41 protein-coding genes and 1 pseudogene (1 of these 42 running past the window's edge) are annotated in these 57671 nt (G+C 68.8%); 12 read left to right on the top strand and 30 right to left on the bottom strand.

From position 1 onward, the window contains the following. The 8 genes and pseudogenes from R5W23_RS10255 to R5W23_RS10225 all read right to left on the bottom strand — a co-directional run. Positions 1 to 950, bottom strand: partial view of a pilus assembly FimT family protein gene (locus tag R5W23_RS10255; RefSeq protein WP_320686244.1) — the 5' portion only. The gene continues 169 nt to the left of window position 1, outside the view; the window shows 950 of its 1119 coding nt (coding positions 1-950); its start codon is at positions 948 to 950; the stop codon falls past the left edge of the window. Further along, the gene (locus R5W23_RS10250) at positions 947 to 1888 is read right to left on the bottom strand and encodes a type II secretion system protein (RefSeq protein ID WP_320686243.1); all 942 of its coding nucleotides are present in this window, start codon (positions 1886 to 1888) and stop codon (positions 947 to 949) included. Before R5W23_RS10250 ends, R5W23_RS10255 begins: the two co-directional genes overlap by 4 nt. Positions 1889 to 1900: 12 nt before the next feature. After that, a complete protein-coding gene (locus R5W23_RS10245; protein WP_320686242.1) occupies positions 1901 to 2719 on the bottom strand; it encodes a type II secretion system protein in 819 nt (272 codons plus the stop codon). Between the two features lie 90 nt (positions 2720 to 2809). After that, positions 2810 to 4054: a type II secretion system F family protein gene (locus R5W23_RS10240; protein ID WP_010042729.1), complete on the bottom strand. Its 1245-nt coding sequence runs from the start codon at positions 4052 to 4054 to the stop codon at positions 2810 to 2812. A gap of 104 nt (positions 4055 to 4158) precedes the next feature. Continuing rightward, positions 4159 to 4465 (bottom strand): annotated as a pseudogene (locus tag R5W23_RS32615) (four helix bundle protein). 173 nt (positions 4466 to 4638) lie between these two features. Continuing rightward, positions 4639 to 6564 carry a GspE/PulE family protein gene (locus R5W23_RS10235; RefSeq protein WP_320686241.1) on the bottom strand — a complete coding sequence of 642 codons (1926 nt, stop codon included), beginning with the start codon at positions 6562 to 6564 and terminating at the stop codon, positions 4639 to 4641. 81 nt (positions 6565 to 6645) lie between these two features. Next, complete coding sequence (locus R5W23_RS10230; protein WP_320686240.1) at positions 6646 to 7830, bottom strand: type IV pilus twitching motility protein PilT; 1185 nt, start codon at positions 7828 to 7830, stop codon at positions 6646 to 6648. Between the two features lie 202 nt (positions 7831 to 8032). Then, positions 8033 to 9742: a GspE/PulE family protein gene (locus R5W23_RS10225; protein ID WP_261185647.1), complete on the bottom strand. Its 1710-nt coding sequence runs from the start codon at positions 9740 to 9742 to the stop codon at positions 8033 to 8035. Positions 9743 to 10174: 432 nt separating this feature from the next. On the opposite strand from R5W23_RS10225, the gene R5W23_RS10220 reads away from it, so the two are divergent. From R5W23_RS10220 to R5W23_RS10210, 3 genes are all read left to right on the top strand, one after another. Further along, entirely contained in the window at positions 10175 to 11281 is a 1107-nt protein-coding gene (locus R5W23_RS10220) for a Gfo/Idh/MocA family protein (RefSeq protein ID WP_320686239.1), read from the top strand. Positions 11282 to 11568: 287 nt separating this feature from the next. Further along, complete coding sequence (locus R5W23_RS10215; RefSeq protein ID WP_320686238.1) at positions 11569 to 12021, top strand: Uma2 family endonuclease; 453 nt, start codon at positions 11569 to 11571, stop codon at positions 12019 to 12021. Between the two features lie 11 nt (positions 12022 to 12032). After that, on the top strand, positions 12033 to 12761 hold the full coding sequence (locus tag R5W23_RS10210; protein ID WP_320686237.1) for a hypothetical protein: 729 nt from the start codon (positions 12033 to 12035) through the stop codon (positions 12759 to 12761). Between the two features lie 17 nt (positions 12762 to 12778). Here the strand turns inward: R5W23_RS10210 and R5W23_RS10205 are convergent, their stop codons facing one another. The 12 genes from R5W23_RS10205 to R5W23_RS10150 all read right to left on the bottom strand — a co-directional run bounded on the left by R5W23_RS10205 (position 12779) and on the right by R5W23_RS10150 (position 32921). After that, positions 12779 to 13792 (bottom strand): tetratricopeptide repeat protein, encoded by a 1014-nt coding sequence (locus tag R5W23_RS10205; RefSeq protein ID WP_320686236.1) that lies wholly within the window; start codon positions 13790 to 13792, stop codon positions 12779 to 12781. Between the two features lie 117 nt (positions 13793 to 13909). Then, complete coding sequence (locus tag R5W23_RS10200) at positions 13910 to 16336, bottom strand: patatin-like phospholipase family protein (RefSeq protein WP_320686235.1); 2427 nt, start codon at positions 16334 to 16336, stop codon at positions 13910 to 13912. A gap of 75 nt (positions 16337 to 16411) precedes the next feature. Then, positions 16412 to 18370 carry an alpha-amylase family glycosyl hydrolase gene (locus R5W23_RS10195; protein ID WP_320686234.1) on the bottom strand — a complete coding sequence of 653 codons (1959 nt, stop codon included), beginning with the start codon at positions 18368 to 18370 and terminating at the stop codon, positions 16412 to 16414. A 14-nt stretch (positions 18371 to 18384) separates the two neighbouring features. Further along, positions 18385 to 19485, bottom strand: coding sequence for a hypothetical protein (locus R5W23_RS10190; protein ID WP_320686233.1), 1101 nt, complete (start codon positions 19483 to 19485; stop codon positions 18385 to 18387). Continuing rightward, a complete protein-coding gene (locus R5W23_RS10185; RefSeq protein ID WP_320686232.1) occupies positions 19482 to 20849 on the bottom strand; it encodes a hypothetical protein in 1368 nt (455 codons plus the stop codon). Before R5W23_RS10185 ends, R5W23_RS10190 begins: the two co-directional genes overlap by 4 nt. 78 nt (positions 20850 to 20927) lie before the next feature. After that, a complete protein-coding gene (locus R5W23_RS10180) occupies positions 20928 to 23504 on the bottom strand; it encodes a hypothetical protein (RefSeq protein ID WP_320686231.1) in 2577 nt (858 codons plus the stop codon). Further along, the gene (locus R5W23_RS10175) at positions 23501 to 25813 is read right to left on the bottom strand and encodes a GMC family oxidoreductase (RefSeq protein ID WP_320686230.1); all 2313 of its coding nucleotides are present in this window, start codon (positions 25811 to 25813) and stop codon (positions 23501 to 23503) included. The genes R5W23_RS10180 and R5W23_RS10175 overlap by 4 nt, the downstream gene beginning before the upstream one ends. Before the next feature lie 58 nt (positions 25814 to 25871). Continuing rightward, positions 25872 to 29294, bottom strand: a complete 3423-nt coding sequence (locus R5W23_RS10170; RefSeq protein WP_320686229.1) for a hypothetical protein — start codon at positions 29292 to 29294, stop codon at positions 25872 to 25874. After that, a complete protein-coding gene (locus tag R5W23_RS10165) occupies positions 29294 to 29563 on the bottom strand; it encodes a hypothetical protein (protein ID WP_320686228.1) in 270 nt (89 codons plus the stop codon). The genes R5W23_RS10170 and R5W23_RS10165 overlap by 1 nt, the downstream gene beginning before the upstream one ends. 43 nt (positions 29564 to 29606) lie before the next feature. Further along, positions 29607 to 30047 (bottom strand): hypothetical protein, encoded by a 441-nt coding sequence (locus R5W23_RS10160; protein ID WP_320686227.1) that lies wholly within the window; start codon positions 30045 to 30047, stop codon positions 29607 to 29609. Between the two features lie 313 nt (positions 30048 to 30360). Beyond that, positions 30361 to 32364: a protein kinase domain-containing protein gene (locus R5W23_RS10155; RefSeq protein WP_320686226.1), complete on the bottom strand. Its 2004-nt coding sequence runs from the start codon at positions 32362 to 32364 to the stop codon at positions 30361 to 30363. A 2-nt stretch (positions 32365 to 32366) separates the two neighbouring features. Next, a complete protein-coding gene (locus tag R5W23_RS10150) occupies positions 32367 to 32921 on the bottom strand; it encodes an RNA polymerase sigma factor (protein WP_320686225.1) in 555 nt (184 codons plus the stop codon). Between the two features lie 389 nt (positions 32922 to 33310). Here R5W23_RS10150 and R5W23_RS10145 point away from each other — a divergent pair, with 389 nt between their 5' ends. Continuing rightward, a complete protein-coding gene (locus R5W23_RS10145) occupies positions 33311 to 33994 on the top strand; it encodes a hypothetical protein (protein WP_261185662.1) in 684 nt (227 codons plus the stop codon). Between the two features lie 48 nt (positions 33995 to 34042). On the opposite strand, the gene R5W23_RS10140 is transcribed toward R5W23_RS10145, so the two are convergent. The 4 genes from R5W23_RS10140 to R5W23_RS10125 form a co-directional block, all read right to left on the bottom strand. Then, positions 34043 to 35149 (bottom strand): RNA methyltransferase, encoded by a 1107-nt coding sequence (locus tag R5W23_RS10140; RefSeq protein WP_261185663.1) that lies wholly within the window; start codon positions 35147 to 35149, stop codon positions 34043 to 34045. 54 nt (positions 35150 to 35203) lie between these two features. After that, a complete protein-coding gene (locus R5W23_RS10135) occupies positions 35204 to 35857 on the bottom strand; it encodes a hypothetical protein (RefSeq protein ID WP_320686224.1) in 654 nt (217 codons plus the stop codon). Positions 35858 to 35995: 138 nt separating this feature from the next. Next, complete coding sequence (locus R5W23_RS10130) at positions 35996 to 36577, bottom strand: TadE family protein (RefSeq protein ID WP_320686223.1); 582 nt, start codon at positions 36575 to 36577, stop codon at positions 35996 to 35998. Positions 36578 to 36669: 92 nt separating this feature from the next. Next, positions 36670 to 37248 (bottom strand): TadE/TadG family type IV pilus assembly protein, encoded by a 579-nt coding sequence (locus R5W23_RS10125; RefSeq protein ID WP_320686222.1) that lies wholly within the window; start codon positions 37246 to 37248, stop codon positions 36670 to 36672. Positions 37249 to 37408: 160 nt separating this feature from the next. Between R5W23_RS10125 and R5W23_RS10120 the strand changes: the two genes are divergently transcribed. Both R5W23_RS10120 and R5W23_RS10115 read left to right on the top strand, forming a co-directional pair. Further along, complete coding sequence (locus R5W23_RS10120; RefSeq protein ID WP_320686221.1) at positions 37409 to 38716, top strand: serine/threonine-protein kinase; 1308 nt, start codon at positions 37409 to 37411, stop codon at positions 38714 to 38716. Positions 38717 to 38775: 59 nt separating this feature from the next. Then, on the top strand, positions 38776 to 40206 hold the full coding sequence (locus tag R5W23_RS10115) for a serine/threonine-protein kinase (protein WP_320686220.1): 1431 nt from the start codon (positions 38776 to 38778) through the stop codon (positions 40204 to 40206). 593 nt (positions 40207 to 40799) lie between these two features. Here R5W23_RS10115 and R5W23_RS10110 read toward each other — a convergent pair. Next, positions 40800 to 41297 carry a DUF2203 domain-containing protein gene (locus tag R5W23_RS10110; RefSeq protein ID WP_261185669.1) on the bottom strand — a complete coding sequence of 166 codons (498 nt, stop codon included), beginning with the start codon at positions 41295 to 41297 and terminating at the stop codon, positions 40800 to 40802. Positions 41298 to 41745: 448 nt separating this feature from the next. Between R5W23_RS10110 and R5W23_RS10105 the strand changes: the two genes are divergently transcribed. Together R5W23_RS10105 and R5W23_RS10100 are read left to right on the top strand one after the other, a co-directional pair. Then, positions 41746 to 42207 carry a PRC-barrel domain-containing protein gene (locus tag R5W23_RS10105; RefSeq protein ID WP_320686219.1) on the top strand — a complete coding sequence of 154 codons (462 nt, stop codon included), beginning with the start codon at positions 41746 to 41748 and terminating at the stop codon, positions 42205 to 42207. A gap of 226 nt (positions 42208 to 42433) precedes the next feature. Then, positions 42434 to 44302: a DUF4394 domain-containing protein gene (locus R5W23_RS10100; RefSeq protein WP_320686218.1), complete on the top strand. Its 1869-nt coding sequence runs from the start codon at positions 42434 to 42436 to the stop codon at positions 44300 to 44302. Positions 44303 to 44414: 112 nt separating this feature from the next. Here R5W23_RS10100 and R5W23_RS10095 read toward each other — a convergent pair whose 3' ends face one another. The 3 genes from R5W23_RS10095 to uvrB form a co-directional block, all read right to left on the bottom strand. Next, entirely contained in the window at positions 44415 to 46127 is a 1713-nt protein-coding gene (locus R5W23_RS10095; protein WP_320686217.1) for a HEAT repeat domain-containing protein, read from the bottom strand. A gap of 139 nt (positions 46128 to 46266) precedes the next feature. After that, positions 46267 to 46827 (bottom strand): thioredoxin family protein, encoded by a 561-nt coding sequence (locus tag R5W23_RS10090; protein ID WP_320686216.1) that lies wholly within the window; start codon positions 46825 to 46827, stop codon positions 46267 to 46269. A gap of 303 nt (positions 46828 to 47130) precedes the next feature. Next, positions 47131 to 49215 (bottom strand): excinuclease ABC subunit UvrB, encoded by a 2085-nt coding sequence (gene uvrB / locus R5W23_RS10085; RefSeq protein ID WP_261185674.1) that lies wholly within the window; start codon positions 49213 to 49215, stop codon positions 47131 to 47133. Positions 49216 to 49302: 87 nt separating this feature from the next. Between uvrB and R5W23_RS10080 the strand changes: the two genes are divergently transcribed. The 4 genes from R5W23_RS10080 (at position 49303) to R5W23_RS10065 (ending at position 55676) form a co-directional block, all read left to right on the top strand. Then, positions 49303 to 50379 (top strand): AAA family ATPase, encoded by a 1077-nt coding sequence (locus R5W23_RS10080; protein WP_320686215.1) that lies wholly within the window; start codon positions 49303 to 49305, stop codon positions 50377 to 50379. Continuing rightward, complete coding sequence (locus tag R5W23_RS10075; RefSeq protein ID WP_320686214.1) at positions 50376 to 51110, top strand: hypothetical protein; 735 nt, start codon at positions 50376 to 50378, stop codon at positions 51108 to 51110. The genes R5W23_RS10080 and R5W23_RS10075 overlap by 4 nt, the downstream gene beginning before the upstream one ends. Before the next feature lie 214 nt (positions 51111 to 51324). Next, positions 51325 to 53832 (top strand): hypothetical protein, encoded by a 2508-nt coding sequence (locus tag R5W23_RS10070; RefSeq protein WP_320686213.1) that lies wholly within the window; start codon positions 51325 to 51327, stop codon positions 53830 to 53832. Between the two features lie 1379 nt (positions 53833 to 55211). Next, positions 55212 to 55676, top strand: a complete 465-nt coding sequence (locus R5W23_RS10065) for a VOC family protein (protein WP_320686212.1) — start codon at positions 55212 to 55214, stop codon at positions 55674 to 55676. 229 nt (positions 55677 to 55905) lie between these two features. Here the strand turns inward: R5W23_RS10065 and R5W23_RS10060 are convergent, their stop codons facing one another. Together R5W23_RS10060 and R5W23_RS10055 are read right to left on the bottom strand one after the other, a co-directional pair. Further along, positions 55906 to 56559 carry a DUF4339 domain-containing protein gene (locus R5W23_RS10060; protein WP_320686211.1) on the bottom strand — a complete coding sequence of 218 codons (654 nt, stop codon included), beginning with the start codon at positions 56557 to 56559 and terminating at the stop codon, positions 55906 to 55908. A 147-nt stretch (positions 56560 to 56706) separates the two neighbouring features. After that, complete coding sequence (locus R5W23_RS10055; RefSeq protein WP_320686210.1) at positions 56707 to 57555, bottom strand: TIGR02996 domain-containing protein; 849 nt, start codon at positions 57553 to 57555, stop codon at positions 56707 to 56709. Between the last annotated feature and the right edge of the window lie 116 nt (positions 57556 to 57671).

The raw sequence follows: 57671 nt of genomic DNA, 5'->3' as shown, positions 1-57671 counted from the left end.
TTGTAAGTCGCTGACCGAGGGGTAGAGGGGGTGGGGGGGGTAATTGTGTATACGGCAGGCTTGGTATAATCACGCACCCACAGGAACAGTTGACCGCCGCTGCCGCCGAGCAGTTTGCCGTCCGGCCCGAATATGACATCCAGGTCGGTGGTGGCGTTCACCCGGTCCGGAACGCTGACGTTCAGATCCACGCAAATCTTCTTGGGTAGCGGGATGATCGGCTCGCCCACGAGTGGTACGGCCAGCAGATAGATCGCGAAGTTGTAGACCACGGCCTGCGTGCTCCCACCCATGACCGCATCCGGGTACACCTCTAGAACGGCTTCGACGGTGTACAAGTCTTTCGCATTCGGGCCGGTCTTTTTCACCGTCGTTGGGACGGATATGCTGGGTAGAGCGATCTTGTTCCAGGAGTTGAAGGTCGGCATCACGATCGTGCAGCCGGGCTGAATCAGGTCCGCTTCTTCCGATTTCAAGTTCTCAATGAAACAGCGGCGGCCGTTGATCGCACCCGAGTTCATCCCGGACGACACGAACCCGTAGTCGAACCGGACCCGCGGTGCGAGGTTCTCGATGAGTTCGGGCGCAGTCCCCAGGTTCGGGTTACTGGCCCGCGGGAACTTTAGTGGGGTCGTGGTCGGAATCAGCGGAGGGGGCTGTTCCACATATTGCATCTCGGTGACCCACCGAGCGTCAGTCTTGTCGTCGTTGGTTGCGTCGTTAGAGAGCACGAACCGGACGCCGCGCGGGGCCTTATCGCGGGCCGCCATGCTCTGGGCCATACGCAGTTGCGCGGTGATGTCGGAAACCGCATACCGAACCCGGTCCTGGTCCCGGGCGCCCGGATAGAGCAGCAGGACGAGCCCGGCCAGCGCCAAGAAGATCGAGATGCCGACCAGCAGTTCGACGAGCGTGAACCCGCTGCGGCGGGCGTTCTGGGTGCGGATCATTGTTTGCCCCCTTTCCCCCCGAACCGATCAAGCCGGTAGCCGAGGCGGTCATCTTCTTGAGACAAGTCACCCGACGCATACGGAGGAATGGGGAGTTGCGCGCCTTTGGGGGTGAAGTAGTCGTAGCGCCGGTCTTTCCCAGCGCATAGCACCGTCGGCACCCGGTTGCGAGATGCGGTACCCGGGGTGACAAAACCCAGTGCAGGGCTGATCGTGCTTGTGGTGCCCCAACTGCCCATCAAACCTCTCGGGTCCAGTGGGTCGATAAAATCCCTGCCGTCGTTAAACTTGCGGTTCACATAGGGCGGTTGGTCGAGTTCGTTTAGCTGGAGCCACCTGTAGTAGATAAGTGGTGTGCCGTAGGGATCGACGAATACCGTGTAGTCTTTGTTGAGTTTGAGCAGTTTCTGTTCGCCGGTGATGCCGCCGGCGTCTCCGGTTCCACCAGCGGTGGCTCGTTCCGTCAGAATCAAGTACAGCAGCACCGCCCGCTGCTGGTCCGCAGTGCCGCCACCGCCTGCAACTGGGGCGAACGTGCGTTTCCAGTCGTAAGCGTAAACGGTCGTCGCTCCGGACGTGATCGTCAGCGCACTGGTTGCCTCGGTAAAGCTCTCTGGAAAGTGAATCTTCAGCGTGGCCGCCGTGTGGATAGCGAGAGCCTTTTCTTTGTCACCTCCGCAAAATGTCACGATCGCTTGCGGTGCCCCTTCACGGTGGCACTTTTGTACCACAAAGCCATAGTCTTCGCGCAGTCGCACCTGAAGCTGGCTGACCTGGTTATCAGCCGTGTTTGTCATGGCCGACTCTTTGAACTTCATCGTCCCGGCGACGACCAGGGCGGTCAACAGCCCGATGATCGAAATGACCACGAGCAGTTCGACCAGCGTGAACGCATGTCGTCGGACGGAGCGACCGCGTGCGAGAGTGTTCGTGTGCATGGGGTCCTCCGGTTATTGTGGGCCAGCGCCGAGCTTGGATTGCGAGAAGTTGCTCCAGTCGTCATCGCCGCTCCCAGTCGGCACATTCGTCCCCCAGTCGCCACCCGCACCGAACAATTTGTCCTCGCCTGCCGAGATGATTTGGATCCCCTTGGGGTTCTCGTACTTCTTCGGGTTCCCTCGCCAGAACGGGTTCGACGTACTCGCCCCCCTGTCACTCGTCCAAGAAAACGACTGTATTCCATAGTCGCCCTTGCGGTTGAAGAAGATCGCGTATGGGACACCGTAAGGGTCGATGAGCTTGGCCCGGCCCGGGGCACCTGCAACGGGCTCATACATGCCGCTCTTGAGCTGTAGAAACGGTCCTTTGCGAGATTCGCCCGGGTTGCCCGCGTCAAAAGGAAACTGTGAATTGTTGGAGAAGCCCGTGTATTTGGTGACTTCCCCGCCGGTAAGGAAAAACAACGCAACCTCGTTTCCATCCGTTAAAGTTACGTTTGGCAACTTAGTGTTGGTTATGTCGAGGTTCGGAAACAGTTGCTTGAGGTACATGGCCTCAGCGTCACTTGCGCTGTAGGAGGGCATGAGCCGGAACGGCCCCTGAGGAAGGTAGCCGGGCTTGCTCAGCGCCTCAGAAGCGCAAAACATGTCGGCCGCTTGCGAGATCTGGCTCATCCGCCACTGGTTGTCGCTCCGCTTGATGCTGGTCCGCACCTTCATTACCGCCGGGACCAGGAGCCCGATCAGCAGCGCGATGATGCCGATCACCACCAGCAGCTCGATCAGCGTGAAGCCCGCCCGCCGGTTCCGGCCCGTCCGCCTCAGGTTCATGACGTGTCCCCTCAGAGAGTGCGGAGCGCGGGACCCGGAGCGCCCGCGGCGGCCTTCGCCCCGCGCTCCGGACCCCGCACCCCGAATGGCTTACTTGCTCAGACCTTCCAGCAGCTTGATGAGCGGCAGGAACAGCGAGATCACGATGGCGCCGATGGTGAAACCCAGGAACACGATCATGATGGGCTCCAGCAGCGAGATCAGCGACTTGACGAGGTTGTCCACCCACTCGTCGTAGAAGTCGGCGATCTTGTAGAGCATCGTGTCCAGGTCGCCGGTCTCCTCGCCCACCTCCACCATATTCACGACCATCGCGTCCACCAAACGGGACTCGCGGAGCGGGTCGGCGATCGTGTCGCCCTCGCGGATCGACTCGAAGATCCGCTGGAACATCCGCTCGAACACCGCGTTGTTGGCCGTCTCCTTCACGATCGAGATGGCCTCCAGGATCGGCACGCCGGAGCTGATCAGGGTGCCCAGCGTCCGCATGGTCCGGGCCACGATCGTCTTCTCGACGAGCTGGCCCACCACCGGTATCCAGAGCGTGGCCCGGTCCAGGGCGAAGTTCCCGGCCCGCGACAGCCGGATCAGCTTGATCAGGAAGTACAGCGCCGTCGGGAACAGTGGGATGGTCCACCAGTACTCGGACATCCAGTTCGAGACCCGGATGAGCGTCAGGGTGGCCCACGGCAGGGTCATCCCGAACTCGTCGAAGATCTTCTTAAACTTCGGGATGATCGCCACCATGATGAAGGTGAGGATCGCCACCGCGACGAAGATCACGACCGCCGGGTAGACCATCGCGCCGATGATCTTGGACTTGAGGCTCTGGGCCTTCTCGAGGAAGTCCGCGAGCCGCTGGAGGATGATTTCCAGCGCGCCGCCGGCCTCGCCGGCCCGCACCATGTTCACGTACAGCTTGCTGAACGCCTTCGGGTGCCGGCTCAGCGCCTCGGACAGCGCCGAGCCGGACTCGACGTCGTCCACCACGTCGATCATGGAGTTCTTGAGCGCGCTGGGCGGCATCTGCCGCTCCAGGATGCGGAGCGACCGGAGCACCGGCAGGCCGGCGTCCTGGAGCGTCGAGAACTGGCGGGTGAAGGTCACCAGTTGCTTCTGCTTGACGCCGCCGATGACGAACGTCTTGCGGCTCTTGCCGGTCTTCTTCTTGCCCTTACCCTTGCTCCCCTTGCCCCCGGCGACCGCGGTCAGCTTGGTGACGAAGTACCCCTTCGCCTTGACCTTCTGCTGCGCCTCTTCCTCGTTGGCGGCTTCGATGGAGTCCTTGACCTCGGCCCCGGACGTGTCCAGCGCCTCGTACTTGAACGTAGGCATCACTTTCTCCAATGCGGAATGCGGAATTCGGAATTCGGAACCGAGACACCCGCACCCGCGGGCCACCGTCGCTCGTGCCCCCTTGCGAGGAGGGGCGCCAACCGTTACCGGGTGCCGTTTCGGGTGGTCTTGATAGACGCCACCACCATGGCCACGATTTCACCGGCCTCCGCGTGCAGGTCGGCCAGTGCCTCCGGCTTCACCAGCCCGCCTTCCGTCAGCAGCTCGAACCAGTAGGCCGATTCGTCGGCCTCTTCCTCAACAACCCCTAACTTCGCGACGAACTCCGCCGGCGACCGCCCCCCGGCACGCGGCCCGGTAGTTGGCGCCCACCGAGGTCGCGCTGCGCAGGAGCTGCTTACCGATCACATCACCCGAACGCGTGGCCGGCAGAGTGTCCACCAGCCGCATGACGCGAAGGGCAAACGCCTTCGTGCGAACACGAAGGTCGGGCGACTTCTTGGGCAATGCGGAATGCGGAACGCGGGATTCGGAATCAGAAGACGAAACCGGCGAGTCGGCCCCCATCTCATGCTCCGCTGTGTTGCTGCTTTAATTCCGAATTCCGCACTCCGCATTTCCCCTTAGGCCTCATCTTCCTGCACCGTCTCGCGCACCACCTCGTCGAGGGTGGTGGTGCCGGCGAACAGGGCCTTCAGGCCGGCCTCGCGGAGCCCCGGGGTGCCGGTCTTGCGGCAGTACGCCCGGACCGCGTCGGTGCTGGCCCCGCGGCTCACCATGTCGCGCAGGTCGTCGTTCATGACCAGGATCTCGTACAGCCCGGTGCGGCCCTTGAACCCGAGGTTGTTACACTTGTCGCACCCCTCGCCGTAGTAGAACGACCGCTTGCCGACCTGGTCCGGGGTCAGGTTCACCTCCATGATCTGCTCGCGGGTCGGCTCGTAGGCGGTCTTGCAGTTCACGCAGATGCGCCGCACCAGCCGCTGGGCCTGGATCGCCTCCACCGTGGCGGTGATGAGGAACGGCTCCACCCCCATGTCGCGGAGCCGGGTGATCGACGACGGGGCGTCGTTGGTGTGCAGCGTGCTGAACACCAGGTGCCCGGTGAGCGACGCCTGAATGGCGATGCCGGCGGTCTCGAGGTCGCGGATCTCGCCCACCAGGATCACGTCCGGGTCCTGCCGCAGGATGGCCCGCAGCGCGCTGGCGAAGGTGACGTCGATCTCGTGGTTGATCGGGCACTGGACGATGCCGTCGATCTCGTACTCGACCGGGTCCTCGGTGGTGATGAGCTTGGTCTCGATGTCGTTCAGCTCGGACAGCGCCGAGTACAGCGTGGTGGTCTTGCCGGCCCCGGTCGGCCCGGTCACCAGGACGATCCCGTTGGGCTTGTGGATCACCGCCCGGAACGTGCCGAGCAGGTCCGGCGGCATCCCGATGCGGTCCAGCGACAGCCCGACGTTGGTGCGGTCCAGCACCCGGATGACGACGCTCTCGCCGAACAGCGTGGGCAGCACCGACACCCGCATGTCCACCGGGTTGCCGCCCACGTTCAGCTCGATGCGGCCGTCCTGGGGCATGCGCCGCTCGGCGATGTCCAGGTTCGCCATGACCTTGATGCGGCTGGCGATGGCGGTGGCGAGGTGGCGCGGCGGGGGCACCATCTCGTACAGCACCCCGTCGCACCGGTACCGCATCTTGTACTCGTCCTCGAACGGCTCGAAGTGGATGTCCGAGGCGTGGTCGCGGATGGCCATCAGCAGCACCATGTTGATGAGCTTCCGGACCGGGGCGGCGTTGGCCATCTCCGCCAGGTCGCCGATGTCGATGCTGTTCTCGCGGCCCGTGGAGGCGGACCCGATGCTCTCGTCGGCGGCGATCTGGGCGTACACCGACGAGATGGACTCCTCCTTCTCGTTCGAGTAGGCCCGCTGCATCAGCGCCTGGACCTGCTTGGGCGGCCCCAGGATCGCGTTCACCTGCCGGACCCCGGGCAGCAGGTTGCGGAGGTCGTCCGTGGCCTGCATGTTGTTGGGGTCGGACATCGCGACCGTCAGCACGTCGTTCTCGAAGCTGATCGGGACGAGCTTGTACACCTCCGCGATGTTCTTCATCACCAGCTTGACCGCGGCCGGCGTGGGCTTGGTGTCCTCCAGGTTCGCCACGCGCATGCCGTGGATTTCGGCCTGCGCCTGGAGCAGCTGCTCCTCGTTGATGAGCCCGCGCTGCATGGCCAGCTCGCCGAGCTGCGCGTCGGTGGTGCGCAGGTCCTCGTAGAGCGTCTCGACCTGCGGCCCGTCGAGGAACCCGAGGTCCTCGAGCTTCTTGGCGAGCTGGCGGGTGTTGGCGTCGATGTACGAGAAGCGGTCCTTGGCCGGGGCCTTCTTGGCGGCCGGCTGCGGCGCCGCGCCGGCCTTCTGGGGCGCGGCCCCAGGGCGCGGGGCGCCCGCCTTCGGGGGCTGGCCGGCGGGCGGCTTCGGCGGTCCCGCGGCCGGGGCCGTAGGCTTCTTGGGCGGGTTCGGGTTGCTCGGCGGCGTCGGCGTGGCCATCGGTGTTCCTGTGTGTGGAGGATGAAGCTGAGGGCGGGGCGTCAGCCCCTGGGGTTGTCCGGGCAGCGGGGCGATGGCCGCTTAGCCCCTCCGCCGCTTGCGGTCGCGGTCGTCGTCGTCCTCTTCGTCCTCGTCTTCGTCCTCCTCGTCGTCCTCGCCGCCCCCCATCTCGTCGTCTTCGTCCTCGAGGCCGCGTTCGGCGTGCGCGATCTTCGCCGCCAACTCGTTGGGCTTACTGGACTTGAGGAGCACCTCTTCCTTCTCGCACAGGTCCTCGCGCCACAGCCGGAACAGCGAGTCGTCCAGCAGGAACATGCCGTGCTTGCGCCCCGTCTGCACCGACGAGTCGATGCGGTACGTCTTGTTCTCGCGGATCAGGTTCCGGATGGCGGGCGTCACCACCATCATCTCGTAGGCGGCGATGAGCCCCTCGGGCTTGCGCGGCAGGAGCGCCTGCGACAGCACCCCGATGAGCGAGCCCGAGAGCTGGGTGCGGATCTGGTCCTGCTCGTTTTCGGGGAACACCGTGACCACCCGGTCCACGGTCGAGGCGGCGCCGGAGGTGTGCAGCGTGCCGAACACCAAGTGCCCGGTTTCGGCGGCCTCGAGCGCCGCCCGGATCGTTTCGAGGTCGCGCATTTCACCGACGAGGATCACGTCGGGGTCCATGCGCAGCGCCCGGCGGATGCCCTCTTTGAAGTCGGGCACGTCGATCCCGATCTCGCGCTGGTTGACGGTGCTCTTCTTGTGCTTGTGGAAGTACTCGATCGGGTCTTCCAGCGTGATGATGTGCCGGTCGTAGTTGTCGTTCAGGAAGTTCAGCATCGACGCCAGCGACGTCGTTTTGCCGGACCCGGTCGGGCCGGTCACCAGGAACAGCCCGCGGGGGCGGATGATGAGGGACCGGATCGCTTCGGGCGTGCGCAGTTGCTCGAACGTGAGGAACTGGCTCGGGATGCGCCGCAGCACCATCCCGACGGTCCCTTTCTGTTTAAACACCGCGACGCGGAACCGGTAGCCGTCGACGTACTCGATGGCGAAGTCGGCGCCACCCTTCGTCTGGAGCTCCTGCTGGCACCGGTCCGGGGTGATGGCTTTCATCAGCCCGGTGGTGTCGTCGTTGTCGAGGATCAGGCCGCCGAGGTCGAGCTTCTTCATACGCCCCTGGTGGCGCACGACCGGCGGCTGACCGACGCTGATGTGTAAGTCACTCGCTTTGAGTTGGATCACCGTCGCGAGCAACTTCTCCATTGAGACTTTCGGCACGGGGTACCCCTTTGCCAGAGCGACGGTGCCGACGCGGACACAAACGGCACCGGGGGCGCGTTCGCGTCCCGGTGTCGCATTATCTCCGCAGCGGCCGGCGCAACCAAAAACGGATCACGAACGCGCGGGCGAGTAAAAACAACACGACTTAAGGGCGACCGGAGCCCATCGGACCCCGGTCTCTATCGGCCGCCGACCGGTCCTAAGCTTCGCGGGCAACGAGCACTTCCGCGTGGCAGGTGCTCAGCACCTCCTCCAATGTGGTGCTGCCCCTGATAGCTTTCAGAATCCCGTCTTCGAGCAGCGATCGCATCCCGCCACCCCGCGCCTTCCGGCGGATGTCCTGCGTTGGGGCCTGGGCAAACGTCATTTCGCGAATCGCCGAAGTCATTCTCAACATCTCGAAAATACCCTGGCGACCGCGGTAACCCGTTTGCCGGCAATGGTTACAGCCACGCCCCTTCATGAAGTTCGCTTTCGCGAGTTCTTCCGGCGTGAGGCCGCCCGCTTTAATCTCTGCCGCTTGCGGCTGATACGACTCGCGACACTTGATGCAGTTCATCCGCACCAACCGCTGGGCCATGATCGCGATGACCGAGCTGGCGATGAGGAACGGGGGCACCCCGATGTCACCGAGCCGCGTCACGGCGCTGGGCGCGTCGTTCGTGTGCAGTGTCGAGAAAACCAAGTGTCCAGTCAGAGAAGCCTGCACCGCGATTTCTGCCGTTTCTTTGTCGCGAATTTCGCCAACCAAAATAATGTTAGGCGCTTGACGAAGCATGGCGCGAATAATCCGGGCGAAATCGAGCCCGATGTTGTGTTTCACCTCGACTTGGTTGATCCCGGGCAGGTAGTACTCGACCGGGTCTTCGGCGGTGATGATTTTCCGGTCCGGGCGATTGAGTTCGTTGAGAGCGGAGTACAGTGTGGTGGTCTTCCCAGAGCCGGTCGGGCCGGTGACCAGGAAGATCCCGTTGGGGCGCTTGATGATTTGCTGGAACCGCATGTAGTCGTCTTCCGCGAACCCCAGGTCCTTGATGCTGACCTGGATGTTGCCGCGGTCCAGAATGCGCATGACGGCCGACTGGCCGTGGACGGTCGGCAGCAAACTGACCCGTAGGTCGAAGTGTTTGCCCTGCACCGTCATCTTGATGCGCCCGTCCTGCGGGCGGCGTTTCTCACTGATGTCGATCTGACCCATGATCTTGATACGCGACAGCATGGGTGCGAGTAACCGCCGCGGGGCGGCGTCGCGTTCGACCAGCACGCCGTCGATGCGGTACCGGATCCGAACCCGGTCGCCGAACGGCTCGATGTGGATGTCCGACGCACGGAGGGTGATCGCTTCCGAGATGATGAGGTTGACCAGTTTCACGACCGGCGCGTCCGAGTCGTCGGCCGAAGCCATCGCCGTCGTGCTTTCGGTCTGAGTGAACTCGATGGCGGTGTCGGTGAACTCGACGAGCATGGAGTCCACGGACTCCGTTTCGGATTGGCCGTAGTTCGCGTTGATGGCCTCCTGGATCTGCTCCTGGACCGCGAGGACCGGCTTGATCTCCTTGTTCAGAATGAACTTGAGTTTCTCGATGGTTTCGTAGTTCGTCGGGTCGGCGGTGATGAGCGAGAGGGTGTTGTCTTCCAGGTTGAGCGGGATGACGAGGTTCTCGCGGGCCACCGACTCGGGGACCAATTCGATGACCGCCTTGGCAATGCTAACCTCTTTGAGGTCAACGAATTGCATCCCGTAGAACTCGGCGATCGCGGACATCACCTCGTTGGCCGCGAGGTACTGGAGCTTGATGATCGCGTCCTGAAGCTTCAGGCCGGTGGCTTCGGCCTCGGCGATCTGGTCCGGGCTGATCATCTTCTTGCGGAGCAGGATGTCCGCGAAGTCGCCGCGCGCTTTGGCCATGAGAGGTCTCCTTTTCGTGGAAACGTGAACGACGAGACGGGCGGGCGAAGAGCATCGGATCGGGTTAAGGCGCTGGTTCAGAAATTGACCGCTGAGCTGACGCCGACAGTAAACGTGGCCGAGACGAACGTGTCATCGGAATCCGAACTGACCAAGAGCACATGAATGGATGATGAGTTCAGTGTGACACGCCGCGCAGCGTGAGTGCAAGTGTAAAGAACGTGAAAGGCGCCAAAAATTGCGCCTTTTTAGCTCCGCTGCGCGCGTTTTCTCATAACCCTCTTGGCCCATCAATGATAGGGTTCGGGCTCTCCGCTCCGAGTTCCAACCTTGGCGACGCCACTCACACGAGCAGGCGTATGACGGCGCAGGGAGGGGTTCGACATGTGGAACCCGGAAACAGATATCTGAAGCGACCGGAGGACTCCTCCCGTGGCGAATAAGTATCGGGTCGGGATCCTCGGGGCCACCGGGCGCGGCGACTACGGGCACGCAGTCGATGTCGCGTTCCGGAAACTCGATAACGTCGAGATCGTGGCCGTCGCGGACGCCAACGCGGCGGGCCGTGTCGCGGCCCAAAAGCGGACCGGGGCGCCACGCACATACGCCGCTTACAAGGACCTACTTGCGAAAGAAAAGCCGGACCTCGTCGCGGTCTGCCCGCGGTGGATCGATCAGCGCCACGACATGCTGATGGCCGCCGCCGAGGCGGGGTGCCACATCTATACGGAGAAACCGTTCTGTCGCACGCTCAAGGAGTGTGACGCGGTGGCCGACGCGCTCGACATGCGGCACCTGAAGCTGGGGATCGCACACATCAGTCAGTATTCACCGGTACTCGACACCGTACTGAAGGTCATCGCGGACGGTGTGATCGGGGACCTTCTTGAGGTGCGCGCCCGCGGCAAGGAGGACGCCCGGGGCGGGGGCGAGGACCTCTGGGTGCTCGGGTCGCACGTGTTCGGCCTCATGCGCAGCGTGGCGGGCGGGAACGCGGTCTCGTGCTACGCGACAGTTGCGGCGCAGGGCCGTGCCGTCGGGAAGGCCGACATCAAGGACGGCGCGGAAGGGCTCGGCCCGCTCGCGGGCGATCACGTCCAGGCCACGTATGCGTTTCCCAAGGGCGTGCAGGGGTACTTCGCGAGCCGCAAGGGGGCGGGCGGGAAGCCGACGCGGTTCGCAGTGCAGGTCTTCGGCTCGAAGGGCATCATCGAACTGGAGAGCGGCTATCTGGTGAAGGCCGCGCTGCTGCGCGACGCCGGGTGGTCCCCGGCGCGGAGCGGGGCGAAGTGGCAATCCGTCACCTCCGCGGGGATCGACAAGCCCGAACCGCGCACCAACGGAACCTACGAGGGCGGACACGTCGCCGCGATCACCGACCTGATCGGCGCGATCGAGCAGCGGCGCGAAACCAAGTGTACCGCCCGCGACGCGACCGCCATCGTCGAGATGATCGCGGCGGTGTTTGAGTCACACCGACTCGGGAAGCCAACAGAACTGCCGCTGAAAACCCGTGTCAACCCCCTCACGCTGCTCTGACATCGAAGCCGGCTGATGCGCGCAGCTTCATGGTTCCGGGTGGAACACTCCGCCCGCCTGTTCGGAGCGTCTCCGAAAACCGGCAGGTCCAAGTCGCCAAACGGCCAAACTGAAAATCGAATTTCGGCGTGCGACGCCGGAATCGGTCGGTTACACTTTGCGGCGTGTCCTTTCCCGGGCAGTTTGCGACCAGCGTTGGCAATAAACTGCCCACCGCCTTTCCGCCCCGAACGGCCGCATCCAATCACCTCGTGCGGCGGACGGGAGCTCATTCGGAGGTTCCGAGCATGTCGACACCCGTTCTGCCCGCGCACCGCACGCAGGCCGCCACCGCGCAGCGCATGACCGAGAACTGGCTCCGCAACGTGTTCGCCCCGAACCTGTACACCGTCCGCTGGCACGACGGCACCGACGCCAGCGCCCCGGATGTCTCGGTGGTCCGCGTGCACCCGGCCACCGACGCCGAGCGCGTGCCGGTGCTGGTGGTCGAGATCGAAGACGCCGACGCGGGTTACGATTTAGCCGAGCAGGCGAGCCGGCACGCCGCCGCGGGCGTACTGGACTACTGGGTGATCGACGTGGTCGCGCGGCAGCTCCACATCTTCCGCGACCCGCGCCCGGACCCGGCCGCGCGGCACGGGTTCTCCTACAACTCGGTCAGGGTCTGCTCGCCGAACGCGCTGGTCTCGCCGCTCGTCGCGGAGTTGCACCTCGCACAGGTGGTGGACCTGCTTCCGTAATGACCCGCCCGATGACCGAAGACGAGTGGTTCTCGCCGACCGACGACGGCGCCCGCGTGCGGCACGCGGCCGAACACCTGCCGCCGCGCCACCGGCGGCTGCTGGCGGTCGGGCTGTGCCGAACCGTCACCGGCTTGGTCACGCACCCGGCCCTAGCCGCCGCGCTCGACGTCGTCGATCAGTACGCCGACGGGCGGGTAACGGCCGGCGCGCTGGAACGCGCCCGGCACGCCTGTCGAGCCCTCGCGCAGCAGTCTTACGACGCCTACCGGCGGGCCGCCGACACCGGCGGCAGCGCGGTCGCGGCGCACGCGTGCTGGGATCTGGCGTGGGCGGTTTCGTTCGCGGCGACCGACCCGCTACCGCTTGATAAGGTTGGCGCGCGAGCCCTCGACGCGGCGGTCCAGGCGCGCACCGGCACCACCGGGGGCCTCTCGGCCACGTCCCCCGAGTTCCACGCCGCCGTCGCGGCCCACCTGTCCTTGATGCGCGAGACAGTGTGGGAGGTAGCTGGGAACCCGTTCCAGCCGCCACGTTTCCTGCCCGCGTGGCGCACCGACACCGTGACCGCGCTCGCCAAACAAATGTACGAGTCGCGGGATTTCACCGCGATGCCGATCCTCGCCGACGCGCTCCAGGACGCGGGCTGCGACAGCGACGCCCTGCTGCGTCACTGCCGGGGCGAGGGAACGCACGTCCGCGGGTGCTGGGCGATCGACTTGGTGCTGGAGCTGGAATAGCCGCTCGCTGCCCGGTGTCATTTAAACAGGGCGATCGGCCCCGGAGTGGCGAGCCGCTTCTCGGCGGCGCGGAACAGCTTTTCGGCCGCCGCCCGCTCCCCGCCGAACCACAACTGGTAGCCGAGCAGGAACTCCAGCGCGGGCTGCCCGGGGTTGTCCGCCGTCGCCTTCTTGAGCGCGGCGAGGTGGGCGGCGTACCGGTCGGCGCGGCCGTCATACAGTTCCGTCGGCTCGAACGGCGCCGCGGGCCACTTGGGATCACGCGCCAGCCCGTCCTGCACCCGCGCCACCGCTTCGACGAACTCCCCGGCTGCGAACTTCGCCTGGGCGTGCAAAAAGTACGTCCGCGCGTCGCCCGGATCGGACGCACTGGCGCGTGCGAAATGGTCGGCGGCACGGCCGTAGTCTGCCGCGGCGAACGCGGCCCGCGCCAGCGCGATCTGGCGCGCGGCTTCCTTCTGCGGGTCCGGGTCGGCGCGGTCCATCGCCACTTTCACCGGCGCCACGAACGGGTTGAACGCGATTACCGGTCCGGGGCGGACATCGGCCACACGGGCGATCGCCGGGACGGTCCGTTTCTTCGGTGCGATCACCAGGAAATCGCTCTCTTTTGCGCCGCGCGGGAACAGCCCCCCGTCGTCGCGCGGGGCCGCTCCGGCGGCGATCACGTCCGGCGCGTCGGGGCCGAAATCCCCACCGAGAATAATGGGCGGCGGGACGACGATGACCGGCCGACCGAACCCGGCGAGCGGGGCCGGCGCCAGCCCCACAGGTCCGAACGGCCCGAACGGCGCGACCGGGACCAAAGGCGGGGCGTAGTACACCGCCCGCGACACGTACCCGCCCGCGAAACCGCTCACGCGAAAGTGCGGGCCACCGACCGAGAACCCGAAGCCGGTGCGGTACGTGTACGAGTAACCGCCGAACCCGTACCCGGGGCCGCACAGCGGGCCGCACGCGAACTGTGCCCGCGCCGGGGCCAACTCCGCCAGCACGAGCACCGCACACGCCGCCAGGATGAAGCGCGCCATGCCTTGTCCCCGCTCACGTTCGGACAGCCGTAAGGCCCGATTATCCGGCGCCGCACGCCGCGCCGCAATCGGAGCTTGAAAGTCGGCGCCGCAACGGGCTCCTTGAGGAGCCAACGGTCATCCGATGGCCCCGTTGGCGCCGGGTGGGGCCGGGGGCACCCAAGGGTACACGCGTTCGAGTTCCGTGAGCAGTCGGTTGACCTCACTCTGGGCGGCCAGAACAATTTGCTCGCGCTGCTCGTCGGTCATCGACCACCCGAGCGGAGCGGTCCCGTCGAACTCCAGCGCCGCGGTGCGCACGAACCCGGGTCCCCGGCCCAGCGCCGCGGCGAACCGCTCGCCCGTCTCGCGAAGGCGCTCGTCGTTCCGGTACCAGGGGGACCGCTCGCGCATGGTCAGCACCGCGCTGAGCGGGCTCAGCAACCAGCCGAGCGGGCCGGGCTCCTCGCCGGCGGTGGCGTTCAACCGCTCGGTGTTGTTCGCGTACGCGCGCAGCTCCAGCACCAGCACGCTCGAAAAGCCCGCGACGATCTCCTTCGCGTGGTGGCACACCCAGTCCGCCGCGATGTCGATCCCGTAGTTGTCGTAGTAGCCCGCGTCCACCACCCGCCGGCCGGGGTTCGTCGGCAGGGTCACGGCCGGGCTGACGAACGGGAACGACGCGTTCATCCGCGCCGCGGTGGCGACCGTGAACGTCTCGCGGGCCTCCGGGAACAGCTTGTAGAACTCCACCGCGCCGAACGACGCGACCTTTCCGTCCGGCCCGTCGGTCCGGCACAGCGGGGCGAGGTCCAGGTTGCTGATCAGGAGCCGCCGGGCGTCCTCGACCAGCATCGGCGAAAAGATCAGCGACGGCACCCGCGCCTCCTCCTCGGCCGTGCGAAGGTCCGACAGCGCGAACTCGAACGGCGATCGGGGGGGCGGCCCTCCGGGCACCGGAGCCGGCCGGGTGTTGTCGGCGAAGGCCAGTTCCAGGCTGCGCCCGCGGTCCCGGTTCACCGGGAACGGCCACCAGATCGACGGCAGGTCCGAGAGGAGCATGGTCGCGACCACCGCCGACAGGTTGTCGCGGCTCAGCGCCCGCGCCAGCGGGGCGTGCAGATGAACCGATTGCCCGCCGACCCGGCACGCGAGCGCCGCCTTGATGCCGTCCGGAAGGGGCGCGCAGGGTTGCGAATAAAACGCGGCATGGTAGGCGGCCCCGACCATCCCACCGGACGCCCCGGTGACGACCCGCACCTGATCGGCCAGTAACCCGCCCTCCGGCACCCGCGCCGCCTTTCGCCGCTCCAGTTCCTGACGGCACAGCTCCTCCAGAACCGCACACGTCCACACGGCCGCCCGGCTGCCGCCGCCGGAGGTGGCCACAATGACCAGCGGCGGCAGCGACGGGGCCGTGTGAGGGCGGGAGGCCGCGTTCCAGTTGCGCTGGGCCGCCAGCAGCACCGCTTTGCTGTCCAACAGCGGCGGGGTCAGCGCCGGCTGCGGCTGCGGCACCACGAGCGGCGCAAGGTTCCGGTACCGTTTCTCCAGCGCCGGGAACCGGAGCTTGAAATCGTCGCTGTTGGCGATCAGGCCCCACAGCACCAGCGCCAGGGCCGCGGCCACGGGAAGCTCCCACGGCACGTCGTAGAACACGAACCGGAGTGACCCGAACACCGAGTTGAGCCCGCCGAGCAGCACGAGCAGTACCAGCACCGGCGGCGGCGTCGGCAGCCGGACCACCCACTCGCACACCGCAAGGCCGGTCAGCACGAACAGGAGGGCGCCCGCGAGCACCAGCGCCAGCGCGTGGAGCCGCGGGTCCCGAACGTCCTGAACCGGCTCGAGCAGCCACGCTCCGTGCGTGCGCAGCCACGCACGCCACCCCGTTTCCGCGGCCGGCGTATGAGGCATGGGATACGCTCGCGTGGCGCCGGGCGCCCGGGCGCCGGAGCTCTCGACCGTCTCCTTAAACATCTCCTTGCCGCCGACGGTGCCGAGCAGCCCGACCCGTTCGAGGGCCACGGCCGAGCCGACGAACACAGCGACCGACAGGAGCGCCCCGAGCACCAGGGGGAACCGGGTCCGCGGGCGCGCGACGGCCGGCAGCAACAGCAGCGTGAGGAGCGTCGGGTACACGAGCGCCATCCACCGGCCGAGCGCGACCCACTCGGCCGGGTCGTACTCCGGCGCCGGAAGCAGCGACGGCACCTGCTCCTTCAGAAAGGTCTCCAGCACCGCAGGCGGCGGCGGCTTCGGGAGCAGAAAGGCGATCAGCACCGACTGCCCGATCAGCAGGCCGGCGAACAGCCCCGTAACGAGCTGCACCTTCCGGTTCCGGTGCCAAAACAGGTCGTTCAGCCCGAGCCCGCCGCCGACCAGGTTCCACGACACCGCGAGCACCGCGAGCACGGCGGCGGCGGTGACCGGGAACGTGCCCAGCCACATCAGGATGTACAGCACCGCGCCGGGCAGCGGGGTGAACAGAAACGCGGCCGTCGCCGCGGCGACGGCCGCGAGCAGGACCAACCGCCGCGGCAGACGGTTGAGCCAAGCGGACATGACTTCCCCCCGTCACGAGAACGCGTGTGCCGGCTCGCGCGACCGCTCTTGCGATTGGCGTCGCGCGGCCCGATGTCACGGGTGGTTGAGGAACACGAGGCACTCGGACGGCCCGACGTTGCGGACCTCGACGAACGCCGTTCCGTCGGCCGCCGCCTGAACCCGGAGCTTCGTTCCCACGCGGTGCGGTCCCGGCTCCGCGCCGCCGGCCTCGGCCGTGTTGAGCACGACGGTCAACTCGCTCCCGGGCGGGCTCAACCCGACGTCCACGATCACGTCCGCGCCGCGGGCCGCGGTCCCGTGCGTGTTCAGGACGCACACCGCCTCCTCGTCGTCGAGGACCCGCGACCATGCCGCCAGTTCGCCCCCGCCGGGGAGTGCGAACCCGCCGCCCAGAACCGATGTCGGCCGCTGGTACTGCCGCCCCGCGCGCAGGGCGCGGTACCGTTTGCGCACCACCCCCATCGCGGCGATCCGACGGTACGTCGGGAAGTTCGGGTCGAAGCAGTGGTGCCCGGTCGTACCGAACGGCCCGAACCCGGGCTCGTTTGGGTCGGTCGCGGCGCCCCCGATCCCGGCCCGCCCCGACCGCCGCGGGTGCGCGGGGCCGAACATCGCCTCACGCAGGTACCGGTCGGACCCGCCCCACCCGGGCAGGAACGGGCGGGCGGCGGCCTCCGGGCCGGCGAGCCCTTGCTCGGTGCCGGCGTACACGCACGGCACGCCGAGGGTGAACAGTTGCAGCGCCACCCCCGCCGCCACTTGGTGCGCCGATGCCGCGTCCGCCGAGAACCGCACCTTCGCGCCGAACACGTGGTCGTGGTCGTCCAGGATCGAAACGTGGTGCCGGCCCACGTTCCGGTGCGAGCCGAACACCGCCGAGCCGGGGTCGAACCCGCGGAAGTACTGCTCCGGCGGCACGAGGCCCTTGGCCACGGAGCTGAGCGTGAGCCGCATCTCGCCGATGTCGAGCGCGGCGTTCAGGTTCATCCCCAGCACCTCCAGGTACCGGTTCTGCGCGAAGTCGCCGCCCGCCACCTCACCGACCAGGAAGAAGTCCAACTTGCCCAGCCGCCCGGCGAACTCCTTGATCGCCCCGCAGAAGTTCCGCGCCTGCTCGAACGACACGTGCTTGAGCGTGTCCAGCCGGAACCCGTCGCAGTCGGTCAGCGCGATCCAGTGCGCGTAGCACCGGGCCAGCAGGTTGAGCGCGCGGGCGTCCGGGGCGCCAGGGCCGGGCGGGTCGAAGTTGAAGTCGCGGAGCGTGAGGAAGTCGGTGCGCTTGTGCTCCGCGTGCGAGTCGCCCAGGTCGCCGGCCCCCAGGTTGCCGGTCCCCGCCCGGGTGTAGCACCCGAGCGCCTGAAGCTCCTCCGGCCACACCCCGTCGTCCGGACCGGCCACGGCGTCGCGCAACCCGCCCGCGCCGTCGCGCCACGCCACATCGGGGTAGAACCCCGGCCACGGGCGGTACCCGGGTTCGGACTCCGTGTGCCCGCCCACCCGGTAATCGAAGTTCGCGCCGGAGTGGTTGAAGATGATGTCCAGGATCACCCGCAGCCCGGCCGCGTGCGCCGCGGCCACCAGTTCCACGAGGTCCTGCCGCGTGCCGAACCGCGGGTCCACGTCGAGGAAGTCCTGGATGCCGTACCCGTGGTACGAATCGAGGTGCCCGCGCTGTTTGAACACGGGGCCGACCCACAGGGCGGTCGCGCCCAGACCTTTAAGGTAGTCGAGCTTCGAGGTGATGCCGCGGATGGTGCCGCCCTGCCACCGCTCCGACCCGGACTGCGCCCACCGGTCCCAGCGCCACCCGGTCGCGCCGGCCGGGGCCGGGCGCGCGGCCCCTAGGTCCGCGCGGTTCAGCAGCGGGCGCCCGCCCTCCCCGCCGTCGCTGAACCGATCGGGCAGCAGGAAGTACAGCACCTCGTCGCGCCAGTCGGCCGGGGAGGGGTGGTACCCGCCGGACGGGGCACGGGGCACGTCCCGCACCCGCGCGGGGCGGGCGGCGGCGAGCACGTCGTCACGGAATGCCATGTCGGTCCTCTGGGCTAAAGGACGGGGCGGCCGGCGCGCGCGGCGGCGCGCACGGCCGTCGCCGGGTTGTTGTGGTCGAGCCGCCACGCGGGGTGGTGGAAGTGGATCACGAAATCGCCGTTGTAGGACGCCACCGCCTCGTCGAACGTGATCCGGCCGATCCGCTTCCAGTTCGTGACGGTACGGATCTGCCGGACCGCCGGCCCCCGTGTGCTCCCGGTGTCCGACACCTCGATGTTGAACACCAGCGTTTTCTTCGGCTCGCGCACGCCGGGCTCGTAGATCTGGGCCAGCACCTCGTCGCGGACGTCGATCCGGTCGCCCGGCCCGCCGACCCGCGGCTGTTCGGGGGCCACCAGCAGCCGCATGAACTCCGGCGCTTTGGCCGCCGCTCCCGGCGGCTCGCCGAGTTCGGAGATCTCGTACAACTGGCGGAACGTGGGGTTCGTGTCCGCGCGGCGGAACACCGCCCCGGTCACCGCCAGCATCGCCAGCGCCACCAGCCCGCGGCGCCAGGCGTGGGTGCTGGGGGCGTTCCGCAGTTCGGCGTCGTTGATGAACGGCGCGCCAGGGCCGCCGAAGTCCTCTTGCGTAATGATGCCGGCCGGGACGTACCGCCGCGGGTCGCGCCGGTCCGCCGTCGGGTACAGCTTGCCCACCAGGGACAGCGACCGCGGTTGCCCGCGGAGCACCGCGCCGCCCGCCGAGTACCGCCCGATCACCAGCCCCCGGCTGTTCTGCCGGAAGTACCCGGTGTACTCCGTCGGCTCGGTGATCTCCCACACCCCCGTGAGGCACACCCCGTTCGGGTGGAGGAGCCGGCGCACGCCCCGGCGGTCTGGCCCCCAGCGCAGGTCGGCGTGGGTGTCGACGGTCCGGTCGGCGGCCCGCCGGAACGGGTAGTGCCCGGCCCAGAGCGCGCGGCGCAGCAAGTCCCACAGGCCCAGTGGGTACACCGGCAGCTTGGCCGTCCCCGGGCCGTTCCACACGTCGTAGTACCGGGTGTCCTCGAACACCGCGTCGCGCACCGCGGCGAACGTCGAGCCGGGATCCACCCAGTCCTCCGGCGTGACCCCTTCTTCGCCCTGGTACCCGGTCAAACGGTCGGTGCTCATGAGGACGCCCCCCCCGGCGCGCCGGGCGCTGGCGGCGTCGGCGGCGCCACCGCCAGCGTGACCGCCTGCCGGAGCCGGCGGAGCTGGCGCTTCGACCGGTACAGCAGCACCCACGGGAACAGGAACACCGCCAGCACGGTCAGCGCGATCGTCACGAAAATGACCTTGGTCCGCGTCGTGAGCTCGACCATCGGCGCGGGGTCCGGGTTTTCTTGAGCCTCGGCCAGATACGGCCACACGTCCAGGAACGGCCGGTCGTTCGCGGTCGGCCGGCCGGCTTCGTACTTGGCGTACCGCTCGGCCTCCGGCGACCGCGGGCGCGCGAACGACAGCTCGTACAGCTGGCAGTCCCCCTGCTCGCACGTCAGCCGGGCCACATCGTCTTCGAGCCGCCGCCCGTTCGGGAACCCCGGCGGGTGCCGGCGGGTGAAAACGGTCACGTCCGGCTGGTCGTCGAACTGCCGGAAGTTGAACTCGGCGGGGAACAGAAAGCGGAGCGTGTCGGTGAGCACCCCGGGGCTCTCGCGGGCCTCACGGATCGCCTTCACGTGCTCGCTCGGGGGGATCGTGTTCAGCAGATCGAACCGCGGGAGCTGGGTCCGCTGGGCGCGGCCGATGTGGTCGATCTGCACCCCGTTCCGCGACTGCGTGGTCCACACGATGAGTTGGTCCGTGCCGCCGGCCCCGGCGAACGCGCTGTACGGCACCTCCACCGCCATCGCGATCACGTTGGTGCCGAAGAATGCGGGGAAAATGAACGGGTCGTCGCGCACCCCCGCGCCCCACTTCGTCACGGTGGATAGCGGCACCTCTTGCAGGCCGTCCCCGCGGTCCACCTCCACCTTTCGGCTGATGAAGTTCCCGTCGCTGAAGGCCTGCACCAGATCGTTCTTCAGCTTCATGGTGATGCGGAACGTCGGCCGGATGGTCTCCGGGTGGTCGATCACCCCTCCGTAACGGGCCGTGTTGCGCTCGTCCGCGTTGGTCGGGCGCGCCAGCTCCTTCGGGTAGTCGATCTTCACCGCCCGCGCGCTGTCCACGTTGATGACGAACTCGAACGCGTCCAGCCCGCGGTACGGCGGCGGCTTGGCCAGCAGCCGGTTCGCGCACACGATCATCACGAGCTTCTCGTCCTGGGCCTTGCCGGGGTCCTTCTCGCCCCCGCCCTTGGCCCGCTTGCCGTCGTAAACCGGGAACACGAACAGCCCGGTCAACCCGCGCATGGGGTCTTCGGACAGGCGGAGCGGGTCGATCGGGTCGGCGTGGTCGGCCGCCCGGGCGCCGCCGGGCGTCGCGGCCACCCCGCCCGCGAGTAACAGGGCGAGCGCGAGCGCCGCCCGCGGCCGGGTGAGAACACGAGTCATGATGTCTCTTAATGTGTTGGCGTTCACAATCGTTACAGGCTTCAGGCGTCTCTCGGGGGCCGCGGGCGGCGGCCCGGGCTACCGGAACAGGTTGCCGCCGATGTGCGCGCCGAGCGCGCGGTAGCTCTCCCACTGCGGCTCGTCGAACATCTGGTCGAGCGTGGGCTCGTTCGGGAAGTCGGGGTGGGTGACGGCGTAGCTGAGCACGTCGGCCGGCTCGTCCCCGGTCACGGTCGCCTTGAGGTACAGCACCCACGTGTGGGTGCGCCCGAGCCACGGGTCGCCCGCGGGCGCCGGCGCCTCCGGGTACCGCACCAGCAGCAGGGCGGCGTGCGCCCGGGCCGGCGAGGCGAGCAGGTCGGCCAGCGCCCCGAGGTGGTGGACGATCGGGTCGGGCGCGCCCGCGGCGGCGGCGGCGGCCGGCGACACGTCGGCCACCTCAGCCCCGAGATCGACCCGCGCGACGCGCACCAGCCGGGCCAGGTCGGCGCCGTACCGCTGCGGGTCCTCGCCCGCGTCGCACAGGATCACGAACGGCACCCGCCGGCGCAGCAGCTCGTACGCCCCGGTGTTCTCGAAGTGCCCGCCGTCGGACAGGTTCCAGTACCGCTCCCACGGCCCGGCGAACCGGCCGGTCAGTTCGGCGAGTAACAGCGCCTGCGACTGGAACAGGGTCGAGAACACCCGCAGGAGCCGGCGCCACAGGCGCAGCACCCCGCGGGCGCGGGCCACGTTCGCGCGCTCCGCCGCGTTCAGCCCCGAGTCCCACCAGTACCCGAGCCGGAAGTTCACGAGCGTCAGCAGCAGCGCCCGCGCGCGGTTGGTGCGCCGCCCCATCCCCGGCCCGACCGCGGCGCCGGAGATCGCCATCGCCTGCTGCAAGCTCAGCCCCTCGACCGGCGCCGGCCGGCCGTCCACGGCCAGGAACGGGTGCGGCTTGTCCTCGCGCGGGTCGGCCAGCGGCGCCAGCGCCCGGCCCTCGCCCCCGGGCACCCACAGCGCGTGCCACCCCCGGGCCACGCTCACGCCGGCCGGCCCGAGCGCCAGGTTCTCCGCCTGCCGGTCCCGCTGCCCGCGCTGCGACGCCACGTCGATCGACTCGTTCACGGCGCAGTTGATCAGGTGCAGCGGGCCGCCCGCGGCCTCCGGCGCGTACTGCGCCAGCGGCACGTCGTCGCCGGTGACCACGTGCGTCACGTTCGGCCCGTCGGGGTGCACCCGGCGGGCCGGGTTCACGGCCCCGAGGAACGCCCGCCCGAGCCGGCTCGCGTAGATCCCCATCGGGCTCGAGCGGTTGATGAACGCGACGCACGCCCGCAGCCCCAGCAGCAGGCTGACGGCCAGCACCAGCCCGGTGAACAGCAGCCCCTGGGTGTACCTGTCGCCCAGCGCGTACGCGGCGTGGCTCACGAACGCCAGCCCGACCAGCGGCGGCACCGCGCCGAGCAGCACGACCAGCCCGCCCACCAGGAGCGGGCGGCTGAACGCCAGCGCGCTCGCCCCCCGCGGCGACTCGCCCACCAGGAACCGCAGCCCCGCCCGCAGCGCGGCGACCAGCCCGAACACGGCCCCGCCGACCGACGCGAACCACTCGGTCACGTTCGGCACCGTGAGCCCGCCCTGGAGCATGCGCCACGCGAGCCACCGCCCGAGCCCGTCCAGCGCCGCGAACGCGGCCAGACCGAGGGCTGCCCCGAGCCACCACGTGAGCCACCCGGTCAGCACGTTGCGGGCCAGCGCCAGCCGGGTCGGGTTGAAGGGGTCGTTGTGCCCCTCGTCCCGCCGCACCGCGTTCCACACGGCCAGCGACCACAGCACCGCCGCCGCCAGCACCACCAGCCCCAGCGGCGACATCCCCCCCACCAGCGCCGCGCCGGCGACCAGCGCCGCGGCCACGAGCACCGGCGCCAGGAACGTCTCCGGCAGGTCCTGAGACACCAGCCAGTACGCGAGCCCCAGCGGGAGCACCGCGAGCCACACGACCAGTTCCGCGAGGACTGCCCACGGCGTGCGGTACTGGAACGCGCCGGTGATCGGCGTCACGGCGGCCACTACCTCTCCGATGGCAGCGGCGGCCGGCCCCTCGGGGTACCAGTACGCGATCGCGTTCAGCGCCCCGAACGCGGCCAGCAGCAGCGCGGCCAGGACCACGTACACGGAGGTCAGGTTCCGCCAGAACGCGGCCAGGTTGGTGGCGAACTCGCCGTGCCCGGTCGGCGACAGGTAGTTCGAGTGCCGGCGGAGCCACGTGATCGGCTCCGAGCGCGAGTCCACCAGGTCCCGCGCCACCCGCTCCTGCCCGGCCCCGCCCGCGGCGGTCGGGATCGCGCCGGTCACCCCGTCGCGCTTCCCGCTCAGGTCGAAGAAGCGCCCCAGGAACCCGCCGGTGTAGCCGCCGCCGGACACCGTGGACAGGAAGTCCACGTGGCGCAGCCACCCCGCCCGGGCCAGCGCCTGGATCACCCCCAGGCAGAACGTGGCGCTGCGGATCCCGCCGCCGGCGAGCGCCAGCCCGAGCGTGTCGGGCGGCAGCGCGCCGCGCGCCGGGCCGCCCGGGGGAGCCGGCGGCGCGAGCGCGGGGGCGTCGGGCGCCGGAGCGTCCGGCTCCGGTGGGGCACCGAGGCGCAACAGCCACGGGCCGGTCTCGGTACTCATGTCGCGTCTCCCGATTGCGGCAGGGCCGCGGTCGCGCGCCGCGTGCGGATCAGTTCGGCCTCGCGGGCCTCCAGCTCGGCGGGGTACACGCGCCGCGCCTCGTACTCGGCCCGGGACCGGATCACCGGCTCGTCGCGCAGCGCCCGCCGGCACTCGGGCGGCAGGGCCGCCGGGTCCCGGTAGTGGTCCTCGGCGAGCACGTCGGCCGCCTTCTCGGCGACCATGTACACGTTGGCCACGATGAACACGCCGGGGATGCGCGGGAACACCGACGCGTCCGCCACCCGCAGCCCCTTCACCCCGCGCACCCGGAGCCGGCTGTCGAGCACGGCCCGCTCGTCGTTCCCAATGCGGCAGGTGCCACAGGCGTGGTGCCCCCAGGCGACGTTCCGCACCCACTTGAGCAGGTCGCCGGAGAAGGGCGGGGCGTCCAGCCCGGGGCAGCGGTGGCTCTCCACCAGTCCGGCCGCCTTGGCGCGGTCGAGGAAGTCTTGCACGAACCGGACCCCCTCCGCCAGCGCCAGGGCGTCCCGGTCCCGGTCGCCGTCCGGGAACGAGTGGAAGTTGATGTCCGGGCGGCGGAACGGGCTGGCCGAGCGGAGCCGCACCTCGCCCCCGTGCTGCCGCGTGCGGGCCTTGAGCAGGAGCCAGGTGACGGTCCGCTTGGGCTCCCGCAGCGCCTGCTCGTCGTCGGCGGTGCGCTGGGCCTCGGCGGCCTGCCGGGCGGGGCTACCGGGTTCACTGGAGAGCACCGCGTGGACCCGCTGCGCGGCCTCCGCGGGGCTCAGCTTGTCCACGAACGACAGCGGCAGCGAGTACCCGACGTGGTACCCCGGGAAGTAGCCGGGCAGCGCGAAGATGAACAGGTCCGGGACGGAGTCCTCTTGCGCGGACCGCCGGAAGATGGAGATCAGCCCGCCGTTGGTCCCGTACAGCCCGCGGTCGAACGCGTCCTGGCGCGGGTTGTTGCGCCACCGGGCGAGGTGCGGGTCCTTCGAGGCCACCGGCTCGCGGGACGTGGAGGCGAAGTCGGTCAGGCTGTCGAACCCGTCGGTCATGGTGGCGACCACCGGCACCTCGTACCGGTCCTGGAGGTTCAGCCCCACCCCCGGCACGTCCGCCCGCACGGGGATGCCGTGCGCCGCGAGGTGCTCCTTCGGGCCGATCCCGGAGAGCATCAGCAGTTGCGGCGTATTGAACGTGCCGCCGCACAGGATCACCTCGCCGCCCGGCTTGCAGCAGACCCGCAGTTGCCGGCCCTCCCAGCCCTCCTGCGCGGCCGCGCGGGCGGCGGGGTCCGCTTCGTAAACGTGCTCCTGGGGCAGCACCCACACCCCGACGACCTGCGGGGACGGCGCCCCTTCGGCGAACGCGAGCGTGGTCGCGCACACCCCGGTGAGTAGGTGCAGCCGGGGGCCGTGCGCGTGGTGGTCGCGGACCGCCAGGAGTCGCTCCCGCGGGCCGGACCGGAACCCGTCCGGGGTGATCGAGGTCGGTATCCGGGCGAGCCCCTCCTCGCTCCGCCGGATCGTGCCGGCGTGGTTCGGGTCGAGGCTCGGGAACACGCGCCCGGTGACCAGCGAGCGCGCCAGCTCGCCCGCGTTCGCGACCCCCGCCCGGGCGGCGCCGTACACCCCCTCCAGTACCACCTTCGCCAGGCGCCGGTCGCGGAACAGGAACCGCAGGTCGGACATGGTGGTCTGGAGCCACCCGCGGGCGCCGTGCCGCCCGTCCTCCCAGCCGGTGCTGAGCCCGAAGAACCGGCGCACCCGGCCGAAGAACGAGGGCCGGTTGTAGTGGCAGTGCTCGAGCCGCTCGAAGTACGCCCGCATCCGGTCCCCGCGCCAGCTCGGGTCGCCGGTCGCCTCGGCGATGTGGTCCCAGTCCTCGGCCGGGCCGGACACGATGATCATGGCGTTGTGGATCGCGCACCCGCCCACCCCCTGGGCGCGCGGGTAGAAGACGCCCGCCTCGTCCTCGGGGTGCGGCGCCGGGGAGCCGGGCAGCGGGGCGTGGACCTTCGGGTCGAGGCTGGCCGCGGCCGGGCCGTCGAAGTGCCGCACGAAGAACCGCAGCGCGTGCCGCGGGTCCTCGGTGACCTCGGGGTGCAGGAGCGGCACGTCGGTGTTCTCGACCAGCGCGTCGGCCGGCTTCGGGGGCTTCTCCGGCCCCATCTCGGCGAGCAGCACCGTGTACCCGCGCTCAGCGAGCCGGGCGGCCAGCGGCGCGCCGCCGGCGCCCGCCCCGACGATGACGAAGTCGAACGGCGACGTCTCCGGTCGCTGCCAGTCCGCAGGGATCTCGGGCATGGGAACGGACCTCGGGGGCAGTACTCGGTTCGGGCCGCGCCGGCCGGCGCGGCGGCGGTCAGAACGTCTTCAGCAGCGCGATCAGCTCGCGCTTCTCTTCGTCCGAGAGGCGCCGGATGAACTCGTAGTCGTGGCCCCGGTCGGTGACGTAGTCGGGGCTCTTGCTGACCTTGATCAGGGCGGGGCCGACCGTCAGGTCGAACTCCGCGCGCCGCGCCTCCGTCATCTCGCCGGGCTTCACGTCCTTGTACTTCAGGAAGTGGGCGCCGAGCGCGTTCAGCAGGCCGAGCTTGTCGGGGAGCGAGGACTCGGGGTCGATGTTGGCCAGCGTGTTGATCGGCGTCCCCTCGGGGATCGGCCCGAGCCGGACGCCCTTGCCGTGCCCGGCGAGGAACGGGCCGACGCTCACCGCCGCCAGCACCGCGAGCACCAGGGCCAGGGCGCCGGCCCGCAGCGCGAGCCGGCGGCGGAACGCGACCGCCTCGACCCGGTACAGCGAGAACAGCACGGACACCAGCCCGAAGAACCCGGCCGGGAGCGCCACCGCCAGCACCCGGAAGCCCCAGATCGAGTCCAGCGTGCCGATGTCGAGCAGCGTGATCAGCGGCCAGAACCGCGCCGCCAAGTAGATCACCCCGGCCACTCCGACCAGCCCGACGACCGCGAGCGCCCACCAGATCGGGCGGAGCAGCCACCACAGCCACATCAGGTACGTCTCGCGGAACCGGATCAGCCGCTCGCTGCTGAGCAGCAGCAGCCCGAGCACCAGGAACGCGCCCGCGGGCGCCCACGGCAGCAGGTCCGTCTGGAGGTCCGACAGCCCGAGCACCCCGCCCACCAGCCGCGGGACGTGCCCGCCGGCGAACGTGAGCCAACTGTCGTCGGTGGTGCGCCAAATCCACCCGTTGTCCTCCGCTCGCTGTGCGGCGGACCGGTCTTTGGGGGTGCGCCGGTCTTGGTCGTCCTGTGGTTTCGGGAACCAGGCGTCGGGGCGGGTGCCGGGTTGGTTCTTGTACTCGCCGTCCCAGTACCACTGCTCACTCGGCACGGCCCGGGCGGCGGGCCACAGCAGCCGCGTGATGGAGTCGTCGAACGACGCGAGCCGCTGATCCACCTCCGGGCCGTTGTTGAACGTGCCCAGCGCGTTGTTGTGCAGGAACGGGGCGGTGGCCCAAATGCTGATGAGGGTGGGCACCCGGTAGTACCCCGGCCCGCCGTCGCGCGGGGAGTACGTCTTCTCCGCGCGGGAGAACGGGTCGTGGTACCGGATCGGGCCGACCCCGGGCAGCTCCTTGTACGTCTGCGACGCGAAGTCCTCCCACACGTGTTCGTGCCGCGCGTTGGTGGCCGCCGCCCGGGCCGAGTTGGTGCGGGTCACCGTCACCGGGACCCGTTCGTCGATGGACAGGTAGTTGTGGACCGTGACGGGCGGGGTTTTGCCGTCCGGGTCGCGCGCCTCGTACTCCCAGAACGTTTTCTGTTCGACCGCCAAGCGCGCCCACGCGGCGTACCCCGGCGGGAGCTGCCCGGTGCCCCGGGTGAGCTGGAACCGGTCGTCCGCGGTCAACCGCAGCGCCTGACGCGCGCCCGCTAACTCGGCCCGCAACTTCGCGAGCCGGCCGTCCTTCTCGTCGGCGCCCCGGTCGGCCTCCGGGACCTTGCTCATCTTGTCGCGGTACGCGACGGAACCGGGCAGGGCAGGGTCGAGCACGAGGGCTTCCAGTTCGGGCAGGTCGCCCGGCTGGACGCTGGAGTGGCACGCGATGCACCCCTTCGCGAACACCGCGCGGCCGGCGGCGTAGTCGCCCGCCCCGCCGATCAGCGCCGGCTGTTTCGGCTCGGGCGCCTTGGGCGGCTCCGCCTTCGGGGCCGGGGCCTTAGGGTCCGGGGCCTTGGGCGGCTCCGCCTTCGCGGGGGCGGTGTACCACGGCAGCCCGGTGCCGCGCAGGTGCGCCTGGAACGTGTCCTCGAGCTTCTTCCGCGCCCCCGCGTCGGCGGGGCGGACCACGTTGCGCAGCCGCTGCGGGTCGGTCGAGGCGAGGAAGAACTCCACCATCGGCTGGACGCGGAGCAGCGTGGCGTGCCAGTACAGCGAGTGCCCGGCGATGTCGTTGAGCTTGAACGGGTCCTGCTTCCGGAACCCGAGGATCGGGTTCTGCACCCGGATCCACTGCTGGTGGTGCGTGCCGATGTTCAGGTACACCCGCGACAGCGCGATGTCGAGGCCGACGCTGTCGGACCCGTCGAGCAGCACCCGGGGCACGTCCTGCGGGTTGGCGATGTCCGCCTTCTCGTACCGGCGGATGTACCCGAGCGAACTCGCGCTGAGCGCCTCCGCCGGGTTGTGGTGCGAGCGGGCGACGCGCCCGCGGAGCCCGTAGAACGAGTTGATCGTATTCGGATTGTTGTTGTTGTCCGACGGGTACGCGGACGTGTCGACCGCCCCGGGCAGTTGCGAGTCGAACACGTGGTACAGGTAGTTGTTCGAGCGGAGCGCGTTGCCGAACGTGCCGCGGATGCGGATGAACTGGTTGCCGACGTTGTTCGACAGGTTGGCCCACTCGGGCCGCTCCCGGTGGGCCGGCGGGTTCAGCGGGTGCGGCGCGATGTGGCAGAACCCGCAGCTCATGCCGACCCGGTACGGGCGGACCGTGTCGGGGTCCGCGCGGTACGCGGTGCCCTTCTCCCCGTCGTCGTAGTACAGCCCCTTGTTCTTCTCCCAGCGCTTTTGGGCGGAGGACGAGTTGAAGAAGTCGGGGTTCGGGAACAGCCGCAGCCCGACCACGCCGGTCGGGTATCCGTACACGGGGTACTCGTCGGGGTACTTCCGCTCGCCCGGGTCGTAGGAACTCGCGGGGTACCACTTCTCGCCGGGCGCCGCGGGGCGGTACTCGACGTGCGCCGGGCGCTTCTCGAGCGGGTCGCCGGGCAGCACCCGGCACGGGCCGTCGTCGGGCCGGATCGGCCGTGCGAACCGGACCCCGTAGGTCTGTGCGGTCTCGGCGTCGGACGGCAGCCGGGTGCCCGGCTCGTTGACGAGCCCGGTGCGCGCGAACCGGGTGTCGCGGCGGTCGGGGTCGAGGAGCCACATCAGGTCGATGGTGCCGTACCCGTACCGGGCGAGCCAGTCCCACCACGCCTCGTTCCCGGCGGCCCAGATGGCCCAGGCGTTCCGCCCCTTGATCGCCTCGGCGCTCAGTGCGAGCGGTTGGGCGCCCTCGCCGCCGGAACTGCCGACCGCGTCCATGTCTTTGAAGTAGTCGAGTTGCGCGGGCCGGTAGTACTCCTCGGCGGCCTGCTTCCACAGCCCCTTGTCCGCGCCCGGGCCGAGGCCGCGGTACTTCTCGGCGCCGGGCGCGTAGTACCCGGAGCCCTGGCGCAGCCGGGCCAGCGCCTCGTCCGGCGGAACGTCTCCGGCGCACCCGACGGCGAGCGCCGTCAGCAGCGCGAGCGCGGCCCCCAGGAACATGTTCTTGCGCATCACAGTGGCCCCGTCGTTCGAGATTTCCGGAGGTCGCTTCGCGTGTGCTGGTGCGGGGCGGCGGGGAGCGTGTCGGCTGCGCCCGCCCCCGGGCGGGCCAACTCGCCCGCGAGCCGCTGCGCCAGGTCCCGCGCGCCCAGCCCGCACCCGAGCCGGGCGGTCACCCACTGCACGAGCCCGGGCGGGCCGCGCCCCAGGTCGATGACCCGGGCAACCAGCGGCAGGAGCCGGGCGCCCGGGTCCCGCCCCGCGTTACCGCATCCCGCCACGCCACGCCCTCCCCGTTCGGTTCACTCGTTCGCGCGCCGGCGCTCACGGCGTCGGTGTCGCGCTGAGGTGCGTGAGCACCTCTTTGGACATCAGCTCCCCGTCGGTGGTGACCGCGGACACGGTCCCGCCCTCCGTGCCGTCGGTCTTGATCCGCACCGTAATCGCGAAGTTGCCGTCCTCGTCGGTCACCACGGTCTTCCCGGCGAGTTGGGCGACCGCCCCTCCGAACGTCACCGTCCGCCCGCCGGGCGTCTCATCGACCACCCGTCCGGTAATCAGGAAGTGCCCGTTCCCGATCTCGGCGGCGTCGAAATCAACGATCTCGGGGGCCTTGTTCGCGGGCGCGTCGGCCAGCGCCACGAAGACGGGTTGCGTGCCCAGGTTCGTGAGCGGTTCCCATTCCAACCCGGACGGCTGGTCCCGCCATTCGAGCGCTTCGAGCGTGAGCCGTGACCGGAACGGGGTGGGGCGTGCGCGCGTCATTCGACATCCTCGTCGTGGGGTGCGGTGCGCGGCGCCGGCCGCGCGATCGTTCACCCGCTCCATCGAGAACCGCGTGCGAAAAATGTCAAAAATGGTGGCGGCGACCCGCAGGACCACGTGCGGCGGAGTTGTGCCGCGGTGCCCGGTTCACGAGCCCGGCTCGTCCGATTCAGCGCAAGATCGCACGGCTTATTAACTTCCCGCCGGAACGCGCGAAGCGACGGCCCGCGGCGACAGCGAGCCGCGCGGGGTGGCGTGAGGAGTGATCAGAAGGGCACAACAGCAGACGGGACGGGAGCGACCGCGAAACCGGTCAAGGCGCTCCCGCGCGGGCAAACGTGTGCGAGTTAAGCGGTGGGCAAACGAGGTGCGGGTCCGGCGCGGCCGGAACGGCCGGGCCGGGGGTTAACCCGCCCAGTTCCGCCCGCTCCTTCGCGCCGAGTTGCTTTTGAAAAATCGGGTCGGTAAGCAGCCGCGCGGGCGGACGGCCGAGTCGGATCGCCTGCTTGAGACACCACACGGCCCGCGCGCGGGGGTTCTCCTTTCCCCCGCCGAAGGTTAGCAGCACGAGGGCCGCGTTCGTGTACATCTCGGCCGACTCGACCGGCCCCGCCAGCGCGGCTTCGATGTCGTCCCGCGCCGCGGGGTCGTCGCTCACTTCGTAACCGCTCCCGAGCACGAGCCGGAACCGGACATACGCTCGGTTCAATCGGGCGGCGGGAAGATCGGACACGAGTTCCAGCGCAGCCGCCACCTCGGTCCGGGCGCTCGAGAGCTTCGCCCGAGTCCCTCCGCTCTGCAACAGCGCCCGGGCGAGGTTGTTCCGCACCCAGGCCGGCGCAAATTTCGCGTCGATCGCCCGGCGGTACAACTCGGCCGCGCCCAGGTGATTCGCGGCGAGCGAATGAGCGTAAGCCAGGTACGCGGTGTTCGGACCGGACGGCTCCAACCGGTCGGCGTCCTCGAAGCTCTTGAGGGCCGCAGTGACGTACCCTTCTTTGAGGGCACGCCGCCCGCACTCGAAGTGCTCGGCCGCCGTGGCGGGCTTCTCAAGCCAGGGGTCCGGTGACAACACGGGCGCCGAACGGGCCGGCGGCGCGGGGCCGGCAGACGGCGGTTCGACAGGCCGGCGAGCGAGCGCAACGGCAACGAGTCCGCCCAGCACAACCGCGAGCGCGACCGCCGCGACCGCGCACCGGCGGGCGCGACGTGCGAGGTGTCGCTCCAGTGTGCCCCGCACCCGACCGATTTCCGGCCGCCGTTCGGGAACCGGGTCGAGGCACCGGCGCACGAGGCCCGCGAGCGCGGCCGGTGCGACCGGTGCCCGGGGCGCGGTCGGTCGCTGGAGCAGCTCGGCCGCGGCACGGGCCGAGTCGGTGGTGCCCGGCTCGGCCGGCACGTGGCCGGTCAGCAATTCAAACAGCAGCACACCGAACGAGTACACGTCGGCCGTGGTGGCCGGGACCGCCGTGCCGCCGCCGGCCACCACCCGGAGCCACTCCGGCGGCATGTAGGGGAGCGTACCGCCGCACCGATGCGCCGGGGCCGCGAGGTCGGCACACAGGTTGAAGTCGATGAGGTACGGCCGCCCGTCCGGCGCGACGATGACGTTGGACGGTTTCAGGTCGCCATGCACCAGCCCGGCACGGTGCAGGTGTTCCACCGCCCCGGCGAGCCGGGCGGCCAGCTCCACCCGCCGGTCGAGCCCGAGCGGCGCCGGGCCGGCGATGATGTCGCGTAGCGTGGTCTCTCCGACGAACGGCATGCACACGGCGGCGAACCCGCCGGACTGGCGGGCCCAGAGGACGGGCACGATGTGCGGGTGCGCGATCCCCCCCAAGAAGTGCGCCTCGCGGGACGGCCCCGGGGTCAGCTTCAGCACCACCGATCGGCCGCCGGCGTCGGGGTCGTTGGCCAGGTACACACGGGCGAACGCCCCGCGGCCGAGTTCGCGGACCACCACGAGCTGCTCGAACCGATCCCCGGGCTGCGGCCACGCCGGCGCGGCGGCCAGCAGTTCGGGGTGGTCGGCGAGCTGCCGGTGCCCGTCGAGCACCTCGCGGACCAGCGCTTCGTGCGCCGGGAACCGGGCGGCGAACTCGGCCACCGCCGGCGCGGGACCGGCCTCCTCGCGGAGGCAGTACTCCTCGTACGCCAGGTCGATCACCAGCGACTGGTAACCGAGCAGCACGGGGTGCTCGGCGAGCGCGGCGGCGGCGTCCGGGTCGGCCCCGGCGCGCCACGCCCGTTTGAGCGACTCGGCGAGCGCGGCCGGGGCCGCGAGCGGCGGGTCGATGAGGCCGGTGACGGTCGCCACGGTTACACCCCCGCGAGGTCCTTGAGCCGCCGCACGATGCGGTTGACGGTGCTCAGGCTCACGTCCGTCAGCCGGACGATGTCATCGAGCCCGTACCCGTCGCGCAGCCGCTCGGCGACGACCCGCTGCCGGCCCGAGAAGTTTTGCAAGAGGCGCTCCCACCGCTCGTCGGCGATCACCACCTGACTCGGCGACGGGGCGCGGTCGGGGGGCTCGGCGCCGGCCGCGGGCACCTCCCGGGACCGGTCGTACTTCTGCGTTCCGAGCTGCTGCCGGGACATCTCAACGACTTTATTGTGGGCGACCCGGGCGAGAAAGCTGGCGAGCGCCTGGGGGGAGGTGAAGGCGCGCCCCTCCGACGGGGCGATCAGGAACGAGGCCCAAACGTCCTGCACGAAATCGACCGAGTCGAACCGGCTCCGGAGCTGCGGGGGCAGGCGGCGCCGCACGTTCGCCCGGATCGTCGGCCCGAACCGGGCGTACAGCTCCTCGGCGGCCCACGGCTCGCCGGCCCGGAAAGCCGCCAGCAGGGCGCCGATGTCTCGGGTGGGGTCCATCACGTCCTCCGACAACGCGCCACCGAGCCCGCGGGCGGCCGGAGCGAACTCGGGACCGGGTGCAACGTTATAGAGTGCTCAGGCTGCATCGTAACAAGGCCCAAGTCGCCGGGCGATCGTCAAGAACCCATTTTTGTTTCGCCGGCCGTGACCGGCACGGCCGGAATCACTTCGATACTTAACGTGGGCCGCGCTTGCGCACGGTCCGCGTTCAACTTGATTAACGGAAAGCGGCGAGAATTTATCAGGATTTCGTGAATTCTCGCGCGCTCTTTTTCGTTCGCTCACGAAACGGCGCGGCCGAACGCGCCGTCACGAACCGGCGGATTCGCAGCACCACCTATGTGTCGTAGGCGCCACCGGCCCATGTTCAAACCGCGAGAACGTGTATGACCGCCGACGAATGGGACGCGTGCGCCGATGCGGAAGTCGTTCAGCAGTTCCTGAACGGCGGTTGCAGCGACCGCAAGCTGCGGCTGTTCGCGATCGCGTGCGTGCGCCCGTTCTGGGACCTGCTCCTCGCCCCGCAAGCGCGCGGCGCGATCGAGGTCACGGAGCGGTTCGCGGACGGGTTAGAAACGGAGGCGACGGCCCAGTTCGCGAGCCAGGCGTCCTGGGGCTCCGCGTCCCGGCTGGCTTCTCGGCGCCGCGTCCACACCTCCGCGGCCCACGCGGCCGGGTACGCCGCGACCCCGAACGTGGCCCACCCTCGCGTCCGCTCGGGGCTCTGGGATTCGGCCCTCGCGGTCCATTCCGACCTGGTCATCGAAGCCGGCGGCTCGTGGTTCCGGGGGCGCGAGAACGGGGAGCGGCACCTCCTGGCGTTCGTGCGCGAGGTCTTCGGCAACCCGTTCCGGCCGATTGATTTTGATCCCGCGTGGCGCACCCCGGATGTCCGGATGCTCGCGGAAGGGGCGTACCTGGAGCGGTCGTTCGACCGGCTGCCGGTTCTGGCCGACGCGCTCCAGGAGGCGGGGTGCGACTCCGTCCCGCTGCTGGACCACTTGCGGGACGCGCACGCGCCGCACGCCCGCGGGTGCTGGGCGCTCGACCTGATACTGGAGAGGGCGTGACCGGCCTTCGGTGAGGGGCGCGTGAGGGCCGCGTGCGCACGCGGCGCATCAGCCCGGCTTGTTCCACACGGTCAGCACCGCGGGGAGCCCCAAGAGGCGGACCCGCGTCTGCCGCACCTGCTGCCACCGGCAGCCCTGCAACACGCGCTTCAGACCTTCTATTTCCATCGCCAGCAGCACCGCGCGGCCGCCGGGCTTCAGCACGCGGTCCATCTCGACGCCCGCGGCCTCGTACAGCGGGCCGATCTGCTCGATGGACGACAACTGCTTCCCGAACGGCGGGTTCGACACGATCCGGTCCACGCTCGCCGTTTCCAGCGGCAGCGCCGTCGCGTCCCAGCGGGCGAGGGCCGCTTTGCCCACGTGCTCGAGGTTCTGCGAGGTCACGAACACCGCGTTCGGGTCGATGTCCCCGCCGATCACGCGGATCTCGCCCCCGCGGCTCCGCTTCTCGGCCACGTCGAGCGATTCCGCCAGGATCGTGCCGGCCCCGCAGAACGGGTCGAGCACCGTCATCCCCGGGCCGATGCCCGCGAGCCGCACCATCGCGGCGGCGACGGTGGGGCGGAGGGACGCGGCGACGTGGTCCAGCTTGTACGCCCGGTGCCGCATGGTGCGGTCGCTGAGCCGCACGCCGCACACGGCGGTCTTACTGTAGATCGTCAGCCAGACCTCGAGCCACGCGTTCTCGTTGCTGTAGTGCCACCCGTGCGGGATCTTGCCCGCCAGCCCCTCGATGAACGCGGCCCGCGCGTCCGCGCGGCGGAACCCGTGCTCGCCCTGCATCTGGCACACGAGGTGGTACGTCGGCTTGCCCTTGGTTTTCGGGCGCAGCTTGTGGTGCAGCTTGAAGAGGTGCTCCCAGTCCGGCTTGCGCGCGGTCCAGTTGCGGATCGTGTCGAGGTCCTCGGACTTGTAGGTCAGCGAGTCCGAGCCCCACGCCATCAGGAACACGTCCTCGGTGGTCCGCAGCGACAGCACCTTGTCGGACAGCGCGCCGACGCGGAACACCACCAGCCCGCGCGCCGTCTTCTTCACCTCCCCGCCGATGTCGCGGGTGATCTCGTCGGCCGCGGTGGTCTCGATGCCGCCGTGCGTCATCGCGTACAGCGGCGGCAGGGGCTTGTCGTCGGTCGGTCGGCCGGAACGGGACATCTCAGCACTCTCACGCGGGAGCAAACAGACATGATAGCAGGTTCCCGCGCGACGCTATCGCCGGAAGTGCGCGCGCCCCTCCTCCGAGCCGAGCATCAGCAGCCCCCACAGGCCCGCGACCGCGCCCGGAACGCAGCACAGGTGCGCGACGTTCAGCGTCGCGACCACACACGCCACTTGCGCGAGCCGGTAGTTCCGCCGGAACACGATCGCCAGCCCGCCCGCGAGCACGGTCGCGCTGGCGGCGAGGGCGGCCGGCAGGATCCACCGGAAGTGCCCGAGCAACTGCTCGGCCGCCTCCGCCTCTCGCGCGGCCTTCTCCTCGGCCGTGCCGCCCGGGTCGGCCTCGAGCCCCATCTTGCGCACCGCTTCGGTCTGTTTCGCGGCCCACTGCCGGCCGGCGGCGGGGTCGCCGAGCACCAGGAACAGCAGGTAACCGTTCACCACCGCCCCGACGACGCCGCACACCAGCAGCCCGAACGCCGGGAGCATGAGCATGAGGTCCGGTCGGGCCGCCGGCTTCGGCCCCGCCGCCGGTTCCGGCCGCGACAGCAGTTCGGCCCCCGCGAGCGTCCCGCCCGTGCGGACCGGCGCGCGAAACAGCGCCCGGCACTCGGGGCACTGCACCTGGGTCCCGAGCCAGTCCAGCGGCACCCGCACCAGGTGCTTGCACGCCGGGCACGCGATCACTTCAGTTTCGGGATTCATAGCGAAAGCGGAAGACAGAGGGCGGGAAGGGACGCAAGGGCAGAGATCAAACAACAGAGGACCGAAAGGAAAGCAAGGGGCGCCCCCGCTTCTCCTTTCGTCCCCCGCCGTGTGATTTTCGCCTTCGGCCCTGCGGGCTCAGCCCTCGCTGCCCATGATCGCGGTGGTCTTTACCGAAATGGTGGACGGCATGAGCAGCAGCGTCGGGAGGAGCGGGCGGTAGGTGCCGTCGATGGTGACCGCGATCTTCTCCGTGAACCCGGCGGAGTTCCACGGCACCGCGTTCGCGTCTGCGTCGTTGAACGGGTCCGGGTAGGTGCCGGCGGTCTTGGTCTTCGGCCGGACCACCGGCGGGCTGAGGGTCAGCCCGGTCGGGTCCACCGAGTACACCGCGATGCGGAAACTCTCAATGTTCCGAACGTGAATCCCGCCCATGCGGTCCTGGGTGTACGACTCGATGTTCTGGACCGTCTGCGTGACGCCGGCCGCGTCGGTGTACGTGTAGTTGGTGATGTTGAAGGTGCTCGGCTTGTCCACGTTGACGACCGCGTACCGCGCGCCCTCGCGGGCCGCGTTGTTGGTCACGTGCAGCACCATCAGGAACCGGCAGTACTCGAACATGCCGAACAGGAGCATCAGGAACACGCTCATCACGAGCGCCGCCTCGACCGCGGTGAGCCCGCGGCGGTGGTGGCGGCGGCGGAGTCGGGTTGCGAGCATAGGTGTCCGCGCGGGTCGGGGGTGCGGGGTTCGGGTGCCAAGGCGAAGGGGCGGTCGGGGCCGGGCGGCGCGTTCCCGGCCCGCGGCCCGTGCTACCAGGTGGGCAGGGTGCCGTTCACCTGGAACCGGTCGTCGGTGAGCATCTGCCAGGTGACCGTGAACGACACGCTGGACGGGCTGATGAGGCCCTTATTGACCCACCGCACTTGGCTCCACGGGATGGTGATTTTGAGCGTGAAGGTCATCCCCTTCTCGCCGTAGCACGGCTCCGGCGGGTAGCTGCCGAGCGGGTAATTGGTCCCGGTCGGGTCCGTCGAGAGCGGCACGTAGTCGGTCGTCCGCGGGGTCGAGAACGCGAACTCGACCGCCACGTCGCTCAGTTGCAGGTTCGTCAGCCCGGCCGCGTACAGGTACTGGTACACCGTGGCCTGGACGTTCACCGTGCCGGTGCTGAGCCGGATCTGCGTCGGCGCGCCCGAGCTGTTGATCGTGTACGCCTGGGCCGACAGCCGCGCCCCCTCGCGGGTGGCGTTGCTGACGAGCTGCTGCACCTGCACCAGCCGGCCCAGTTCCCAGATCCCGAACATGACCGGGATCACGAACAGCAGGAACACGAAGGCCAGCTCGACCGCGGCGACGCCGCGGCGGGCCGGCCGCGGGGAGCGGCGCATCGGATCACCCCGGTACGGGCGGGACGGGTCGGCGCGGGGCCGACGGGGAACCGCTCTACCGTAGAACACGCGCCCGCCGGTGCAACCCGCGGGCGCGGAATTATTGGCCCCGGCGGATCGTGTTCTATCCTGCATTAATCCCCAACCGCCCGGGCACCCGATGCCACGCCCACAGACAGTCAACGAGCTGTTCGCGGCGCTCGCCCGCGCCCGCCTTGTCGAGCCGGCGCGGCTGGACGCGTTCGCGGCCCGGCACGCCTTCGCCGACACCCCGGCCGCGCTCGCCCGCCTCGTCGCCGACGGGCTGCTCACCGCGTTCCAGGCCGACGCGCTGGCCGGCGGGCGCGAAGAGGCGCTGTGGCTGGGGAACTACCGGGTGCTCGACCGGCTCGGGCGCGGCGGCATGGGGAACGTGTTCCTGGCCGAGCACGCGGTGCTGGGCAAGCGGGTCGCGGTGAAGGTGCTGTCCGACGCGCTCCGCTCGGACCCCGGGGCGCGCAAGCGGTTCGTGCGCGAGGCCCGCGCCGCCGCCGCCCTGGCCCACCCGAACGTGGTGACGGTGCTCGACGCGGACATGGCCCACGACCCGCCGTTCCTGGTGATGGAGCACGTGGACGGTCTCAGCCTCCAGGAGGCGGTCGCGCGGGGGGGGACGTTCGCGGGGGGGGAGGCCGCGGTGGTCGCCCTGCAAGTCGCCAGCGGGCTGGCCCGCGCGGCGGCGGTCGGGCTGGTCCACCGCGACATCAAGCCGGCCAACCTGCTCCTCGGCCGCACCGGGGTGGTCAAGATCCTCGACCTCGGGATCGCGAAGTTCGCCCCGGACGGCGCGCACCCGCAAGCGGACCGGTCGGACGTGGTCGTGGGGACGCTGGACTACCTCGCCCCGGAGCAGGCGCTCGACAGCGCCAACGTGGACACCCGGGCGGACCTCTACGCGCTCGGCGCCACCCTCTACTTTCTCCTGGCCGGGCACCCGCCGTTCCCGGGCGCCGACATCCAGTGGAAGTGGCGGGTGAAGCAGACCGGCGACCCGCACCCGCTCCACCAGTTGCGCCCGGACCTGCCGCCCGAACTGGCGGCGGCGGTTCACAAGCTCCTGGCCCGCGACCGCACCGGCCGGTTCCAGACGCCCGACGAGGCTGCCGCCGCGTTCCGATGGTGGGCGGTGCCGGGGACCGATTTTCCGCACCGGCTGTTCCGGCTGGCGCGCCCGACCACCGCACACGACGACGGCCCGCCGACCGGCGGTGACCCGCTTCCCGACACGCTCCGCATCGTGCGGGCCGGCGGTCGCGACCGCACCAAGCCCGCCCTCCCGCTCCCCCCGCCACCCGCACCCGCACCCGAACCGCCTTCCGGTGCCGATAACGGGCTTCCGGCCCTGAGGCGCGGGACACGCGCCATTGTGCTAACGATTGCGCTGATCGCCGCGATCGTTGGCATCGCCGCGCTTGTGGTCGGCCGCTGAATCGGCCGACGGACCTGTGGTATGCTAGAAGCGCCCACCCTCTGGCCCTTCGGGTCCGTATGCCCGCGCCGACCAGCGTCACCGAACTGCTCGACCGCCTCCGCAAAAGCGGCCTCGTGCCGGCGGACCGGCTGGAAGGGTTCCTCGCGAGCCAAAGGCCCGGCGACGCGCAGTCCACCACCGCGCTGCTGGACCGGCTGGTGGCCGCCGGCCTCCTCACGCGGTTCCACGCCGACAAACTGGCCGCGGGCAAATACAAGGGGTTTCACCTCGGCAGCTATCTGATTCTGGACCAGCTCGGCACCGGCGGTATGGGCCAAGTGTACCTGGCCGAGCACGGGCACATGCGCCGCCTCGTCGCGCTCAAGGTGTTCCCGGTTCACGCCACCGACGATGTGGTCGCCCGCGAGCGGTTCTTCCGCGAGGCCCGCGCCGCCGGCACCCTCGACCACCCGAACATCGTTCGCGTCTTCGATCTGTGCCAGGAGGGGAAGATCCTGTACCTGGTGATGGAGTACGTCGAGGGGCTCAGCCTCCAGTCGCTCGTCACCCAGGCGGGGCCGCTGGACGTGGCGACCGCGTGCCATTACGCCCGCCAGGTGGCGTTCGGGCTCCAGCACGCCCACGAGCTCGGGTTCGTCCACCGCGACATCAAACCGGCCAACCTGCTCCTCGATCGCACCGGCGCGGTCAAGATCCTCGACCTCGGGCTGGTCCGGTCGGAAGCCGATAAGGCGTCGATGCTCACCAAGCAGCTCGACAACAAGAGTATCCTGGGCACCGCGGACTACGTGGCCCCGGAGCAGGCGGTGGACAGCTCGAAAGTGGACGCCCGGGCCGACATCTACTCGCTGGGCGCGACGCTGTACTTTCTGCTCGCGGGGCGGCCCCTGTTCCCCGAGGGGCGAGTGGCCCAAAAGCTGGTGTGGCAACAAGTTAAGGACCCGGTGCCGATCGGCCGGTTGCGGCCCGAGGTGCCGAAGGGGCTGGCGGAGGTGGTCCACCGGATGCTCGAGAAGCGGGCGGTGGATCGGTTCCCGACCGCGTCCGGAGTGTTCGAGGCGTTAGCGCCGTTCGACCAGGAGGACATCGCCCCGCCGGACCCGCGGTGGATGCCGGACCCGCCCCCGCGGATCGCGATGAGCCGGTCCGCCCCGCCGGTTGCGGTGGTGCGCGGCGCGTCGGGCGCACGAGCCCAGATTCCCGGCCCCGCGCGTCGGTCCGGAGGCCCGGCGTCGTCGGCCGCGATTCGCGGGAAGCACGAACCGGCCCAAACCGATTCGGCCAAGATCAAGGTTTCGGAACACAGCTCGGACGTGGGCCGAGGGGCTCACCACGGGCCGCCCGCGCCCGCCAGCGACGGCGACACGGCGGGGCGGTTTCCGGCGCCTCACGCGCCGCCCGCCGGTCCGACCACGCTGCTGGTCATCCTCTCCGTCGCGCTGGTGCTGGCGCTGCTCGGGATCGTGATTTTGTTGCTGCAAAAGTGACTGCGGGGCGACGAGTTCTTCGGAACGCCTGAACGTGAGCACAAAATAACGCGGGGCGGGCCGAAGCCCGCCCCGCGTACCAAGCATACTTACGGGTCCCGTCCATCCCTTCGGCAGCCTGGCAGCCTAAACCGCTCCCCCCTCGGAACGGTAAAAGCCCAACGTGAAAACCTCCCGAACCCGCACAAAAACTGAGGGCCGGGGCACCTCGTCGTTCGGCCGTTACGGGCCGCACGTCGGGGCACAACAACTTAATAGACCATTGCCGCGGTCGGTGCAAACGACTGAAGGTAAAAAATACAAAATGTCAGTAGTGGCCGGCGCGCGCGAATGGCAGAACCGCTACCACTCGAACGCAACCATTGCGTCCGGCCGGAGCAACCGCTGCTGCGCGAACGTCGAGTGGTCGCACTCCCCTGCCGAGGGTAAAGAGCCGCAGGTACGCCGCGAATGAGATCGCGCAGGGGGGCCGGGAGCGATCCAGCGCCGGCAGCGGTGTGTCACAAGCTCACACAATCAGGCAGTCCTAAAAAACAACGACGCCGCAGCATGGCGGCTGCGGTGTCGTGACACATCGTTGCTTCGGAACGGGGTTACGGCTGGGTGCCGCGGTACCGGGTTGCGGTAACGGTGCCGGTTTTATCCCAGTCGGCCGGGATCGGGCGGCGGGACTCTTCGTCCGCGTAGTGCCAGTGGTTCAGCGCCTCCTCGTGCGCCAGCCACGAGAACGCGGCGGTGCGGCCGTTCACTTTTGTGGGGAAGTCCACTTCCCCGACCTCATCGTCCACGAGGGTGAGACCGAGCGTGTTCAGTTCGGCCACCGCTACCGCCCAGCTCTTCTCGGCGGCTGCGATCTCGTCCACCACCTGGTAGCGGCGCTGGCGCTCCTGCCAAACGAGGTCGCGGCGGTGGCGCTCCAGCCGCTCCTGTTCCGGCACCAGCCGGCTCAGCGCCCGCCGGGCCGTCTGAACATCAGCCACGATGCTCCGCACCAACGGAAGCATCTGGCGCGCGGTCGCGAGGTCCAGGGTGACCTCTTTCTTGCGAGGCTTGCCCGCCGAGTTGCTCGCGCGGTTGGGCGTGTTGCTCATTTGGTGGCTCCCGGAGTGTGAGGGGCACGGCGGTCGCCCCTCTGTCACCATTCTAGGAGCGCCCGCAACGGCAGAATGTCGCACGGACGCGGAATTGTGACAGAAGGTTCGGGACCGGCCCCGTGTACTGAATTCGATAATTCCGGCCACGGATTCGTGCGGGAAGTTCCGCTTTTCTGCTGATACCGCGCGGCAGTTCGCAAAAGAAGGTCAGTCGCGAACTTAGTTAGCATCGGGCCGACTCGCGGTGGGTACTTCCACCGGTTGGGTAACGGACACCGTTCGGGCCACAGATCGCCCCGCCCGATGCCATAGAACGGCTCGGCCGATCCGCGCGTACCGACCCAGGAAATGTCGTCCGCCTAGCACCCGGGCATCGGAATTGCTCGCCGTGGCGGCACCGAACGCGCCAACCGCGTCCGGCACCTCGCCCGTCACGGAGACCCTCATGCTGAAATACACCCTGCGCGCCACGACCGCGGCTGCTCTCCTGTCCGCCGTACCGGTTTTCGCTGCGGACCCGCCTCGAGTCGTGTCGGCACAACCTGTGGTGGCTGCGTCCAGCTCGTTCCGCGCGAAGCAGGTGCTGGGCACCAAGATCCTGATCGCCGGCAACACCGCCATCGGAACGGTCGAGGACCTCGTGTTCGACGACGCCGGCAACCTCGAATACCTGATCGTCTCGACGGACGCGAACAAGCTGGTGAGCGTCCCCTGGGACGCGGCCAAGTGGGACCTGGAGAAGAAGGTCGGAACGCTCAACCTCACGGTTGACCAGTACAAGACGATCCCGACGTTCACCGCGACCACGTACCCCAGCTTCTACACCCCGGTGTACCGGACGCAAACCTACAAGTTCTACGGGCTCACGCCGCGCGAACTGCGCCGGATCGAGCGCCGCATTCCGTAAGGCACCCCGGCCGCAACCCGGCGGGCCGGTGCGCAGGTTCTCGACCCTGCGCACCGGCCCGCCGGGTCGTTTGATGAGCTGAATAAACGACCCGCCGTTGGACAAACTAGGCGATCTGGAGCGATTAGGGCAAATAATTCATTGACGCCGAGAATTCACCCGGGTATCACAGCTTTCGTCCGTCCTCAACTATCTCCGACATCTTGATTTCTGGAGTACCGACCCGATGCTCTCGCGCTTCCTCTCGCCGTTCCGCCGCGTCGCTCCGGTCACCCGCTCCGCCCAGACGGTTCGTCCGCGCGGGCTCAGCCTTGAGGCGCTCGAAGCGCGCGAAGTGCCGGCCACCGTGTACGCCCTGAACAGCACCAACACGTTGGTCAAATTCGACAGCGCGGCGCCGAACACCCTACTGGCGATCGTCCCCGTGGCCGTGCCCGCGGGCGAGGCGCTCCAGGGCATCGACTTCCGCCCGCGCACCGGTCAGCTCATCGGGGTCACGTTCCCGTCCAACAGCACCGGCGACAACGCGGCCAAGACGTACTCCATCAACCCGGTCACCGGGGCCGCGACGCTGATCGGCACAAGCGCCGTGGTGACCGGCGGGAACGATTCGACCGCCAACGACATCGACTTCAACCCGACCGTGGACCGCATCCGGTTCGGGAGCAGCGCCCTCGGCAACGCTCGGATCAACCCGAACAACGGCGTCCTGGTCTCGAACGACACGGCCATCACGCCGAACACGACCCAGATCATCGGTCTCGCGTACGACCGCAACACCGACCGCGCGAGCACGGCCTTCCCGACCACGCTCTACGCGATCGACCGGGCGACCAACACGCTCGGGCGGATCGGCAGCATCGACGGCAACCCGACCAACCCGAACGGCGGGGCGTTCACGCAGATCGGCGGGCTGGGCCTCACGCTCAACACGACCCTCGAAGGCGGGTTCGACATCGCCGAGGCCGTCGGCGCGGCCTCGGCCGCCAACAACAACGGCCTGGGCGTCGGCTACGCCGCACTGAGCTCGGCCGACGGGCTGGTCCGGTTCTACTCGATCAACCTTACCACCGGGGCCGCCACGCTGGTCGGGCTGGTCGGCAACGGCGCGCTGGAGGTGTACGACATCGCGGTGGTGCCCGAGGGCACCGTGGTGGTCGGCTCGGGCCTCGGCGCCAACGGCGACGTGCGGCTGCTCGACCCGGTCACCGGCACCTCGCGCACTTCCTCCCCGATCGTCCCGTTCGACGGGTTCAAGGGCGGGGTGCGGGTCGCCACCGGCGACGTGAACGGCGACGGCGTGCCGGACGCGATCGTCACCGCGATCGAGGCCGGTAACGGGCACATCAAGGTGTTCGACGGCACCACCGGCACGCAGCTGACCGGCACGATCGGCAGCTTCTTCTCGTTCCAGGGCTTCGCCGGCTCGGTCAACGTGGGCGCCGGCGACGTGAACGGCGACGGCTTCGCCGACGTGCTGGTGGTGGCCAACGGGGCGAACGGTCACGTGAAGGTGTTCAGCGGCAAGGACGGCACGCTGCTGAACACCTTCCTCGCGTACCAGGGCTTCCTGGGCAACGTCACCATCGCCGGGGCCGACTTCGACAACGACGGGATCGACGAGGTGGTCACCGCCGCCGCGATCAACGGGCACACCAAGGTGTTTAACGGAACCACCGGCGCGGCGTTCACCTCGGCCAGCCTGCCGAATTTCCAGAACAGCTTCCTGGCGTTCAGCCCGTACCTGGGCAACGTGTCGGTCGCGATCGGCGACGTGAACGGCGACGGCACACCGGACCTGGTGCTCGCCAGCGGCGCCGGGGTGCGGCTCAACGTCCGCGTGGTGAACGGCCGCGACGGCACGCAGCTCAACAGCTTCTTTGTGGACACCTTCGGCGCCACCTTCACCGGCGGCGGCACCGTGAGCGTGTCGGACTTCAACCGCGACGGCCGGTACGACCTCATCGTGACCCCCGGCGTGGGCACCCAGGCGCTCGCCGTCGCGATCGACCCGCTGACGTCCGCCACGCTGGGCAGCTTCACTGCGTTCAGCAACTTCCAGGGCGGTGCCACCGTCGCCGGCACCCGGTTCTGATTCACACCGTTGGAAGTGAAACGAGCCGCGGCCGTCGGGGACAAACCCCGACGGCCGCGGCTCGTTTCATTCCCAGCGTCCACCGGCACCGCAGGCGGCTCCGCCAGCCGCGTCACGGACGCTTACGCCCGCGGATCTGGTTGACCGCGGACAGGGCACTGTTGCGGGCGCCGATGTCGTCGGTGGCCTGCGCGAACTGCTCCAGTTCGTTGCCCGCAGTCGGGCCGCCCACCTTCAACAAGATGTCGATCGCGATGAGGCGCACGGTCAGGTCGTCGGCGCGCTTGAGCAGCACGAGGGCGGCGGCTTCGGCGTGCGGGCCGCCGATTTCTTCCAGAGCCTGTTTCGCTTGGTTCGTTTGGCGGTTCGGGCGCCCGATCAGCGACTGCGCCGCCCGGGCCGTTTCCGCGTCCTTCCAGTGCGACAGCAGGCACAGCGCGCGGTACCGCTCCTCTTCGCTCGGCGACCGGATCGCGTCCAGGCACACCTGCCGCGCCTTTGCGTTGTTCGGCGTGGTGTCCCAGGACACGAGCGCGGCCATCGCCCCGAGCCGCACCGTGCGGTCCTCGTGCTTGCACAGGGCTTCCAGCTCGACCGCGATTTCGGCCCGGTCGCGGGCGTCCACCGAGTGAATCGTGTCCGACTTCGCGAGCAGCCCGAGCGTCCGCACCAGACCGCCGTAATCGCTGCGCTCGCGGTACGTCCGCAACTGGGTGAGCACGGGTTGCGTGGACAGGTCCGGGGGCACCTGCCGCGGTTCCGCCTTCGGCACCAGTGGGGTCGTCAGGTCCGCAACCGCCGGCACGGCGAACGAGAGCACCACCAGCACGCACCCGGTGAGCACGAACCGCAACGGCCGCAACTTTGCGTACTTCTGCTGAAACAGGTAGTACGGCGTGACGACCGGGATCGCGCAGAGCCGGCCGCGCAGGGGGCTGCGCATGGCGGTCAGCCGAACGATCCAGGCGTACCCGAGAGCGATCTGGAGGGCGCCGGCGACCAGCACGACCCACCGATTAGCCGCCCCGGTGAAAAGTGCGGCAAAGAAGAACGCCACGCCCAGACCGGTCAACAGCATCCAGAGCGCGGTGGACGGGCGAAGGTCGCGGCGCGGGGCCGCCCGGGGCTTCATCCGGGCGGTCAGCGCGTTCGTGAGCGCCGCCGCGATGTCGGCCTGCGTCTGGAGTTGGACCGGTTCGGCGTAGCGAGGCGCCGGGGTGTCACTGCTCTCGTGGGGCGACGGCGTCACGGGCCGGATGCGCTGTACCGGAGCCGGGGCTGGTACCCAGGCCGGTTGCGGCGGGGGTGTAGTCGTTCCAACCGCGGCGCGTTCGGGCTCCTCTTCGAGAGCGGGAACGGGTGCGGGGGGCAAAACCACTCGCACCGGCGCGGCAACCGGTTCGGGTTCTTCGTGCGGGTCAACCTCGGTGACCTCGGCGACGGGTTCCGATTCCGGCTCGCGCACCGGTTCAGTTTCCGGCGTATGCACCAGCGAAGGAACGGGCACCCGCTCGGGGGCGAGTTCGGGAGCTGTCAGTTGTGGCTCGTGAAAGTCTTCGCGTTCGGCCACAGGAGCCGGTTGCGGCTGCGCCGGAGCTGTCAGTTGTGACTCGTGAAAGTCTTCGCGTTCGACCACGGGAGCCGGCTGCGACGGCACCGGAGCGGCGTCCGGGTACAGCGAGTCACCGGTTTCGGTCAACCAGAGGGCCGAATCCGCCGGGATCTGGTGCGGCCTCAGGCATGCCTTGCACACACTCGCCTGCCCGATGCGTCGCTCGTGAGCCGCGGTCAGGAGCGAGCAATGCGGGCAGCGGTACCGAATCATCGACAGCTCCGGAGCGGACGAACGCCATACGCCTTCATCGGATCGGTTGGACAAGCAGTTAAAACCAATTCTAGCTTACGCTCGGGGCTGAAGTGCCACAACCCGAACGTAACGAGCCGCCCAACCTGCCGAAACCCACTCAATCACCGTGTTTCGCACGGAGCCGAGGGGACAGGCGCAAGATGCACTGCACCCGCTCGAGTTGGTCGAGCCACTCCTGCACCACCGCCTTTTGGACGGGGTCGTCTCCCTTCACGAACCCGGTCGCACAGCCTTCGCCGGTGAGTTGGGCGACGAGCGCCCGGTAGCGGGCCAGCGTGCGCTCGCCGTACCGGGCGACCTCGTGGCCGTCTTCCGAAAAGAACACCGCGACCGGAACCCGGTTCCCGCCGTTGATTTGCAGAGCGGCCTGCGCGTCGGCGTGCTCGTCGCGGTCGATGTACCGAACGACGACGTTCGGGTTAATTTCGGCGACCCGCTCGAAGATGGGGCACTGGGACGAGCAGTCGCCGCACCACGCCCCGGCGAGAACGAGGACGTTCGTGCGTCGCGTGAACGCGCGGACCAGTTCCTGCTGTGCGCCGGTGAGCGCCGTTTGTGCGGTCGCGGCCTGCCAGCGGGCGCGGTGCGCGTCGGTGCCGTGCTTCGCGAGGAACTGCGCCAGCGGCAGCCCCGCCTCGAACTTGGTGAACAGGTTCATTGTGTGACTTCTTGCTGATTGTTCCGGCACGAACCGCGTTTTTGCCGGCGCCGGGACGAGATGCGCCGGCGTTCTGAACGCCGGCTCCCGCTACCGAATGATACCGACCCTGGAATACCACCTTCACCGCTTTTCACGGAGCGGCCACGCGAAACCGGATGCGATTGAAGAGTGATGGTATTCGGTAGCCGGCCCCCGTAAGGCCGATGCGACATCGCCCACATACCACCGGACGGCCTCACAGGGGCCGTCTACCGAATACGGCGCGAATACCGATTAATACGACAGCGGCGCCGCTCGGGGTCAGGCGTTCTTCCGCTTGGCCCGGCGCTTGGCCCCGGCCGGTTGGCTGACGGGCACCGTCTTGTTGCCCAGCACGCTCGGCGGCGCGGCGTCGCCGTGCTTCTTGCGCAACTCGGTTTCGAGCCGCACGATCTGGTCGCGCAGCGCCTGCGCGCGCTCGAAGTCGAGGGTTTTGGCCGCCTCGAGCATCTCCTCGTACAGGCTCTGAACGTACTCGACCGTGACGTAGTCCTCCGCAGCGGCGCTGCTGCCGGTCGCGGCCGCCTGGGCCATTTGGTGCGCCTCGATCTCGTCCTCGATCTCGTTTTTGATCGCGGTCTTTACGGTTTGGGGCGTGATCCCGTGTTCGGCGTTGTACGCGAGCTGGATCTCGCGCCGCCGGTTCGTTTCGTTCATGGCCCGGCTCATCGAGTCGGTCACCGCGTCGGCGTACAGGATCACCTCCGCGTTCACGTTGCGGGCGGCCCGGCCCATCGTCTGAATCAGCGACTTGTCGGACCGCAGGAAGCCCTCCTTGTCGGCGTCGAGGATGGCGACCAGCGACACTTCCGGCAGGTCGAGCCCCTCACGGAGCAGGTTCACCCCCACCAGCACGTCGAACTGCCCCTCGCGCAGCTCCCGGAGCACCTGGATGCGCTCGATCGCGTCCAGCTCGGAGTGGAGCCACTTGCACCGCATCCCGGCGTCGCGGAAGTAGGTGGTGAGGTCCTCGGCCATGCGCTTGGTGAGCACCGTCACCAGCGCCCGCTCGCCCTTCGCGGCCCGGGTGCGCACCTCGGCCTCCAGGTCCTTGACCTGACCGCGGGCGGGCTTCACGTGGATGACCGGGTCCACCAGCCCGGTCGGCCGGATCACCTGCTCGACCACCTCCCCGCCGACCTTCTCCAGTTCGTAAGGGCCGGGGGTCGCGGAGAGGCACAGGCACTGCGTCATCCGCTTCTCGAACTCGTCGAACTTGAGCGGCCGGTTGTCGAGCGCGCTCGGCAGCCGGAACCCGTGCGCGACCAGCGTCTCCTTGCGGCTGCGGTCGCCGAAGTACATCCCGCGGACCTGCGGCAGGGTGACGTGCGACTCGTCCACCACGAGCAGGAAGTCTTCGGGGAAGAAGTCGATGAGCGTGTACGGCGCCTCGCCGGGCGCGCGGCCGCTGAACCACCGGGCGTAGTTCTCGATGCCGGAGCAGTACCCCACCTCGCGGAGCATGTCGAGGTCGTACCGGCAGCGGGCCTTGAGGCGCTCCATTTCCAGCAGCTTGCCCTCGGTCTTGAACTGCTCGAGCCGCTGGTTCAGTTCCTCCTCGATGCCCTTGATGGCCGCCTGGACGCGCTCCTCCGGGGTGACGAAGTGCTTCGCCGGGTAGATGTAGAGGTCGTCCAGCGGCCGGATCGTTTCGCCGGACACCGGGTGGATCACCGACAGCGTCTCGACGTCGTCGCCGAACAGCTCGATCCGGTACGCGAACTCCTCGGACGCCGGCCACACGTCGATGGTGTCGCCGCGGACCCGCACCGTCCCGCGCTCGAACGCCACGTCGTTCCGCTTGTACTGGATGTCGATCAGCCGCAGGAGCATGTTGTCCCGGTCGAGCGTCTCGCCCTTGCGGACGTAGACCATCATCCGCTTGTAGTCGGAGGGGGACCCGAGGCCGTAGATGCACGACACCGACGCGACGATGATGACGTCCTCGCGGCTGACGAGGGCGGACGTGGCGGCGAGCCGCAGCCGGTCGATGTTCTCGTTGATGCTGGAGTCTTTTTCGATGTAGATGTCGCGCTGCGGGATGTACGCTTCGGGCTGGTAGTAGTCGTAATAGCTGACGAAGTAGTGGACCGCGTTGTTCTTGAAGAACCCTTTGAACTCCTTGTAGAGCTGGGCGGCGAGGGTCTTGTTGTGGGCCAGCACCAGCGTGGGCTTGTTCGCGCGGGCGATGACGTTGGACGCGGTGAACGTCTTCCCGGTGCCGGTGGCGCCGAGGAGCACCTGGACCTTTTTGCCGTTGGCGAACCCCTGGGTGAGCTGCTCGATGGCCTTGGGCTGGTCGCCGGCGGGCGCGTAGTCGCTGGTGATCTGGAACCGGGCTGCCATCGGCGCGTCTCCCGTGGATCGGGCGGAAAAGAACTGGTAGCGTAACGCTAGCGGGTTGCGACTGGGAAGGTCAGTAGGGAGATGCGGATGATCCGCCGGGCGAAGTTCCAGAACTTCAAGGCGCTACGCGACGTGGAGGTCACGTTCGACTCGCGGCTCACGGTGCTCGTCGGCCCGAACGGCAGCGGCAAAACCAGCGTGTTGCAAGGATTGGAAACTATTAGCTTGCTCGCGCGCGGTTCACCGCCTGAAGCGATCGCGGACTGGGTGGAATCGACCTATCGCGGGTACAGCGGCGGTGGGTTGCGGCCTTTGGTTTTGGACGCCACAGCGTCTGAAGGCCAATCGTTGGTCCGCTGCCTGTTTCGGATGCTCCCAAGCCCTCGCTCTGCCGGTGAAGAGGGCTTCGGATTTTCGGCAGAAGCGGACCAGTTCGTGAGTTCAGATGGAACGTCTTGGTCGAACCGCAGCTTTCTTCCGGTTCATGCGTCTCCCTTTTCATCGACAGCGCTCTTGCGTTTGTTGCCTGAAGTGATCGCCACCCCGTCTACCCTTGAAGCGATCCCGCCGCGAGTAAACATCGAAGGCGCGGGCGTCCCATCAGTCCTCGCTTACCTGGACCGAGTGGACAGGAGCAAATTGGCCGAAATCAACAACATTCTTCGGGCAATAATACCGCAACTCGAATCCGTGCGGCCCGACTTCGTCCTCACGAAGACAGGAGTAAAAGACAGCATCCGCTTCGACTTCCGAGGTGCGAAAGGCGTTCGTCCCGAAGGCGCGAGTAGCGGAACCCTCATTGCGTTGGGCCTGATTACACAACTGCTCGCCCCAGACGCGCCACAAGTCGTTTTGCTCGACGACCTCGACCGAGACTTACATCCCAAGGCGCAAATAGAACTTATTGGCGTGCTACGTCGCCTGCTCGACCAATATTCTGAGTTCCAAGTTATTGCGACCTCACACTCGCCGTACATTCTCGACAAGCTTCAGCCGAACGAGGTGCGGGTGATGGCGCTTCGTGATGACGGCTCGGCGGTGTGCGCGCGCCTCGAAGACCACCCTCAATACCCGACCTGGAAGTCGGCCATGTCGCCGGGCGAGTTCTGGAGCCACGCCGGCGAAGACTGGGTCAAGCAACTCAACCCACAGACCGCTCCATGAGCACGTCCATCGCCGTACTTTGTGAAGGCCCGACCGATCCACCTACAATCTGCCGGCTCGCGGACCGGATCATCGTTGCCGGTGTCGATTGGATCGATGCCGACGAAATCGAAACCCATCGGCATTACCGCGGGTTTCGGCCGGCTGACCCGTTCATGACGTGGTTTGAGATCGACGAACTGGCCAAACAGTACAACGTGAAATCGCGCGGGCACTTTGACGGCCTGCCCCTACACGGCGACGGCCACAACACCCGAAAAGCCCTGATCCTGCTCACGCTACACGCGCCAGCGGAAACGCCCGTCGATGCGGTTATCATTTTTCGCGATGGGGACAAAGAGTACGACAATCGTCGGGCCGCGATTACCCAGGTTCGTGATTCGTTGCCCCTCGGAATTCCCGTCGTGGTCGGTGTGGCGAACCGGATGCGGGAATGTTGGGTGTTGAACGGTTTCGATCCTGCTGACGACGAGCGCGGACTATTTGCCGCGGAATGCACTCGCGTCCAATTCGACCCGCGGACACGAGCGCACGACCTGAGCGCGGCCGACGAGAGCGAAGACCGTAGCCCGAAGCGTGTTCTGCGGTCGCTATGCGCAGGCGATTCAGAACGTGAGCACCGTTGTATCCAGAATACCGCGCTGGCCCTGCTGCGCACGCGAGGCGAAGCAACCGGCCTCAGACAATTCCTGGAAGAACTGGAAGCGCGATTAACTGCCGCATTTCGCTGAGCGGTGGCCCCTTGGCGGCTGTGTACCCACTGTCACCAATTCGCGCGGCATTTTGCGACGGATCATTTTGCAAACTTATTCGCGTCGTTGCATTTCCCGCTCTGGTTCGGCAAAATGTGCGCTCTCACTACCCCGGCGGTCGTTTACTGCGGCGGGAGTCCGATCGGGCCGCCCGCCCGGTCGCACCGTTACCGAACCGCGGAGCGCTCGCCCGATGCGACTTGTCATCATTCCCCCCGGTGCGGAGAAGTTCGAGCTCCCGCCCGTCGCCCCGTTCGGCTACGGCCCGGCTGCGCTGTCCGCGCTCAGCCTGCTCGCGTTCGCCGCGGCGTCGGTGTTCGCGATCAACACCGGGCTGGAGCGGCAGGCCCCGTGGTGGGCCGTCGCCCCGTTCGCAGCCACCGCGATCGGCAGCGGCGGCGGGTTCCTGTATGAGTTCTGGCTCCTGGTCACCGGGCGCCCGTTCCAGTTGCTCGGCACGCCCCTCGGGCGCCACATCCAGACCCTGCGTCTCGGCAACCTCGCGCTCGTGTTCGGCGCGACGTACCTCGCGTACTTCCTGTTCGGGAGCCCGAGCACGCCGCGGATCTACCTCGTCGGCCCGTTCATCGGCCTGGTGGTCGGGTTCTTGCTCGTCAACCTGATGTTCCGCGGGCCGATGTTGGCGGTCATGGTGCCCCTCATGATCGGCCTGGTGGCGCAGGTGGTTTTCCTTTACGTGCCGCCACTGGCCGGCGGTCACGAGGCGCGGGCGTGGCTCCTCGGCGCCGCCGTCGGGCTGTTCGCGACCCTGCTCATCGGCGCGCAGACGCCTTTGCGGAGCACGCTGTTCCACATTGCCGGGACCGGCGTCGTTGTGGCCCTCTGGTTCGGCACGGCGGCCCAGTTGGCCGCGGCCCCCGGGCCGGACGTTCCGCTGGGCGACTCCGCGCTGTGGCTGGTGGCCGCGGCCCTCGTTGGCGCGGTCCTGGCGTTCCGGTTCCTCCGGGGGACGTGGGCGGTGTTCCGGTCCGGGCTGTCGAACGTCATTTGGCCGCTGTTCTACCTCGTGGTGGCGGGCGGGATGCGGATCCCGCGCCCGCGCCGGCTCGGCGACCTGTACAAGGGCCGCGAGGACCAACTGAAGCCCCTGCACCTGGAGCCGTACTACCGGGCGCACCCGCGGAACCAGTCGCACCCGGTCAGCATCCCGGCCCTCGACGAAGCGCTCACGGTGAAGGTCCACGCGCTCGGGTTCCTGGGCGTCCTGGTGCGGGTCGTGTTCGACATCGGCAGCCGGATCAGCCAGGTGTTCCCGATGGCGAACCCGGAGGTGCCGCTGGGGTACAAGCCGCGCATGGAGCGGTGGAGCGGCGGCGGCGAGTACTGGCCGTGGTGGCTGCGGCGCACCATCTGGCTCCCGTACCTCGGCTGGTTCTCGATCCAGTCGGGCGTGCGCGGGCCGGGGTACCAGGGCACGCCCGATTTCGCCATCGCGCGCTACAAGGAAGGGCAACTGCTGGCGTACCTCGCCGAGTACGGCGCGGCGGAGTCGTTCTTGAAGCCCGTTCGGGTCCCGGACGGGCGCGCGGGCTTCGAGCTCGATTTCAGGTTCCTGGAGCACTACGAGTCGAAGCCGGACTACGAGCGGTACGGCGGGTCGGCGTTCTTCGTGATCGACGACACGACCCGGAGCCTGGTGCTGACGCACCTGCGCGCCCCGCGCACCGACGCCGTGCTCCCGGCCGACCCGCTGGCACCCACGTTCCGCCACGTCGAGGACATCGTCCTGTCGTCGCTGTACTTCTACGTGGTCAGCGGCAAGCACCTGGTCGAGATCCACATGGGGCTGAACCTCGTCGAGGTGGCGCTGTTCAACTCGTTCGACGCGCGGAAGGAGTGGTTCCACCCGGTGCGGCTCGCGCTGTACCCGCACCTGTTCGCGCACGAACTGGCGGAGGAGCTGACGACCGAAAACCTGATCGAGGACGGGGCCATCTTCCCCCAGATCTTCGCCACCACCGGCGCGGCGCTGGTGCGTCACCTCAACGACCGGTTCAGCGAGTACCAGCTCGGCGTGGACGAAGACTTCGACGGCCGGGAGCAGCGGCTGCTCGCCGGGCGGGCCGGTGCGAAGCTGGAGGACGTGCTGCCGAACTGTAGTCTGGTGTGGGAAAAGGCGTACGTCGCGGTGTGGCAGGAGTACGCGGCGTCACTCGTGACCGCCGCCTTCCCGAGCGACGCCGCGGTGGCCGCGGACGAGGGCGTGCGCACGCTGTTCGAGCAGCTCGGCACCGCGTTCATGCGGCCCCTCCCGGACCGGTACGCCGGGCTCGCGACCCGGGCCGGGCTGGCGCGGTTCATCGCGGACACGATCCACCACCTCGTACTCCGGCACGAGATCTACGGCACCACCGCCGTGCGGCTGGCGCTGGACCCGCGCATCAGCAAGGTGCAGGTGCCGAAAGACGGCGGGCCGTACGCGGTGGACGAGTGGCGCGCGCTGGCGTGCATCGCGACCGCCACGTCGCGGGTGCGGTACACGCTGTTCATGGCGTCGGACTGGTCGGACGCGTTCGACGACCTGAAGGACCCGGCGGTTCTGGCGGCGTACAAGGGTGCGTACACCCGGATGAAGGCCCAGCTCACCGCCCTCGGAACGCGCTGGAGGAGCGACGGCCGGAACAACTACGACACGCTCCGCGTGCTGCCGGAGGAATTGGACCTCGGGGCGGGGTACTGATCCCGAGCCCGCCGTTCCGGATGTCACATTTCAAGTTCAGAAGGGTCCGCGCGTTTCGGATCTTCCGTGCGACCCGTTCGCGCGGCGATCGGGCCGCGCTCAGCTCCGTGCCATCGGATATGAGGGGCCTCTCGTTCACCAACGCTGAAATCGATGGCCGCCCCAGCGAAACGAAACCGATGGGGCACCAACGGGACATTTGCTACCGGTTCGCTGGCGATTCGCTACCGGTTCGCTGGGGGGCAGCTACCACCGAATCACGCCCTTTTCTCGGGGCGGTGAGCCACGACCAACCGGAATTGGCCCGGGCGACAGAAGCCACAAAGATTTAAAGGGGAACACTTTGCGACAAGCGAACTGGGCGGCAAGATTCGCCGGGCTGACGCCCCCACTGACGATCGCGGCTACCACCAGAGGGGTAAAAACTTCTAGAAGTGCCATATTGGGGAAATGGGATCCGAGAATGCCGGATGCGCCAACCGCCCGGTTCATACTGCAAGCGGAGGGCGCCCTCCCGCCCCGACCCGAGCTGTGGACTGGGGCCGGTACCAAGAGGTCGCGCCGCGGTTTGTGTCGGGGCATCCTCGGATGTGTGACCGCGCGTGTGTCGCTTGCGAAACGAGGAGCCCGACCGTTGGGCGAAGAACCGGAGGAGCGCCGGTCGTCTTGGCTGAGCACCGCGACCCGGGGTTGCAGGCTCGATTCGGCACCGCCGGGACCGTTCCAATGCTTCCGCGTGCTCGTCGTCCGCGCGTTGACTTCGCCCACCTGCGACTCGACCAAGCGGTTCGTCGTCGGTCGTCGGTACCGCGGGGCACCATGCGGTCCCGATCGTCGCCAAATAGCGCCGCGCCTGGGCCACCACGCGCCGCCGAGCCCGCGCCCATCGACCGTGCCAACGCGCCCGCATCCCGGCCACGTATTGGGACCGACCCGAGGCCCCATCGGCGCGCACCGCCGCGGCCGCCGAGAACACGTCGCACGCCGCGTGCAGGGGATCCACGAGCGGTTCGAAAGGGGCTTCGTCGCTCGGGGGCACCGGAGGTGCCAATTCGTTCGGGCGTTCTGGCCCCCCTGCCTCACCCGCCGAGCCCTTCAGCTGTTGACCACCATGACCTCGGGCGCCACCGCCGTCCGTGGGACTCGCTGCCGACGGCGGTGCTCGACCACCTTCCGGTCCCGGGCCTCGATGAGTTCCGGACCGACACGGCACTTGCGACGAATACGCCACGCGCATTGCCTATCCCGCCCACACAGGGCCGCAAAGTCCGCTGCCAACCGCCGCGTGGCCTCGAGATCAAAAATGTGCCGCAACTGACATTGGACCGGGCGGGCGGGCGGGGCACATTACCGCGGTGGTTTTAAACAGGGGGTAAGTGATGTCCGAAATGAAGGGGCTCATTCCGCACTTGGTGGTCAAGGGCGGGGCGAAGGCGATCGAGTACTACACCGCCGCACTCGGGGCGGTTGAACTCTCGCGCATGCCGGCCGACGACGACCGGCTGATGCACGCGGCGCTGAGGATCGGTGACGCCACGCTGTTCCTGTGCGACGACTTCCCCGAGTACTGCGGGGGCGTTTCGCGCGCCCCGTCCGGCCCGTCGCCGGTGACGCTGCACCTGTGCGTGCCGGACTGCGACGCGGCCATCGCGCAAGCCGCCCGCGCCGGGGCGACGCTTGCCATGCCACCCGAGGACATGTTCTGGGGCGACCGCTACGGTCAAGTGGTGGACCCGTTCGGACATGCGTGGTCGTTCAGCACCCCGCTCAGCGCCGAGCGCAAGGCCGCTGCCGAGAAGAAATGGGCCGCTGAGAACCCGTTTGTACAGAAAAAGTCGGCCTAACGAAGCCTCTGACACCAGATCCAGTTAAAGAGTGATCGCTCGACAGGACATCGGTCGCGCCCGCCTGCGGAAGCAGGCGCTTCGCGCGGCCGAACGCCGCCACCAGGGTAATCATACCGTAACCGCATCGCACGGGATAATTCCCATGCAAGTGCCTGAGAAAATTGAACTTAGGAGCTCTTATGTGACACACCCAAATCCCTTAAAACGACTGCTCTGGTCCAAGCGATCAGCACCGCGCGCCGCAGTCCGGGCAGTACGCGACCTCTTCCGTTATCAGCAGCCCGATGAAGCACAAGACAATGGTAAACAGCAGGAGGATCACGAACACGGCCCACCCGGCGCCGGACACCTGCTGCCGGAAGTACGGGCGGGCCGACGAACCGCAATACGGGCAGCGGGGGCGCCTGCGGCGCGGGCGGTCCCGGTCCCGTTCGATCACCTGATTCACATGGACGTGAATCGCCCGCGCTTTCGATCGAACGGGACGCTCGTCGTCATCCCGATCCGGGTTCGGAGCCGGCGGCGGGGCGGGAGGGAGCGATTGGGGAGTGATCGGGAACAGCCCGGGCACGGTGCCCGCTTCGGTCCACGTCGGCATCCCCTCGCGCCACAGCAGATCGGTGGCACGTACCACCCCCGATTCGATAAGGGAGCGCAACTGGCTGGTGGTAACCGGCCCGCGCCGGGCGCCGTTCACCAGGTAGTACCACCCCGCCGGTTCGGGCGGCGGGACCACGCTCACGGTACCGGGCGAGCTGGTCGGTGCCGGCCAGCGGTCGATGTCGGCGTCGCACTTGGGGCACGGTGCCGATTCTCCGGCGAGCGATGCGGGGGCGTTGACGGTTGCGCGGCAGGACGGGCAGGTAAAGGCGACTTTCACGGCTCTCTCGTGCGGGTGGGCGTTCGGCCGGTCGGATGTGAACTAAATCATCCGGCGCCGAACGCGTCAAACGAAATTCCGTTGCACCGCGTTCTTATGGCGCCGGGCGCATTCGCACCCGCACCCGCACCGGAGAGCACTCGCGGCTCAGTCGCACAGGTTGTGGCACACCTGGCTGGTGATCGCGCCGACGAGGCGGTCCCCGTGCGGCGAGTGCCCGACCGCGAGCAGCGTGACCTCGCCGCACGGCCACCCGCCGGCGTGGAGCAGGACGTACCACAGCCGCCCACGCACGTACCCCTTCAGCGCGCCGTGCGCCCCCGCGTCTTCCGCCCCGGCCGTCTCGTGGTTGAACAGGCACTGGTCGGCGAAATCGGTGTGGACCTCGTCGTTGAGCGTGTGCGGGTGGTAGCCCGGATACGGGATCGCGGTCGCGTCCAGCGTGTCGATGTGGTCGCTGCGGAAGCCGCCGGCGCGGACCGCGTCGATCACGTCGCGCCCGGTGAGCGGGTGCCGGCCCGGTTCCAGTTGGCACACGAACCCGTACATCGGGCAGTCCGCGGCGCCGTAGCAGCACTCGCCCCACTCGACGCCCGTCAGGAACGCGAGGTCCGCGAGCAGCCCCTCGTCCCACTCGTCGGGAACGCAGAACTGCGACCCGAACGTGACCACCCGGCCGCGGGTGCCGACCGCTTCGGCGAACGGGTGCGGCGGGTCGTCGTGCTGGAACCGCACCGGGGCGAACGGCTGCGCGAGCGTGGTCATGAACGCGGTCCACGCCGGATCGAACTCGGCCCCCAGGGTGCCGAACACCCCGGCCGCTTGTGGCCCGGCGGACGAATCGATCAGCCCGGCGAGCTGGACCTGGAGCCGGACGAACTCGGCCCGCGGGTCGGCGCGGTCCTGGAGCCAGTCGGCGTACACGAGCTTCAGCGTCGTGTCGGCCGGGTTTGAGAGGAGCGCCCGCTGGAACGCAACGTCGTCGTCGGTGAACATGCCGTCATGCTAAACCCGGCCACTCCAAGTTTCAGGCTCGATTCTGGTGTTTCCCGTTCGCTGTTGTGCGCTCCCCTGCCTGCTAACGCAGGCGGGCGATGCTACGCAAACCGCCC

The sequence above is a fragment of the Gemmata algarum genome, assembly GCF_034097035.1.
GTDB lineage: Bacteria > Planctomycetota > Planctomycetia > Gemmatales > Gemmataceae > Gemmata > Gemmata algarum.
The sequence above is the reverse complement of the archived record's forward strand: the minus strand, read 5'-3'. Positions and strand labels throughout refer to the sequence as shown.

What these genes read in the sequence shown, in the direction of transcription:
- R5W23_RS10250 (WP_320686243.1), bottom strand. Translation starts at nt 1,888, where the DNA reads ATGCACACGAACACTCTCGCACGCGGTCGCTCCGTCCGACGACATGCG.
- R5W23_RS10245 (WP_320686242.1), bottom strand. Translation starts at nt 2,719, where the DNA reads ATGAACCTGAGGCGGACGGGCCGGAACCGGCGGGCGGGCTTCACGCTG.
- R5W23_RS10240 (WP_010042729.1), bottom strand. Translation starts at nt 4,054, where the DNA reads ATGCCTACGTTCAAGTACGAGGCGCTGGACACGTCCGGGGCCGAGGTC.
- R5W23_RS10235 (WP_320686241.1), bottom strand. Translation starts at nt 6,564, where the DNA reads ATGGCCACGCCGACGCCGCCGAGCAACCCGAACCCGCCCAAGAAGCCT.
- R5W23_RS10225 (WP_261185647.1), bottom strand. Translation starts at nt 9,742, where the DNA reads ATGGCCAAAGCGCGCGGCGACTTCGCGGACATCCTGCTCCGCAAGAAG.
- R5W23_RS10215 (WP_320686238.1), top strand. Translation starts at nt 11,569, where the DNA reads ATGTCGACACCCGTTCTGCCCGCGCACCGCACGCAGGCCGCCACCGCG.
- R5W23_RS10210 (WP_320686237.1), top strand. Translation starts at nt 12,033, where the DNA reads ATGACCGAAGACGAGTGGTTCTCGCCGACCGACGACGGCGCCCGCGTG.
- R5W23_RS10205 (WP_320686236.1), bottom strand. Translation starts at nt 13,792, where the DNA reads ATGGCGCGCTTCATCCTGGCGGCGTGTGCGGTGCTCGTGCTGGCGGAG.
- R5W23_RS10200 (WP_320686235.1), bottom strand. Translation starts at nt 16,336, where the DNA reads ATGTCCGCTTGGCTCAACCGTCTGCCGCGGCGGTTGGTCCTGCTCGCG.
- R5W23_RS10195 (WP_320686234.1), bottom strand. Translation starts at nt 18,370, where the DNA reads ATGGCATTCCGTGACGACGTGCTCGCCGCCGCCCGCCCCGCGCGGGTG.
- R5W23_RS10190 (WP_320686233.1), bottom strand. Translation starts at nt 19,485, where the DNA reads ATGAGCACCGACCGTTTGACCGGGTACCAGGGCGAAGAAGGGGTCACG.
- R5W23_RS10185 (WP_320686232.1), bottom strand. Translation starts at nt 20,849, where the DNA reads ATGACTCGTGTTCTCACCCGGCCGCGGGCGGCGCTCGCGCTCGCCCTG.
- R5W23_RS10180 (WP_320686231.1), bottom strand. Translation starts at nt 23,504, where the DNA reads ATGAGTACCGAGACCGGCCCGTGGCTGTTGCGCCTCGGTGCCCCACCG.
- R5W23_RS10175 (WP_320686230.1), bottom strand. Translation starts at nt 25,813, where the DNA reads ATGCCCGAGATCCCTGCGGACTGGCAGCGACCGGAGACGTCGCCGTTC.
- R5W23_RS10170 (WP_320686229.1), bottom strand. Translation starts at nt 29,294, where the DNA reads ATGCGCAAGAACATGTTCCTGGGGGCCGCGCTCGCGCTGCTGACGGCG.
- R5W23_RS10160 (WP_320686227.1), bottom strand. Translation starts at nt 30,047, where the DNA reads ATGACGCGCGCACGCCCCACCCCGTTCCGGTCACGGCTCACGCTCGAA.
- R5W23_RS10150 (WP_320686225.1), bottom strand. Translation starts at nt 32,921, where the DNA reads ATGGACCCCACCCGAGACATCGGCGCCCTGCTGGCGGCTTTCCGGGCC.
- R5W23_RS10145 (WP_261185662.1), top strand. Translation starts at nt 33,311, where the DNA reads ATGACCGCCGACGAATGGGACGCGTGCGCCGATGCGGAAGTCGTTCAG.
- R5W23_RS10140 (WP_261185663.1), bottom strand. Translation starts at nt 35,149, where the DNA reads ATGTCCCGTTCCGGCCGACCGACCGACGACAAGCCCCTGCCGCCGCTG.
- R5W23_RS10135 (WP_320686224.1), bottom strand. Translation starts at nt 35,857, where the DNA reads ATGAATCCCGAAACTGAAGTGATCGCGTGCCCGGCGTGCAAGCACCTG.
- R5W23_RS10130 (WP_320686223.1), bottom strand. Translation starts at nt 36,577, where the DNA reads ATGCTCGCAACCCGACTCCGCCGCCGCCACCACCGCCGCGGGCTCACC.
- R5W23_RS10125 (WP_320686222.1), bottom strand. Translation starts at nt 37,248, where the DNA reads ATGCGCCGCTCCCCGCGGCCGGCCCGCCGCGGCGTCGCCGCGGTCGAG.
- R5W23_RS10120 (WP_320686221.1), top strand. Translation starts at nt 37,409, where the DNA reads ATGCCACGCCCACAGACAGTCAACGAGCTGTTCGCGGCGCTCGCCCGC.
- R5W23_RS10115 (WP_320686220.1), top strand. Translation starts at nt 38,776, where the DNA reads ATGCCCGCGCCGACCAGCGTCACCGAACTGCTCGACCGCCTCCGCAAA.
- R5W23_RS10110 (WP_261185669.1), bottom strand. Translation starts at nt 41,297, where the DNA reads ATGAGCAACACGCCCAACCGCGCGAGCAACTCGGCGGGCAAGCCTCGC.
- R5W23_RS10105 (WP_320686219.1), top strand. Translation starts at nt 41,746, where the DNA reads ATGCTGAAATACACCCTGCGCGCCACGACCGCGGCTGCTCTCCTGTCC.
- R5W23_RS10100 (WP_320686218.1), top strand. Translation starts at nt 42,434, where the DNA reads ATGCTCTCGCGCTTCCTCTCGCCGTTCCGCCGCGTCGCTCCGGTCACC.
- R5W23_RS10095 (WP_320686217.1), bottom strand. Translation starts at nt 46,127, where the DNA reads ATGATTCGGTACCGCTGCCCGCATTGCTCGCTCCTGACCGCGGCTCAC.
- R5W23_RS10090 (WP_320686216.1), bottom strand. Translation starts at nt 46,827, where the DNA reads ATGAACCTGTTCACCAAGTTCGAGGCGGGGCTGCCGCTGGCGCAGTTC.
- uvrB (WP_261185674.1), bottom strand. Translation starts at nt 49,215, where the DNA reads ATGGCAGCCCGGTTCCAGATCACCAGCGACTACGCGCCCGCCGGCGAC.
- R5W23_RS10080 (WP_320686215.1), top strand. Translation starts at nt 49,303, where the DNA reads ATGATCCGCCGGGCGAAGTTCCAGAACTTCAAGGCGCTACGCGACGTG.
- R5W23_RS10075 (WP_320686214.1), top strand. Translation starts at nt 50,376, where the DNA reads ATGAGCACGTCCATCGCCGTACTTTGTGAAGGCCCGACCGATCCACCT.
- R5W23_RS10070 (WP_320686213.1), top strand. Translation starts at nt 51,325, where the DNA reads ATGCGACTTGTCATCATTCCCCCCGGTGCGGAGAAGTTCGAGCTCCCG.
- R5W23_RS10065 (WP_320686212.1), top strand. Translation starts at nt 55,212, where the DNA reads ATGTCCGAAATGAAGGGGCTCATTCCGCACTTGGTGGTCAAGGGCGGG.
- R5W23_RS10055 (WP_320686210.1), bottom strand. Translation starts at nt 57,555, where the DNA reads ATGTTCACCGACGACGACGTTGCGTTCCAGCGGGCGCTCCTCTCAAAC.